We start from the raw sequence: 54105 nt of genomic DNA, 5'->3' as shown, positions 1-54105 counted from the left end.
CGCGGTCGCTGTGGGACCAGACGCTGGCCTTGCCCGACGGGGCGGTCGATGGCGCCTACGACATCGCCGGTCCCGAGCGGCACCGGCTCACGACGCTGACGCGCACGCTCAAGCCGGAAGAGTCGGAGTCCGGCGCGCTCCGGCTGGCCGTGGCGGCCGACACGGCCGCGCTGGCCGAGCCCGTGGGGCGCTTCAACCACATGCTGCTGATCGCGCTGGGCGCGCTGGCGGCGGGCCTGACGGCGGCGGCCGTGGTGCAGGTGCTGGTGGGGCTGCGGCCGCTGGCGCGGTTGCGCGCGCAGCTGGCGTCGCAGCGCGCCGGTGGCGTCACCCCGATCGAGGGAAGTTTTCCCAGCGAGATCCAACCGCTGGTCGAGGATTTCAACCGCGTGCTGGCGGTCAACGCCGACATGGTCCAGCGCGCGCGCACGCAGGCCGGCAACCTGGCGCACGCGGTCAAGACGCCCTTGAGCATCCTGGCCAATGCCGCCGCGCGCGAGGACAGCCCGCTGGCGGCGCTGGTGCGCGAGCAGGCCGCGCTGGCGCAGCGCCAGGTCGATCATCATCTGGCGCGTGCGCGGGCCGCGGCGGCGGCCGGCGCGATCGAGGGGCGCACGCCGCTGCGGCCGCCGCTTGAGGCGCTGCTGCGCGTCATGCGCCGTCTGCATGCGCAGCGCGGGCTGGATGTCGATATGCCGGCCTTTCCGGCGGATCTGGCGTTTCGCGGCAATGAGCAGGACCTGCAGGAGATGGCGGGCAATCTGCTGGACAATGCCTGCAAATGGGCGACCCGGCGCCTGCGCGTCACCGCCGAGCGTGGCGGCGACGGCATGTTGCTGATTCATATCGATGACGACGGCCCGGGCATTCCCGAGGACGAGCGCGAGCGCATCTTCGAGCGCGGCACTCGGCTGGACGAGCAGCGGCCGGGATCGGGGCTGGGATTGGATATCGCGCGCGATCTCGCGCGCAGCTATGGCGGCGACGTGCTCGCCGGGGAGTCGCCGCTGGGCGGGCTGCGCGTGACGCTGCGTCTGCCCGCCGCCCGCGTCAACGGATCAGCGTGACCGGCGCGTCGGCCAGCTGCAGTACCTGGTTGGCGACCGAGCCGACCAGGAGGCCGCTCAGCGCGCCATTGCCGCGGCTGCCCATGATGATGCGCTGGCAGCCGTGTTCGCGCGCATAGGCGTTGATCGCCACGGCCGGATTGCCGAATTCCACATGACTGGTGTAGTCGATGCCGGCGTCGTCGAGCAGCTTGCGGGCCTCGTCGGCGGCCTCCTGGCCTTCGCGCAGATAGAACTCGTCGATCATGTCCTGCGTGATCAGGCTGGACAGGCCGGCGCGGCCGCGCGGCGGCGTCTGGACATTGAGCAGGTGGACGCGGGCGGACGGCGCGCCGGCGGCCAGCGCGCGCGCGTGCAGGACGGCGCGGTTGGCGTTGTCGGAACCGTCGACGGGAACGAGCAGGTTCAGCATGGATGCTCCTTGTTGCGGCGCTTGCGCGTTCACTTGACCAGGGTGACGGGCAGGGCCGTCAGATGCAGGACCTTGGTGGCCACCGAACCCATCAGCAGCGCGGATACCGAGCCCAGGCCGCGCGAGCCCATGTAGATCTCGTCGGCGCGGGTATCGCGCGCCACGCGCGCGATGGTTTCGGCGATGGGACCGATCTCGGTGTGCTCGGTGCAGGGCAGCCCCGCCGAGTGCAGCAGCGCGGCGGGTTCGCGCAGCGCGTCGCGCGATTCGCGCAGGTGATAGGCATCGATTTCTTCCTGGGTCAGGCCGCGGCCGATCTTGCCCGCCTGCAGCGGCACCTGCACGTTGAGCAGCTCGACCTGCGCCACGGGATCGTAGCGGCGCGCTTCCAGCAGCGCCTGGACGGCGTGCAGCGCGTGCTGCGATCCGTCCACGGGTATCAGGATGCGTTTCATGGCGCGTCTCCTCGTCTGTCGCGGGCGCGTCCGGCGCGGCCCTGGCGACTCCAGCCCGCGCGGCGGGCGCGGGACCGGGGCGGGCGTCAAGCGACCGTCCCACACCGATTATTCGTCAAATCGGGCCCGTCCGGGCTGCGCCGGATCAAACGCCGGCGCGTTCAGCGCCAGGCGGGCGGCGTTTGCGCGGCCTGGAAGTCGCCGCCCAGCAGCAGGCCCGCCAGCCGGGCCAGCGTGGCGGGATCGCCGGTGGTTTCCAGTTCCAGGGCGCCGCATCCGCCGTCGGCCTGCAGATCGCGTTCCTGCAGCTGGTGGCGCAGCCAGCGCGCCACCGGCGCGCCGGTTTCCAGCAGCGGCACCGACGGACCGGCCACGGCCCGGATGGCCGCGTCCAGGAAGGGGAAATGGGTGCAGCCCAGCACCAGCACGTCGGCGCCGGCCTCGCGCAGCTCGCGCACCGGGGCTTCGACGGCGGCGCGCAGGGCGGGGCCCTCCAGCTCGCCGCGCTCGACCAGGGCGACCCACTCGGGGCAGGGCCGCAGCAGGATGCGCACCTCGGGCGCTTCACGCTGCACCAGGGCGGCGAACTTGCGGCTGGCCAGCGTGCCGGTGGTGGCGAACACGCCGATCACGCCGCTGGCGGTCAGGTGGGCGGCGGGCTTGATGGCTGGCTCCACGCCGATCACGATCAGGCCGGGGTGGCGCGCGCGCAGGTCGGCGATGGCCGCGGCCGTGGCCGTGTTGCAGGCCACCACGATGGCTTTGGCGTCGCGCTCGACGAAGTAGTCCGAGATGGTTTCTGCGCGTCGCCGCACGTAATCCGTGGTTTTTTCGCCGTAGGGCACGTGGGCCGAGTCGGCCACGTACAGCAGGCGTTCGCCGGGCAGCGCGTCGCGGATGGCGCGTGCCACGCTCAGGCCGCCCAGGCCGGAGTCGTATACGCCTATAGGTTGCGGGGAGGGCATGAAAGATGCGGGAAAGAATGCGACAGCCGCAAAGTGTAGCGCCGCCCGGCGTCAGCCTTGCTGCTGGGCGCGGCAGAGCCGCACTTCCTCGATCAGCTTGCGGCAGGCGCCGGACAGGGGGGCATCGCGCCAGATCAGGTTGAGCGGCGCGCGCAGGCCGGCGGGCTGGGTGACGTTGACATAGACCACGCCTTCGATATTGACCCGGCGCAGCGAGGCCGGCACCAGCGACACGCCCAGGCCGGCGGCCACCAGGCTCAGGGTGGACAGCATGCGCGGCGCTTCCTGCGCCATGCGCGGGCTGAAGCCGGCGGCCGCGCAGGCCGAGATGACGGCGTCGTACAGGCCAGGGCCGTTGTGGCGGCGGTACAGGATGAAGGATTCCTCGGCCAGTTCCGACAGCGCGATGCGCTTCCTGGGACGGCCCCTGACCATCGGATGGTCGGCGGGAAAGGCCGCCAGCATGGTTTCCTCCAGCACGCTTTCCACCACCACGTTGCGGCTGGCGCCCTGGGCGCCGCGGATGAAGGCCGCGTCGACCCGGCCCTCGGCCACGGCCTCGGTCAGCTCGCCGGTGCTGCTTTCCTCGAGCACCAGCCGCACATTGGGCGCGGCATCGCGAAAGCGCCGGATCACGGACGGCACGAAGGGGTGGAAGGCCGCCGAGCCGGTGAAGCCCACCGTCAGCCGGCCGGCCTCGCCGCGCGACACCTGGCGCACGCCGTCCACGGCCTGGTCCACCAGCGCGATGATGTTGCGCGCGTCCGCCAGCAGCGCGCGGCCGCTTTCGGTCAGTTCCATGCCGCGCGGCAGACGGTTGAACAGCGTCACGCCCAGTTCCTGCTCCAGCGCGCGGATCTGCTGGCTGAGCGGCGGCTGACGGATGCCCAGGCGTTCGGCGGCCTTGGTCAGGTGGGCTTCCTCGGCCACCGCCAGGAAGTAGCGCAGCAGGCGCAGATCGACGGATGCCATATTCATTAAATATGATTAATTAACCAGTCATATATTAGACATTATTCTGGGCCGGGAGTAGGCTGCGGGTTGTGTTTGACCGGCGGCGCGCAGGCGCGGCCTTCCACCCTACCGGCCTTGCGCCGGCAATAAAAAATGAATGCAGCGACTCCTACCGCCGAAGCCGGCCTCGCGCCCGCGCCGAGCTGCGGGCAATTGTTCCAAGGGTTCCTCATGCTCGGCCTGACGGCCTTCGGCGGCGCGCTGCCGCTGGCGCGCCGCATGGTGGTCGAGAAGCACCGCTGGCTGTCCGGGGCGGAATTCACCGATCTGCTGGGCCTGTGCCAGTTCCTGCCCGGCGGCAACATCATCAACCTGTCGGTGGCGCTGGGCATGAAATTCCGAGGTCCGCGCGGCGCCTTTTCCGCGCTGATGGGACTGATCCTGGCGCCGTCGATCATCGTGGTGCTGCTGGGCATGGTCTACGACAGATTCCAGAACGATCCGCATGTGCAGCACCTGTTCGCCGGGCTGGCCGCGGCGGCGGCGGGCCTGCTGATTTCGATGGCGGTCAAGATCGGCCTGCCCGTGATCAAGCGGCGCGACTGGCTGGCCGGCGTCGTGGCCACGGCCTGTTTCATCTGCATCGCGGTGCTGCGCATTCCGCTGCTGCCGACCATGGCGGTGCTGACGCCGTTGAGCATCCTGCTGGTCTGGAGGCAAAGACGATGATGCAGACGCTGTGGGCGCTGGCCCAGATCTTCACGCAGCTGTCCGTCCTGGCTTTCGGCGGCGGCAACACCATCCTGCCGGAAATGCAGCGGCAGGTCGTCGATGTGCACGGCTGGATGACGGCCGCCGACTTTTCCGCGCTGTTCGCGCTGGGGCAGGCGGCGCCGGGGCCCAATCTCATGGTGGTCACGCTGGTGGGCTGGCACGTGGCAGGCTGGTCCGGCATGCTGGTCACCACCCTGGCCAAGTTCGGGCCGTCCTCGATCATTACCGTGATCGCGCTGGGATTGTGGGAACGCTTCAAGGACCGGCCCTGGCGCGGCATCGTGCAGGCCGGCATCTTTCCCATGACGGTCGGGCTGGTGGCCGCCAGCGCTTCGCTGATCACGGAATCCTCGGTGCACAGCTGGCTGCTGGGCGCCATCACGGCGGCGGTGGCCATCCTGGGCAGCGTCACGCGCATCCATCCGCTGTGGCTGCTGTTCGCCGGAAGCATGGTGGGTTTGCTCGGGATCGGTTAGCGTGTAGCTTGCCGCGTCGCCGCAAGGAGCGGCGCGCCATCAGCCAGGAGCAAGCCATGTCGCAGCCCGTCAGGGATCCGCAGCAGCAGCCGGCCGCCGGCCATGCGCCCGATGGGACGGGCGCGGTCCGGGCCCTGCCGTTCTTTCACGCGCATCGCAGGCTGGCGCTGAGCGCCTTGCTGGCCATCGCGCTGGGCGCGGCGTTTCGGGCGGCGGGCCTGTCCTATAGCCGCGCCGCGTTGCTGGCCTTCGACGTGGCGGCGCTGGTGTTCCTGCTGGCGACGGCGCGTGCGTTCACGCGGGCCACGCCGCAATCCATGCGCGAACGCGCGCAGCTGGTCGACGTGGGCCGCAGCGCGGTGCTGTGGAGCAGCGTGGCGATCTCCTGCCTGATCGTCATGGCGCTGTGGATGGAGTTGCGCTCATCCCCGGGGGCCAGCGGTGCGCTGGACATGGTCGCGGCGGCGGTCAGCATCGTGCTGTCCTGGCTGTACATGAACATGATCTTCGCGCTGCACTACGCGCACGGCTACTACAGCCGCCGCAGTCCCACGCACAAGGGCCTGGAATTCCCCGGCACGCCGGAGCCGGACTACTGGGACTTCGCCTACTTCGCCCTGGTGCTGGGCATGACTTTCCAGGTGTCGGACGTGCAGATCGTCAACCGCCGGCTGAGGCGCACGGCGCTGGTGCACAGCGTGATCGCCTTCTTCTTCAATGTCTTCATCATCGCCATCAGCGTGAACGTGGCGGCCGGGCGGGTCTAGAGGCCGCCAGCGCCGAGGCCGGCGGGTTTCGGCAGGTCGGCTCGTCAGGCCGTCAGGCTGCGGCCAGCCGCCAGAGCGAGGTGACTTCGCGCGAGCGCGCCGCGTGCAGCGGATCGGATGCGTCGGCGGCGCGCCCGTGGCGCGGCCGCGTGTCGATACGGTCGACCACCCGCAGGCCGGCTCGCGCGATCATGTCGAGCAGGTCATCGCGGCTGCGCAGGCCCAGGTGCTCGGCCAGGTCGGACAGGATCAGCCAGCCTTCGCCGCCCGGCGTCAGATGGGCGGCCAGGCCGTCCAGGAAGCCGCGCAGCATGCGGCTGTCCGGGTCATAGACCGCGTATTCGACCGGCGAGCTGGGGCGGGCCGGCAGCCAGGGCGGATTGCAGACCACCAGCGGCGCGCGGCCCGGCGGAAACAGATCGGCCTGGACGAGTTCAACGCGATTCGTCAGGCCCAGGCGTTCCAGGTTTTCGCGGGCGCAGGCCAGCGCCCGCGCATCCTGGTCGGTGGCGATCACACGAGCCAGGCCGCGTCGCGCCAGCACGGCCGACAGCACGCCGGTGCCGACGCCGATGTCGAAGGCCGTGTCGCCGGCCGGCAGCGGCGCCTGTGCCACCAGGTCCACGTATTCGCCGCGCACCGGCGAGAACACGCCGTAGTGCGGATGGATGCGGTCGCCGCCCAGCGCGGGGATCTCCACGCCCTTCCTGCGCCATTCGTAAGCGCCGATCAGGCCCAGCAGCTCGCGCAGCGAGGCCACGTAGGGCGCGTCGGCCGGACCATAAGCCTGTTCGCAGGCCAGCCGCGCGTCCGGCGCGCGGCGCAGCGGGATGCCATGGCCGGCGTCGAAGGGAATCAGCAGCATGCCCAGGATGCGGGCGCGCTGCGCCTGCGCCATGCGGTGCTGGTTGAAGGCCGCCAGCAGCGTGTCGGCCGGCTTGCGGGGACGCTTGTCCACCCGCCGCGTCATTGCCTGCAGCAGCTGGCGCGCGTTCTGGTAGTCGCCGCGCCACAGCAGCCCGGTGCCCTCGCAGGCCAGGCGATAGGCCTGGTCCGCCGTGATCCGGTCGTCCGCGACCACGACGCGCTTGGGCGGCGGGGCCTCGGATTCCGAGCGCCAAAGGGCATGGCGGGCGGCCTGGTCTTCTTCCCAGTGCAGTTCGGGGGCGATCAAGCTTGGGCTCCGCGGGCGGGACGGGATGGGGGCAGGGCGGTCATGGAGGTGTTGTGATTCAAGGGCGAAGGTACGCGCGGAAAGGGGCGGCTTGGAACGCGAGGTTTTGGCTGAGACGATAGCTTAGCGTGAATCGGATTAGCCCTTTTCATCGCCGTGGCGTGACAAAAGCGCGTCGGGGGGGCATTGCCAGGACATCGATATTCGCGGACGCTAGGCCGTCGGCGGTGTCTTTGTGAAGCGAGGCAAGGGCGGCCGTCGGCAGGCATGCGCTAATCGGAGCCTCGGACTCTGAAGCCGTGCGCAGGAACGCGTAATTGCGTCCGAGAAACCACTTGGGGAGTCACGCATCATGAACAGCTTGTTTGCCATACGCGCCAAGGCTGGCGCTGGCGTTGCCGAGGTTGCGGGCGGCGGGTTGCCGCTGAATTGGATGTTGCCGGAGGGCACCGAAGTAAGTACTGTTTTTGATGAAATAGTACTGAAGGGGGGCCCAATGACCAATACCTTGACCATTGCAGAACTCAAGCGCCGCGGAATGGCTGCCCTTGAAGAGGCCCTGGCGCATGGCCCGGTGCATATCTTCAAGCGCAACAGGCCCGCCGTGGTTGTGCTGTCGGCGGATGATTACCAGCGCCTGATCGAAGGGCGGCCGGCCGAGCGTCTCGGCATGACGGCCATGCAATGGCTGCTTGCGCAGTCAGGCGCGGGCGCGCGTGACAAGGCCGAGATCGACGCCGCGCTCAAGCAGGAGCGCGACTGGTGATCGCCTTTCTCGATGCGAACGCGCTGATCTATCGGATAGAAGGGCAGGAACCCCAAGCCAGCGCGGTCCAGTCCGAATTGTCGAGATTGTCCCGCGCGCATCCGGGCTTGAGAGTTGCGCTCAGCCGGCTGTCATGGCTGGAGTGCCGCATCGGGCCGATGCGGCGCAACGATAGCGCCACACTGGCCAGGTTCGACGCGTTTTTCGCGCTGCCGGACTTGATCTGGCTGGAAATGGACTGCAAGGCGGTGGAACTGGCGGCGGCGATACGCGCCAGGCACGGCACGCGCACGCCGGACGCCCTGCAAGCCGCGTGCTGCCTGCAGCTCGGTAACGCGCATGTGATGCTGACAGGCGATACGGCATTCAAGCGCATCAGCGGCTTGAATGTTTCGTTGCTGCAATAGGGACGCCGGCGCTACCGAAGACGTCGCGCTCAGTCCGGCTTGCGGCCCGCCGGCGTCAGGCGGTCGCGGTTTTGCAGCACCGCTTCGCGCACCAGCGGATGCAGCGTTTCCTGTCCGGCTTCGCCGTCCGGCTGGCCGGCCAGGAAGTCCAGCAGCTGCGTGCGCATGCGCGGCTCCCAGAACTTGTGGATGTGGTTGGCCACGCCTTCGCCGGCCTCCTGCCGGTCGGGCATGGCTTCGAAGAACTGGCCGATGCGGTTGGCCATGCGGATCAGGTTGCCGATTTCCATGCGGGTCCGGGTCAGGAAAGAATGCGTTCGGGATGGGCGTACAGCGTGGCGTCGTCGTTGCGCAGGAAGCCCAAGAGCGTGATGTTGGCCTCTTGCGCCAGCCGCACGGCCAGCGCAGTGGGGGCGGATACGGCGGCCAGCACGGGCACGCCGGCGGCGGCGGTCTTCTGCACCATCTCGAAGCTGGCGCGGCTGGACACCAGCACCATGCCGGATGCCGCGGCCAGGCCTTGCCGCGCCAGCGCGCCGACCAGCTTGTCCAGCGCGTTGTGCCGGCCCACGTCCTCGCGCAGCAGGGCGATGGTGCCGTCGGCGCCGGCCCAGCCTGCGGCGTGGGTGGCGCCGGTCAGGTCGTGCAGGCGCTGGCGCGCGCGCATGTCGCGCATGGCGGCCAGCACGGCCTGGGCGCGCAGTGGCGCGCCGGCGGCCACGGGCGGCACCGGCCGCAGCACTTCAGGCAGGGTTTCCACGCCGCACAGGCCGCAGCCGGTGCGGCCGGCCATGGCGCGGCGGCGCGACTTGAGCCGCGCCTCGCAGGCGCTGGAGATTTCCAGCTGCACCACGATGCCGTCGCATTGCGGAGCCACGTCGATGCCGCGCACGTCGGCGGCGCTGTCGATGATGCCCTCGGACAGCGAGAAGCCCAATGCGAAGTCTTCCAGGTCGGCGGGCGTGGCCAGCATGGTGGCGTGGCTGATGCCGTTGTATTCCAGCGCGACCGGGGTCTCCTCGGCCAGGTGGTCGGCTTCCGTGGCGGACGCGATGGTGCCGGCCCGGATACGGGTCACCTGGGCGGGGATGCTGTCGTGGCGGTCTTCGGCGGGCTGGCTCATGCTTTGCGTGCGTATCGTTGCGGCTGGCGGGGTGTGGCGGCGTTGCCGGCGCGCGGTTCGCGCGCGCCGGGACGGCATCATTTCCCCGTCATCGCCGCGTCGCTCTCGCGGGCCCGCTCGCGCAGCAGCTTGTGCTGGATGTCCGCGAAGCGCGACCATTGGCGCTGCCATTCCGAAGGCTGGGACACGCGCGTGACCTGCACGGCGGTGACCTTGTATTCGGGGCAGTTGGTCGCCCAGTCGGAGCTGTCGGTGGTGACGACGTTGGCGCCGGATTCGGGGAAGTGGAAGGTGGTGTATACCACGCCCGGCTGGACCCGGTCGGTCAGCGTGGCGCGCAGCACGGTCTCGCCAGCGCGGCTCTGGATGCCGACCCAGTCGCCCTCGGCCACGCCGCGGTCCTCGGCGTCCTGCGGGTGGATCTCCAGCACGTCCTCGCTGTGCCACATGACGTTGGGCGTGCGGCGGGTCTGCGCGCCGACGTTGTATTGCGACAGGATTCTCCCAGTGGTGAGCAGCAGCGGAAAGCGGCGCGTGCTGCGCTCGTCGGTGGGCACGTACTTGGTGATCATGAAGCGGCCCTTGCCGCGCACGAACTGGTCGATGTGCATGATGGGGGTGCCGTCCGGCGCCTCGTCGTTGCACGGCCATTGCAGGCTGCCCAGCCGGTCCAGCTTGTCATAGCTGACCCCGGCGAAGGTGGGCGTGAGCCGGGCGATCTCTTCCATGATCTCGCCGGGGTGGCGGTAGTTCATGGGATAGCCCAGCGCGTTGGACAGGGCCACGGTCACTTCCCAGTCCGACTTGCCGTTCCTGGGCTCCATGACCTTGCGCACGCGCGAGATGCGGCGCTCGGCGTTGGTGAAGGTGCCGTCCTTTTCCAGGAAGGACGAGCCCGGCAGGAAGACGTGGGCGTACTTGGCGGTCTCGTTCAGGAACAGGTCCTGCACCACGATGCACTCCATCGCCGCCAGCGCCGCGGCCACGTGCTGCGTGTTCGGGTCGGACTGCACGATGTCCTCGCCCTGGCAGTACAGCCCCTTGAACGTGCCGCCCAGCGCGGCCTCGAACATATTGGGGATGCGCAGGCCGGGCTCGGGCTGGATGGTCACGCCCCAGTCGCGCTCGAACAGCGCGCGCGCCGCGTCGTCGGAGATGTGGCGGTAGCCGGGCAGTTCGTGCGGGAACGAGCCCATGTCGCAGGAACCCTGCACGTTGTTCTGGCCGCGCAGCGGGTTCACGCCCACGCCCTCGCGGCCCACGTTGCCGGTGGCCATGGCGAGGTTGGCGATGGCCATCACGGTGGTCGATCCCTGGCTGTGCTCGGTGACGCCCAGGCCGTAATAGATCGACCCGTTGCCGCCGGTGGCGTAGAGCCGCGCCGCGCCGCGCACGTCGCGGGCCGGCACGCCGGTGATTTCTTCCATCGCCTCGGGCGAGTTCTCGGGCAGCGAGACGAAGTCGCGCCATTCCCGGAACGCCTTTTCCTCGCAGCGTTCGGCGACGAAGGCTTCGTCGATCAGTTTCTCGGTGGCGATGACGTGCGCCAGCGAGGACAGCAGCGCCGTGTTGGTGCCGGGCCGCACCTGCAGGTGGAAATCGGCCTTGATGTGCGGCGAGCTGACCAGCTCGATACGGCGCGGATCGATCACGATCAGGCGCGCGCCCTGGCGCAGCCGGCGCTTCAGGCGCGAGGCGAACACCGGGTGGCCGCTGCTGGGGTTGGCGCCCATCACGATCACCACGTCGGTGTGCATGACCGAATCGAAGGTCTGGGTGCCGGCCGATTCGCCCAGCGTCTGCTTCAGGCCGTAGCCGGTGGGCGAGTGGCAGACGCGGGCGCAGGTGTCGACGTTGTTGGTGCCGAAGGCCGCGCGCACCAGTTTCTGCACCAGCCAGGTTTCCTCGTTGGTGCAGCGCGATGAGGTGATGCCGCCGACGGCGTCGCGCCCGTGGCGCGCCTGGATGCGGCGGAATTCCGAGGCCGCGTGGTTGATGGCCTCGTCCCATGAAACCTCGCGCCACGGGTCGGTGATGCGCTGGCGGATCATGGGCTTGAGCACGCGTTCCTTGTGCGTGGCGTAGCCCCAGGCGAAGCGACCCTTGACGCAGGAATGGCCACGGTTGGCCTGGCCGTCCTTCCAGGGCACCATGCGCACCACTTCCTGGCCCTTCATCTCGGCCTTGAAACCGCAGCCCACGCCGCAATAGGCGCAGGTGGTGATCACCGAGTGCTCGGCCTGGCCCATCATGATGACGGTCTTTTCCTGCAGCGTGGACGTGGGGCAGGCCTGCACGCAGGCGCCGCAGGACACGCATTCGCTGTCCAGGAACGGCTGGTCCTGGCCGGGCGACACGCGCGATTCGAAGCCCTTGCCGGAGATGGTCAGGGCGTAGGTGCCCTGGGTTTCCTCGCAGGCGCGCACGCAGCGGTTGCAGACGATGCACTTGGACGGGTCGTAGGTGAAGTACGGATTGGACTCGTCCTTGGCGCTGTCCAGGTGGTTGGCGCCCTGGTAGCCGTAGCGCACCTCGCGCAGGCCGACCACGCCGGCCATGTCCTGCAGCTCGCAGTCGCCGTTGGCCGGACAGGTCAGGCAGTCCAGCGGGTGGTCGGAGATGTACAGCTCCATGACGCCGCGGCGCAGCTCGCGCAGCTTGGGCGTCTCGGTGTGCACCACCATGCCGTGCTCGGCCGGCGTGGTGCAGGATGCCGGATAGCCCCGGCGTCCGTCGATCTGCACCAGGCACAGGCGGCACGAGCCGAAGGGTTCAAGGCTGTCGGTGGCGCAGAGCTTGGGGATGTTGATGCCGGCCTCGGCGGCCGCGCGCATCAGCGAGCTGCCTTCGGGCACGGTGACTTCCTGGCCATCGATGGTCAGGGTGACGGTCTGGGTGGACTCGCGGGCGGGCGTGCCCAGGTCGCGGTCTCGCTTGATGACGGTTTCCAGCATGGCGGTCTCCGGGCGGGCGGCGTCAGGCCGCGCTGGCGGCGGGTGCGGGACTGTCGGCGAGGCCGAAGTCCTGCGGGAAGTGGTTCAGGGCGGACAGCACGGGGTACGGCGCCATGCCGCCCAGCGCGCACAGCGAGCCGCCCAGCATGGTGTCGCACAGGTCGCGCAGCAGATGCACCTGCTGTTCGCGCGCCGGGCCGCCGGCCATGATCTTGTCGAGGGTCTCCACGCCGCGCGTCGAGCCGATGCGGCAGGGCGTGCACTTGCCGCAGGACTCGACGGCGCAGAATTCCATGGCGTAGCGGGCCATGCGCGCCATGTCGACGGTGTCGTCGAAGGCCACCAGGCCGCCGTGGCCGATCATGGCCGAGATCCGCGCATAGGCCTCGTAATCCAGCGGCACGTCCCATTGCGATTCGGGCAGGTAGGCGCCCAGCGGTCCGCCAACCTGCACCGCGCGCAGCGGCCGGCCCGAGGCGCTGCCGCCGCCGAAGCCGTACAGCAGGTCGCGCAGCGTCAGGCCGAAGGCCTTTTCCACCAGCCCGCCGTGCTTGAGGTTGCCGGCCAGCTGGAAGGGCAGGGTGCCGTGCGAGCGGCCCACGCCATAGTCGCGGTAATAGGCCGCGCCCTTGGCCAGGATGATGGGCACCGTGGCCAGCGAGATGACGTTGTTGATCACGGTGGGCTTGCCGAACAGGCCGGAGATGGCCGGCAGCGGCGGCTTGGCGCGCACCACGCCGCGCTTGCCCTCCAGGCTTTCCAGCAGCGAGGTCTCCTCGCCGCAGATGTAGGCGCCGGCGCCCTTGCGCACTTCCAGGTCGAACCGCCGGCCGCTGCCGTGTACATCCGCGCCCAGCCAGCCGACCTCGCGCGCCCGCGCGATGGCCGCTTCCAGCGCGGCGATGGCGTGCGGGTACTCGGAGCGCACGTAGATGTAGCCCTGGGTCGCGCCCACGGCCAGACCGGCGATGGTCATGCCCTCGATCAGCACATACGGGTCGCCTTCCATCAGCAGGCGGTCGGCGTAGGTGCCGGAATCGCCCTCATCGGCGTTGCAGACGATGTATTTCTGGTCGGCCGGCGTGCCGGCCACCGTCTTCCATTTGATGCCGGTGGGGAAGGCCGCGCCGCCACGTCCGCGCAGTCCGGAATCGATGAGTTCCTGGACGATGGCCTCGGGCGCCAGGGACAGCGCGCGCTTGAGTCCCTCCAGGCCGCCGTGCGCGGCGTAGTCCTGCAGCGACAGCGGGTCGGTAATGCCGACGCGGGCGAAGGTCAGGCGTTCCTGGTGCTTCAGGTAGGGGATGTCCTCGGTCGGACCCAGCCGCAGCGGGTGGGCGCCGCCCTGCAGCCAGCCGGCCTCGAACAGGCCGGCCACGTCCTCGGGCTGCACCGGCCCGTAGGCGACGCGGCTTGCGGGCGTGGCGATTTCCACCATGGGTTCCAGCCACAGCAGTCCGCGCGAGCCATTGCGCACCAGCTGCACGGCCAGGCCGCGCTGTTCGGCGGCGGCCTCGATCGCCCGCGCGACCGCGTCGGCATCCACCGCCAGCGCCGCCGCGTCACGCGGCACGTAGATCCTGATCGGGGCGTTCATCGGGCGTCCTCCGGGGCGGCGGCCTGGCGGGCCTGCGCCAGCAGGCGGTCGAGCTTGTCCCGCGTGACGCGGGCCTTGGGCTGGCCGTCGATCATGATGGCGGGCGATTGCGCGCACAGGCCCAGGCAGTACACCGGCTCCAGCGTGAATTCGCCATCGGGCGTGCTGGCGTGGAAGTCGCAGCCCAGCGCGTGGCGGGCATGCTCGGCGAGCTGTTCCCCGCCCATGGCCTGACAGGACTCGGCGCGGCAGATCTCGATGACGTGGCGGCCGGCCGGCGCGCTGCGGAAGTGGGGGTAGAAGGTGATGACGCCGTGGACTTCGGCGCGGGACAGGTTCAGGGCCTCGGCGATGGTCTGCACCGCCTCGGCCGGTATACAGCCCAGCTCGTGCTGGACCGCGTGCAGCACCGGCAGCAGCGGGCCGGGCTGGTCCTTGAGGCGGGCGACGATGCGGGCCGTGGCGGCCACGGCCGGCGTCTGCGAGGCCTGTGCGGCGTCCAGCGCCTGCTGGCCGCCGCGGGCGCCGCCGGTGGACGCGAGATCGGATTTTGCCTCGCGGGTGCGCATGGCGGTCTCCTCCTGATGACTGATTACGGGCCCCCGTAGGAGCGGTCAGCGGGCGGATTCCTGATCCTGAAGCGTGATTAATATGTTTTCAGGAGCATATTAATTGTCTGGAATCCGCGTTTTTTGTGTACTCTACTTGGCTGGAATCCCGGCTTCAATATGAAATAAATGACATATAAGTTCCAAATCGGCCTGCGGCCGCAATGGACGCTGACGTCCGAGGGCGATGCCGGCCCGGTGCCGCTGCAGGACATGCTGGCGCTGCTGGCCGCCATCGACGCCAGCGGCAACATCGCCGGTGCCTGCCGCGCCTGCGGACTGTCGTACCGGCACGCCTGGGGCGTGCTGCGCCGTTTCGAGGGCATCTTCGGCACCGCGTTGCTGATCACCAACCGGCGCCAGGGCACGCAGCTGTCGCCCTTCGCCCAGCGCCTGCTGTGGGCCAACCGGCGCATCGAGGCCCGTCTGATGCCCACGCTGGAAAGCATGGCCTCGGAACTGCAGGAGGAACTGGCCCGGCTGCTGCCGGAAAGCGGACCGCATCTGCGCCTGCACGCCAGTCACGGCTTCGCGGTGGAATCGCTGATGCAGCGCATGGGCGGCGGCGCCGGCCTGGAGTTGCGCTATCGCACCGCGATCGAGGCGCTGGCCTCGCTGGAGCGGGGCGAATGCGACCTGGCCGGCTTCCAGGTGCCGCTGGGCGAGTTCGAGGAACCCATCATGGCGCGCTATGCCCAGTGGCTGCACGCCGACGACTACCTGCTGATCCACCTGGCCGTGCGCAATACCGGCCTGTTCGTGGTGGCGGGCAATCCCAAGAATATCCATGGCATCGCCGACCTGGCGCGCGGCGATGTGCGCTTCGTGAACCGCCAGATCGGTTCCAGCACGCGCCATCTGATCAGTCTGATGTTGCAGCGCGCCAATGTCTCCATCGGCGACGTGCAGGGCTACGAAAGCAATGAATTCACCCACATGGCCATCGCCGCCCATATCGCCAGCGGCATGGCCGATACCGGCGTGGGCGTGGAGACGGCGGCCCGGCGCTTCGGGCTGGATTTCATCCCGCTGGTGCGCGAGCGCTATTTCTTCGCCATCCGCAGGAGCGCGCTGGAGACGCCGGCCATGCGCGAGCTGCTGGCCATCCTGCGCAGTCCGGACTACCTGGGCTACGTCGGCCAGCTGGCCGGCTACGACACCCGCGACACGGGCCGGCTGCAAACCCTGGACGAGGCTTTTTCCTGAGCGCCTCGCGGACTGCGCCGGGCTATGATTCCACCATGACCAAAGTGATTTTCCTTGCCGATCGGCGCGGTGGCCTGCCCGCCGTCGCGCCCGGCGCCCTGCCGCCGGCGGGGCAGCCCGCGCTCGACCTGCGCGCGCGTCCCTTGCGCGACCTGCGCATCTCGGTCACGGATCGCTGCAATTTCCGCTGCACCTACTGCATGCCGCGCGAGGTGTTCGACAGCAGCTATTCCTTCATGCCGCATTCAGCGCTGCTGTCCTTCGAGGAGATCGCGCGGCTGGCCAATGTGTTCACGCGGCTGGGCGTGGAAAAGCTGCGCCTGACCGGCGGCGAGCCGCTGCTGCGCAAGCACGTGGAGAACCTGGTCAGCCAGTTGGCCGCGTTGCGCACGCCCGACGGCCGGCCGCTGGACCTGACCCTGACCACCAACGGCAGCCTGCTGGCGCGCAAGGCCGAGGCGCTGAGGCAGGCCGGGCTGTCGCGCGTGACGGTGAGCCTGGACGCGCTGGACGCGACCATGTTCCAGGACATGAGCGACAGCGGCTTCACGCCCGACGACGTGCTGCGCGGCGTGGATGCGGCGGCCGAGGCCGGGCTGGCCCCGGTCAAGGTCAACATGGTGGTGCGGCGCGGCCTGAACGACGGCCAGATCCTGCCCATGGCGCGGCGTTTCCGCCACAGCGGCCACATCCTGCGCTTCATCGAGTACATGGACGTGGGCAACACCAACGGCTGGAACATGGCGGAAGTGGTGCCCAGCAGCGAAGTGCTGGCGCGCATCGGCCAGGAATTCCCGCTGGAGCCCGTCGTCGCGGACGCCATGGGGCGCGTGGCCGAACGCTGGCGCTACCTGGACGGCGGCGGCGAGATCGGCCTGATTTCCAGCGTGACGCAGGCCTTCTGCGGCGGCTGTACGCGGGCGCGCCTGTCGCCCGAAGGCAAGCTGTACCTGTGCCTTTTCGCGCACGACGGCCACGACCTGCGCGCGCCGCTGCGCGACGGCGCCAGCGACGACGAGCTGGCCGCCATCATCGCCGGCATCTGGGCGGCACGCGGTGACAATTATTCCGAGCTGCGCGGGCGCAACATGGCCGATCCGTCGCGCAAGATTGAAATGAGCTACATCGGTGGCTGATCCCGCCATGCCCGACCGGCAGGCGCTCGCCGGCCTGATCCTGGCCGGCGGCCAGGGTTCGCGCATGGGCGGGCGTGACAAGGGGCTGGTCCAGTTGCGGGGCGAGCCGCTGGCGGGGCATGCCGCGCGCCGGCTGGCGCCGCAGGTGGGAAGGTTGATCATCAGCGCCAACCGCAACGCGGACAGCTACGCGCGCTATGGCGAGGTCGTCGGCGACGGGGTGGCGGGGCTGCAGGGCTGGCCCGGGCCGCTGGCCGGCGTGATGGCGGGCTTGCTGGCCGCCGGCGACGCGCAATGGCTGGTGGTCGCGCCCTGCGATACGCCGTTCCTGCCGCCAGACCTGGCCGCGCGCCTGGTCGGCGCGGCGCTGGCGACGGGCGTGCCGCTGGCCTATGCCAGCGCGGACGGGGTGCGCCATCCGGCCTGCATGGCGCTGCGGGTGTCGTTGCTGCCCGCGTTGCGTGAGTATCTGGCGTCGGGCGAGCGCCGGGTGGGGCTGTGGCAGTCGCGCCTGGGCGCGGCCGAAGCCCGTTTCGACGAGACGCCCGAGGCCTTCATGAACGTCAACACCCCGGAAGAGCTGGAGCGGGCCGAGCGCTACGCCAGCCAGTGACGCAGGTCGTAGTAGGGGACGCGGTCCTTGTCTTGCACCGGCGTGTCCGCCGGCACGCGCGCCAGTCCGGTGGACCAGGGCAGCGAGCTGATCACGCCGGACCCCTGGTGGCCGTAGGGCACCAGTTCGGCCGAGCCGTCATCGGCCACGCGGCGCTGCACGCGCAGGAATTCCTCGCGGCTGTCCTGGCGCGTGCGCTCGGTGCGCAGCGGCAGCAGGCTGACCGGCGGGAACAGCGTTTCGCGGCCCTGCATGCGGCGCACCAGCGGCGTCACCAGCAGCGTGAACACGGCATAGGCCGACACCGGGTTGCCCGGCAGGCTGACCACCGGCTTGCCGCCGATCTGCGCCAGGGCCACCGGCTTGCCCGGCTTCATGCGCACCTTCCACAGCGACAGTTCGCCGCCCAGGGTCGCCAGCGCCGGTTTGACCAGGTCGCGCTCGCCGACCGACACCCCGCCCACGCTCAGCACCAGGTCGCAATCGGCCAGCAGCGTCTTGAACGAGGCCAGCAGGTCGGCCTCGGTGTCGCGCGCATGCAGCACGTGGACCGGCTCGGCGCCCATGCCGCGCGCCAGCGCGGCCAGCATGGGGCCGTTGGAGTTGTAGATCTGCTCGGGCGCGCGCGTGGCGCCGGGCGGCACCAGCTCGTCGCCGGTGGTCAGGATGCCCACGCGCAGGCGGGCGCGCGCCGGCGCCGTGGCCATGCCCTGCGAGGCCAGCAGCGCCACGTGGGCGGCTTCCAGCACCGTGCCGGCGGCCAGCAGCGGCGCGCTGGCCAGGGTGTCCTCGCCGCGCAGGCGGATGTGCTGGCCCAGGGCGGGCGCGCGCGAGATGCGCACGTGGCCGTCGGCCTCCTCGGCGTCTTCCTGCATGACCACCACGTCGGCGCCTTCGGGAATCAGGCTGCCGGTGAACAGGCGGATGGCGTGCCCCGGCTTGAGCGGCTCGGGCGTGTCGCCGGCGTAGCAGCGCTGCTGCACCGGCAGGCGCGCGCTGTCGCTCCAGTCGGCCGCGCGCAGGGCGTAGCCGTCCATCGCGCTGTTGTCGGCGGGGGGAATGTCGACGGTCGCGGTCAGGTCGCGGGCCAGCACGCGGCCGGCCAGGTCGGCCAATGCGACGTCCTCGACGCGGTCTAGCGGGCCGGCGGCGTTGGCCAGCAGGGTCTGGGCGTGATCGAAATCCAGCATGGGGTCAGTTGTCTTCGCGATTCTTGAAGTGCGTGGCGAAATTGCAGGGGCGATGGCCGCTGTCGAGCTGTTCGCGGATGATGCGCGTCCAGGCGGTTTCGCAGGCGTTGTTGGAGCCGGGCAGGCAGAACAGCAGCGTCTGGTTGGCGTAGCCGGCAAGGGCCCGCGATTGCAGGGCCGAGCTGCCGATCTCTTCGTAGGACAACTGGCGGAACAGCTCGCCGAAGCCGGGGATCTGTCGGTCCAGCAGCGGGCCGATGGCCTCGGGCACGGTGTCCTTGTGCGAGAAGCCCGTGCCGCCGGAGGTCAGGATGACCTGCACGGCGGGATCGGCGATCCAGTCGCTGATGATGCGGCGGATCTGGTAGAGGTCGTCCTTGACGATGTCGCGGCGCACGCATTGATGGCCGGCCTGGGCCAGGCTCTGCGCCAGCAGGTTGCCGGAGGTGTCGTCGCCGGGGCCGCGCGTGTCGCTGACGGTCAGCACGGCGCAGGCCAGCGATACGGGTTCGGCGGGGGCTTGCTTCATTGCGTGTCCTTGTTGCCGGCCGGGGGCTCGTCCCAGGACCGCGTGCGGTCCTCGTCGGCCTGGCGCTGTTCGACCCAGAAACGCTTGCCGCCGGCCAGCGTCTCGCTTTTCCAGAAGGGCGCGCGCGTCTTGAGCGCGTCGATGATGTATTCGCAGCCACGGAAGGCGTCGCCGCGGTGGGCGCTGGCGGCGGCCACGAACACGATCTGGGCGTTGCGCGACAGCGCGCCGACGCGGTGCACGATCACGGTGCCGGCCAGGTTCCAGCGCGCGTGGGCCGTGGCGGCGATGTCTTCAAGCTCGCGCTCGCACATGCCGGGATAGTGTTCGAGGAACAGCGTTTCGGTCGGCGCATCGGGTGCGTAGTCGCGCACGTAGCCCACGAAGGTGACGATACCGCCGACGCCCGCGCCGGCCTGCTCGCGCAACGCGGCGGTCAGGGCCGCGCCGTCGAAATCGGCTTCCTGGACGATGACCACATTGGCGCTCATGCTCTAGCCTCCGGTCACGGGCTCGAATACCGCGACTTCGTCGCCGGGGCGGATCACGACCGTGGGCTTGGCATGGGTCTGGTTGACGGCCAGCTTCAGGCGCGAGGCCGGGGCTAGCTGCGGATAGCGCTCGCCCAGCGCGGCCAGCAGTTGCGCGCCGGTGGATTCATCGTCCAGCGGCCAGGCCTCGCCGCGCTTGCCGACCAGTTCGGCCACGCGCGCGAAGTACAGCAGATCAATCGTTGCGCCACTCACCGCTCTTTCCTCCCGCCTTGTACTTCAGGCGAACTTGCTCGATCACGATGCCCTTGTCGGCCGCCTTGCACATGTCGTAGATGGTCAGCGCGGCGACGCTGCAGGCCGTCATGGCTTCCATTTCGACGCCGGTCTTGTAGCTGGTGCGGCAGGTGGCCAGGATGTCGACGCGATGGGCTTCGTCGTCCAGCGCGAACTCCACGCCCACGAAGGACAGCGGCAGGCTGTGGCAAAGCGGGATCAGCTCGGCGCAGCGCTTGGCGGCCAGGATGGCGGCCACGCGCGCGGTGTTGAGGACTTCGCCCTTGCCCTGGCCGGGCGCGGTCAGCAGGCCGTAGGCCACCGCGTTCAGGCGCACGCTGGCCGCGGCGACCGCCACGCGCTCGCTGTCCGCCTTGCCGATGACGTCGACCATGCGGACCTGGCCGGCTTCGTCCAGGTGGCTGAGAGTGGGGGCGGAGGAGGACATGGGTCGGGATCGAGAATTGTTAATGATTGAAAATAGCGGCCGCGGCGGACCGGCATGGTCCGGGTCGGGCCGCTGATACGCCCTATGATAGACGAGCCGTGCGGGGGGCGCGATAATCGCCCGCAAAACACGTACCCGACGCGCGGCCAGTGCCTACAATTTGTCGTACCAGGAGACTCGCGATGCCCATGCGGATGCCAAAGTTCAGGTTCACCCGGCGCGTCGGCAAGATTCTCTTGTCCATCGTGGCCGTGGCGCTGCTGCTGTGCGGCGTGGCGGCCTGGCAGGTGCCCAAGGTGCTGCGCTCCGTCCTGACCGAGGACGTCTCCAAGATGCTGGGCCGCGACGTTTCCGTCGGCAAGATCAGCTTCAATCCCTTTACCCTGACCGTCCGCGCGAGGGACCTGGCGATCGCGCAGCCAGGATCCGAGACACCGCTGCTGACGCTGGCCGAACTGGACGCCAGCGCCGCCTGGAGTTCGCTGTTCTGGTTCGCGCCGGTGGTGGACCGGCTGACGCTGCGCGAGCCGAAGATCGCCATCGTGCGCGAGGACGTCACGCGCTTCAACTTCTCGGACGTGCAGCAGCGCGTGGCCGAGATGAGCGCCGCCAAGCCCGAGGAACCGCCCAAGCCCGACGAAGGCCTGCCGCGCTTCTCGCTCAACAACATGCGCATCGAGGGCGGCTCGGTCACGCTGGACGACAAGGTCACCGGCCGCAAGCAGGTGGTGGACGAGTTCACGCTGGGCGTGCCGTTCATCTCCACCTTCGGCTATGCCACCGACATCGACGTGCAGCCACGGCTGCACCTGCGCATCAACGGCAGCCCCTTCGACCTGACCGGCGTGGCGCGGCCCTTCGAGAAGGTGCCGTCCTCGACGCTGAACGTGACCTTCTCCGGCCTGCAGCTGGAGAAGTGGGCCGACGTGTGGCCCATGCCGCTGCCGTTCAAGCTGGAGCGCGCGCTGCTCGATTCGAACCTGCGTGTGGTGTTCGAGCAGCCCAAGGATGCGCCGCCCAAGATCCGGGTGGTGGGCGATCTGGGCCTGCGCCAGTTCGATCTGCGCGACAAGTCGGGCGCCGAGCTGGCGTCCTGGAGCGCGCTGACGGTATCGCGGCTGGAACTCGAACCGATTGCGCGGCAGGCCTATATCGGCGATGTCGGCCTGTGGGCGCCGCAGGTGCATGCGCGCCGCTACGAGAACCTGAGGCTGAACTGGCAGGACGTGGCCGAGCAGCTGCAGCAGTTGGGCGCCAAGCCCGGCGCGGCCAAGCCTGCGGGTGGCAAGCCGGTTGCGGGCAAGCCGGCGGATGCCAAGACACAGGATGCCAAGGCCGCGCCGAATGCGGGCAAGGCCGCCGCCCAGACTGCGGATCCGCGGGCCTCGGCCAAGGTCTCCGCCGCGCAGGCTGGCGCACCCGAAGCGGGCAAGGCGGCTTCTGCTGCGGCAGCTGCCAAGCCGGCGGGCGTGAAACCGGCGGATGCTAAGGCCGGAGATGCTAAGGCGGCTGATGCGAAGAGTGCCGATGCTAAGGCGGCCGAAGCCAAAGCCGCCGAACCCAAGTCTGCGATTCCCGCCGCAGGCGGCGCTGCGGCTGGCGCGGCCACGCCGTCGGCGTCCGCTGCCGCGGGCGCCGCGCCTCCGGATGGTCCGGCAGGCACGGCCCCGGCGCCCCAGCCGGCCGAGCCGGCCGAATGGAAGATCACGCTGGACGCCTTCAATATCCATGAAGGCGAGCTGCACCTGACCGATGCGGTCAGCAAGCTCGACTACTCGATGACCGGCATCGCGGCCACGGTCGAGGGCGTGGAGCTTCCGCAGCAGAAGGATCGCCCGATCAACCTGTGGCTGACGGTGGACAACAGCACCGACGGTGGCTGGATCCGCGCCAAGGGTCCGCTGGTGCTGCAACCGCTGGCGCTGGAAATGTCTTTCCGCATGGGCAACGTGGCGCTGGCGCCATTCGCGCCGGCCGTGCGCAGCGCCGCGCCGATCACGCTGCAGGACGGTCGCGTGGCGCTGTCGGCGCAAGTGCACGTGCTGGACACGGGCGGGGTGGTGGACGTGTCCGCCACCGGCGCGCAAGCCGAGCTGACCCAGTTCAAGGCGCGCGACGAATCCCTGAAGCCCGCTCTGGATGTCGCGCTGCAGCGCCTGCACCTGACCGCCGACCGGCTGGCCATGGGACCGGGACAAAGCAATTTCACGCTGGACGCCGATGGCGTGCAGGGCAACGGCAAGCTGGCCCTGAAGGGGGCGTTCACGCCGCAGCCGCTGACGCTGCGCACCTCGGTGGACCTGTCGGCGTTGAACGTGGCCTCGTTCGCGCCTTATTTCGCCTCCAGCCTGAACGCCACCGTGCGCGCCATCACGCTGGGAGCCAAGGGCGAAGCGGCCTTCGCGGCCGCCAACGGCAAGGCGCCGCTCTCGGCCGCCTGGAAGGGCGGAGTGGAAGTCACCGACCTGGACCTGCAGGACCGCGTCAACAAGGACGATTTCCTGAACTGGAAGCGCCTGGCGTTCTCCGGCATGGATATCTCCGTCGCCGGCGACAAGATCGGCGCCAGGCTGGGCGATATCGCGCTGGACGATTTCTACGGTCGCATCCTGCTCAACGCGCAGGGCCGGCTCAACGTGATGGACCTGGTGGCCGCGCCCGGACAGGCGGGCGGCTCCATCACCCAGGACACGCAGACGCCGGCGCGCCGCGCCGCGCCCGAACCCGCCGCCAAGAGCGGCGGCATGCCCGATATCTCGCTCAACAGCGTGACCCTGACGCGCGGCCGCATGACCTTCACCGACCGCTTCGTCAAGCCGAACTACGTGGCGGAGCTGTCCAGCATCGACGGCTCGATCTCGGCGGTGTCGTCCAGCAATCCTCAGCCCGCCAAGGTCAAGGTCACGGGCCGTGTGTACACCACCGCGCCGCTGTCGATCAGCGGCGTGGTGCAGCCCTTCGCCAAGTTCCTGGCACTGGACCTGAAGGCGTCGGCCAAGGGCGTGGACCTGCCGCGCTTCAACACCTATTCCGCCAAGTACGTGGGCTATCCCATCAAGCGCGGCAAGCTGTCGGTCGACCTGGAATACAAGATCAAGGATCGCGCGCTGACCGCCAGCAACCATGTGGTGCTGAACCAGCTGACCTTCGGCGACAAGACCAACAGCCCCGACGCGACCAAGCTGCCGGTGCTGCTGGCCGTGGCGCTGCTGAAGGACTCGCGCGGCAATATCGACATCAACCTGCCGATTTCCGGTTCGCTGGACGATCCGGAGTTCTCGGTCGGCGGTATCGTGGTGCGCGTGGTGCTCAACCTGGTGGTCAAGGCGGTGACTTCGCCCTTCAGCCTGCTCGCCTCGGCCTTCGGCGGCGGCGAGGAGCTGTCCTACGTGGAGTTCGCGCCGGGCAGCGCGGCGCTGACCGAGGATTCCCAGCAGCGCATCGACACGCTGATCAAGGCCCTGACCGACCGTCCCGGCCTGAAGATGGATCTGAGCGGCCGCGCCGACCCCAAGACCGACATGGAGGGCCTGCGCCAGGCCTGGATCGAAAGCAAGATCCGCGCCGCCAAGGCCGCCGCCGTCGCGCCGCGCGGCAAGAAGCCCAACCCGGCCGGCGTCGACGTGTCGCCCGCCGAGCGCTCCAAGTACCTGGAAGAGGTCTACGGCGATACCGACATCAAGGACAAGCCCAGGAACCTGATCGGCATCGCCAAGTCCATACCGGATGCGCAGATGGAGGAAATGCTGCGCAGCGTGGCGCCGGTGGGCGACGAGCAGTTGCGCCAGTTGGCCGACGCGCGCGCCCAGGCCGTCTATGAGAAGCTGCTCGCTCACGAGGGCCTGGCCGAGCGCGTCTTCATCGTCGCGCCGCAATTGGATGCCGACGGCATCAAGGACGATGGCGTGCCGTCGCGGGTGGAGTTCTCTCTGAAATAGAGGGATGAGCCCACCCCCGAAGCGCTGCGCGCTTCCCCCTCCAGGGGGCATGTCTGCGGACCGGCGGAGCCGGATCCGCGACATCCCGATTGGGGGCGACCTGGCCGTGTCGGCGCCTGCGACCTTGCGGAGTGTGCGTTACCGGAGTGTGCCTCACTGGAAGGTGGCACGGCTGACGCTGTTGCCGTTGGTGGTTGAAGTGTGAGGTGTGAAGTGCAATCTTGCCGCTCGTGGCCGGTTTGGTGCGGATACGGGCGAGCGCTCTTCCCAGGAGATGAGGCATGAACGACCAGGATTCGCAGTTCGACAGCTTGCTGCCGCCCTTGAAGCTGGACCGCCGGGGCTTCATCGCCACGTCGGTGGCGGCGGGATTTTCGCTGGCGGCGGGGCAAGCAGTGGCGCAGACGGCGATAGCCACCGACGCCGCCGGCTTGCTGGCGGGCAAGGTGGACATTCCAGTGGCCGACGGCAAGATGCCGGCCTATCGCGCCGCGCCGCAGGGCAAGAAGAACCTGCCCACGCTGCTGGTGGTGTCCGAGATATTCGGCGTGCACGAGTACATCCAGGATATCTGCCGCCGCCTGGCGCACCTGGGGTATCTGGCGGTGGCGCCCGAGCTGTTCGCGCGCCAGGGCGACCCGTCGCGCTACACCGATATTCCCAAGCTGCAGGCGGAAATCATCAGCAAGGTGCCCGACGCGCAGGTGCAGCGCGACCTGGACGCCGCATCGGCCTGGGCCGCCGAGCATGGCGGCGACGCGGGCCGACTGGGCATCCTGGGGTTTTGCTGGGGCGGACGCCAGGTCTGGCTCTACGCCGCGCACAATCCCAAGCTGCGCGCGGGCGCTGCCTGGTACGGGCAGCTGGGCGGCGAGCCCAGCGAGCTGAAGCCGCGCCCGGTACTGAGCGCGGTCGGGGACCTGAAGGCGCCGGTGCTGGGCGCCTATGGCGGCAAGGACGCCGGCATTCCGTTGGCGGACGTGGACCGCATGCGGGTGGCGCTGGCCCAGGGGCCGGCCGCCGCCAAGGCCTCGCGCATCGACATCTATCCCGAAGCGCCGCATGCCTTCCATGCGGACTACCGGCCCAGCTACCGCAAGGCCGAGGCCGATCAGGCCTGGCAGCGCATGCTGGACTGGTTCAAGCAGAACGGGCTGTAGGCGAGGGCGGCGGCGCATGGGCGTCGCGCTTTCTTCCGCTTCAAGTTCGCCCCGAGGGACGGCGCGAACCGTGCCTCTGTCCTATTTCTCGGTTTCCCCCGGCAGGCCGTCGCTGACCTCGGCCAAGGCCGCCTTCATGTCCTCGTAGCCGATGACGCGCTCGTTCTGGAAGCTGCCGAGCACGCCGCGGCAGCCGTCCACGCCCGAGCGCTTCATCTCTTCCATCATGGCCTTGCCCTGGTCCAGCCCCTTGTCGAAGAGCGTGTCGTAGTTCTGGGCGTTGAAGCCGTATTCCTGGGCGTAGCGCTGCAGGTTCTTGCGCGAGGTGTCCTGATGTTGTTTGAGATCGGGCTCCGAAGCGCCGCAGGCGCGGGCCGCGCCATTGGACGCGCCCGCCGCCACGACGAAGGATTCGTACTGCAATTGTTCGCTGGCGTCCGGCGCCGCCCAGGCGCCGCCGGTCAAGCCCAGCGCCAACGCGGCCATCAGGCCGCCTGCCATCTTGCGCATCGCATGTTCTCCGTGTGTGGTCCCGCGGGCGGCAAGACGCGCGCGGGATGCCATGAATCTTGCGACATTATTGCAACGGACGCGCGTTCCGGGAGCGACGCGCCCGTATTGAGTCGTTTCAGTCTGTTCATGTTCTTTGCCGGTGCGGCGTCCGCCCGGGGCATGGGCTGCAGACGCGGCAAGCGCCGCCCGCGCGCAGGAACTATGATGGAGGGTGTGAGGCGGCCTCGCCTCAATGCTCTGCCCCATTCATTCTTTCTTCAGATTTTTCAGCCGGAGATATTTCCATGACGATCAAAGTCGGCGACCGCGTGCCGGATGGCACCCTGACCGAATTCATCGAAACCGAGACCGCGGGCTGCTCGCTGGGTCCCAACGCCTTCCAGGTCGCCGACCTGGTCCGCGGCAAGAAGATCGCGCTCTTCGCCGTGCCGGGCGCCTTCACGCCGACCTGCTCGGCCAAGCACCTGCCGGGCTATGTCGAGCAGGCCGCCGCGCTCAAGGCCAAGGGCGTGGACGAGATCTGGTGCGTGTCGGTCAACGACGCCTTCGTCATGGGCGCCTGGGGCCGTGAACAGGGCACCGACGGCAAGGTTCGCATGCTGGCCGATGGCTCGGCCCTGTGGACCAAGGCGCTGGGCCTGGAGCTGGACCTGATCCAGCGCGGCATGGGCGTGCGCTCGCAGCGCTATTCGGCCCTCATCGAGGACGGCGTGGTCAAGACGCTGAACGTCGAGGCCGCCGGTAAGTTCGAGGTCAGCGACGCGGCCACCATGCTGTCGCAGGCCTGATTCTCTTCCGTTCTACCGTTTTACGGCGGACTGCAGGCGCGGTCCGCCGAAAGGCCGCTGGCCGCGGCTGCCCGATGCCATGATCGCCACCATTTCCTCGTTCTCGTCGCTGTACTTCGCGACCCTGCTGATGCTCATCGGCACGGGCCTGTTCAATACCTACATGGGGCTGCGGCTGACGTCGCAGGCGGTCAGCGAGGTGTGGATCGGCGCCCTGATCGCCGGCTACTACTTCGGCCTGGTGTGCGGCGCCCGACTGGGGCACAGGCTGATCATCCGGGTGGGCCACATCCGCGCCTTCGTGGCCTGCGCGGCGGTCGCCACCAGCATGATCCTGGCGCAGACGCTGGTCGACTCGCTGCCGCTGTGGCTGGCGTTCCGCGTGATCTCCGGCATCGTCATGGTGACCGAGTTCATGGTCATCGAAAGCTGGCTGAACGAACAGACCGAGAACCATCAGCGCGGGCGCGTGTTTTCCGTCTACATGGTGGTGTCCGGCCTGGGCACCGTGCTGGGCCAGTTGGCGCTGACGGCCTATGCGACGCTGGACCTGCGGCCGCTGACGCTGGTCGCCATGTGCCTGGTGCTATGTCTGGTGCCGATCGCCGTCACGGCGCGTTCGCACCCGCCCACGCCTTTGCCCGCGCCGCTGGACATCCGATTCTTCCTGCGCCGCGTGCCGCTGTCCATGACGGTGCTGTTCGTGGCGGGCAATGTGTCCGGCGCGTTCTACGGCCTGGCCGCTGTCTACGGGGCCAAGCACGGCATGAGCACGTCCCAGGCGGCGGTGTTCGTGGCCACGGCGGTGACCGCCGGCCTGCTGTCGCAATGGCCGATGGGCTGGTTGTCGGACCGCATCAACCGCGCCGGGCTGATCCGCTTCAATGCCTTGCTGCTGGCGGTCCTGCCGGCGCTGATGTGGGGCTGGATCGAACTGCCGTTCTGGGCCATGCTGGCCCTGTCCGCCGTATTCGGCGTGCTCCAATTCACGCTGTACCCGCTGGGCGCGGCCTTCGCCAACGACCATGTGGAATCCGAGCGGCGCGTCAGCCTGTCGGCGGTGCTGCTGATGACCTACGGCGTCGGCGCCTGCGTCGGCCCCATGATCGCGGGCGTGCTGATGTCCTGGGGCGGGCACAGCATGTACTACATGTTCGTATCGGCCTGCGCGCTGATCCTGGTCTGGCAGGTGCGGCCGACGCGCGTCACGGGCGCGCACCAGGTGCAGGAAGCGCCCACCCACTTCGTGCCGATGCCGGATACCCTGCAAAGCTCGCCCGCGTCGGCGGTGCTGGATCCCCGGGTCGATCCCGAGACCGACATCACGATCGAGATGGTGGAGCCGGATCCCGCCACGGCCGCCGTGCAGTCTGTCGACCCTGTCGCCGCCGAGGCTGTGGTGACGGGTGCGGCGCCAGCCGCTGCGGCGGCTCCGGGCGCGGCGGTCTCAGAGGCGGCGGCAGATCATCCCGCCGCCGCCGAGGCCGCGCGGGACATGGGCTACGAGGCGGGACGGGTGCCTGACGCGAAAGACCTGGACGAAGACGCGCCCGAATCGCGCCTGCGCACCGGCACCTGAGACCGCGCGCAGCGCTAGCGGGGGATCATCAGCACGATGGCCGCCAGGGCCAGCGCCAGCCCCAGCAGGTTCAGGCGCGAGAGCGATTCCCGAAACGCCAGGGCGCCGATCAGCGCGCCCAGGGCGATGACACCCATGTTCATGGATGCGAACACCACCGACGGGTGACCCGGCAGCGATTGGTGCGCGCGGATATAGGTCAGGATATTGCCGAAGTTCGCCAGACCCAGCGCCACGCCCGCCAGCGCATGGCGCCACTCCCATCGCGCGCGACGCCATACGAGGTAGCCCAGCATCAGCATCCCGGCCAGCATGAAGGCCAGCAGCAGCGCGCCGGAAAAGGCCGTGCCGGTGCGCGCCACCTGCTTGAACAGCACGTCGATCACGCCATAGCCGGCCCAGACTATCAGCGGCCACAGCCAGCGGTCGCGGCCGCCCTCGGCGGGCTCGCCGTCCGGCGACGGGCGGCGCAGCAGGCAATACAGCGCGCAGAACGCCAACGCGATCGCGGCCAGCTTGCGGCCGTCCGGCGTCTCGCCGAACAGCAGGAACGCGGCGATCAGCGGAATGAACAGGGCCAGGCGCTGCGCCGCGTCGCTGCGCGCCACGCCGGCATGGCGCACGGCCTGCGCCATGGCGAGGAACACGCTGGGCAGCAGGATGCCCAGCGCCGCCAGCGTCAGCCAGGGCGTGCCCGCCGCGAACAGCGTGTCGGACGCCGGTCGCAGCAGGGCCCAGCACAAGGTCGCGGCGACCGCGTAGTTCACCGCGATGGCCTGGCGCACGTCGATGCGCCAGCCGCGCGCCAGCTTCAGCATCGCGGCCACCGTCACGCTGCAGGCGATGCTGGCCGCCAGATACAGCAGGCCGGGCGTCAGCGACACGCCGGCGCCTCGTGCGCGGGCTCGGCGTCGATGTGCATGCCCAGCCGCGCCAGCAGGCGCTGGTCGGCCTGCATCTGCGGATTGGCGGTGGTCAGCAGCGCGTCGCCGTAGAACATGGAGTTGGCGCCGGCCATGAAGCACAGCGCCTGCAGCGCATCGTCCATCTGCTCACGGCCGGCCGACAGCCGGACCTTGGCCTTGGGCATGGTGATCCGGGCGACGGCGATGGTGCGCACGAATTCGAACGGATCCAGCGCTTCGACGCCGGCCAGCGGCGTGCCTTCGACCTGCACCAGATTGTTGATGGGCACGGATTCGGGGTAGGGCTCCATGCTGGCGAGCTGGGCGATCAGCCCGGCGCGCTCGCGGCGCGACTCGCCCATGCCCACGATGCCGCCGCAGCAGACATTGATGCCGGCGTCGCGCACGCGCTCCAGCGTATCCAGGCGGTCCTGGTAGGTGCGGGTGGAGATGATCTTGCCGTAGAACTCCGGCGAGGTGTCCAGGTTGTGGTTGTAGTAGTCCAGCCCGGCGTGCTTGAGCTGTTCGGCCTGGCCCTCGGCCAGCATGCCCAGCGTCACGCAGGTTTCCATGCCCAGCGCCTTCACCGCGCTGACCATCTCGGCCACCGCTTCCAGGTGATGCGGCTTGGGGCTGCGCCAGGCGGCTCCCATGCAGAAGCGCTGCGCGCCGCCGGCCTGCGCGGCGCGCGCGGCGGCGATCACGTCTTCCAGCGGCATCAGCTTGTCGGCTTCCAGGCCGGTGTTGTGATGCGCGGATTGCGGGCAGTAGGCGCAATCCTCGGGACAGCCGCCGGTCTTGATCGACAGCAGGCTGGACAGCTGGATGGCGTTCGGATCGAAATGGGCGCGATGGGTCTGCTGTGCGCGATGGATCAGGTCCATGAACGGAAGGTCGTACAGCTTCAGGACCTCGTCGGCGCTCCAGGCGGCGGATTCGGGCATCGGCTTGGGAATCGTCGGGACGGGGATGTAGGCGGTCTGCATCGGGATGGCTCCAGTCGGTGTCGCGGGGATCGCGCCGGTTGCGCCGCCTTGGCGGGCTCAGGCTGCGATCGGCGGATCGTATGAAGCCGGGCGGGGTTTGCGCAATGCCGGGTATCTGGCTGGAAATGCGGGGTGGATCGATCTGTTTTTTGAAGATTTGGCGATTTTTAGAGCATCCCGAGAGGCAACGCGCCGGCATCTTCGCGGACGGCGAGGGGCTGATTTTTTTGATTCAATTTGTAAATTCTAGATCGGGGAGAAGTCGTTTGCCTGGCCGATGTGGGCGCGGGGCTCGGTGGCGGCGATGTTGCGGTTGGGAGACCGCGATCGGGAGATCGTATTGGCGGCCGCGACTTCGGGAGGAGTAGCGGCGGCGCGCGGCGCAGCGGGATGGCGCGCAGCCGGCATGCCGTGTCTGGGCGGGCCGGGCAGGCATGTTCCGGGGTGATCCCGGGCGCGCTCGCGGGCATGCGAGCCTCGTGGGCCGATATGCCGCTATCGGCGGCAGCCAGGCGGAAGGGATATCTGTGAGCGGAAAACAAAAAAGCTCCGGAATCCGGAGCTTTTCGATGATGACGCGGCGATTGTTTCGCGGCGTGCGCAGATGGCGCAAAGTGCTTTGGCGGAGCGGACGGGGCTCGAACCCGCGACCCCCGGCGTGACAGGCCGGTATTCTAACCAACTGAACTACCGCTCCGCAGCGGTATGCAAAACTTCGGTACTGCAACTGCGGTGTCAAGGCAGCTTGCCAGAATACTGGCGTCCCCTAGGGGATTCGAACCCCTGTACTCACCGTGAAAGGGTGATGTCCTAGGCCTCTAGACGAAGGGGACCTGAACAAAAACCACTGTACTACCAACTGCTTTACTGGTGGAGGTAAGCGGGATCGAACCGCTGACCTCTTGCATGCCATGCAAGCGCTCTCCCAGCTGAGCTATACCCCCCAGAATCCCAGGTGTCTCAACCTTCAGACAACAAGGGCTTACACCCTATAAAAGCAAAAAGCCCCGGATCGGAGCTCTTGAGAATGACCCTGAGCGAGAGCTTTTGGCGGAGCGGACGGGGCTCGAACCCGCGACCCCCGGCGTGACAGGCCGGTATTCTAACCAACTGAACTACCGCTCCGCAGCGGCGTACTCGAACTACATGATCACTTCAACTGCACGATGCAAGAACAGTCCGAAGAACTGGCGTCCCCTAGGGGATTCGAACCCCTGTACTCACCGTGAAAGGGTGATGTCCTAGGCCTCTAGACGAAGGGGACGTGGACTTGCATCAGGCACTGCTTTTTTACTGCATTCTTCGCTTTGGACTGGTGGAGGTAAGCGGGATCGAACCGCTGACCTCTTGCATGCCATGCAAGCGCTCTCCCAGCTGAGCTATACCCCCGTCTTTTCTAATCAATACTTGCAACGTTCTAGCTTTCTTCACTTGAATCTTGCAAATTTCTTGCTGGATTCAGGTGGTTCCTGCTGGTTCGTTGCCGGTTTTGTTTAGTGCCGTTGGCGAAGAAACGAGATTATGCACGAACTATTTTGGGCGTGCAAGTCGATTGGACGCAAAAATGAAAAAAGTTGCGGAAAGGTTTCCGTGACGACTGAGTGGCCCGCAGTTGAGCGCGCTGTAGTTGAGCGCCCCTTTAGTGTTGATCGCTCCTTTAGTGAAACGCTCCGTTGGCCACTCCTGCTGCTCATTCACATTGTCGGTTCATCATTCAAGCACAGGCCGATGCGATCCGGCCGCGCCGGCGAAGCGCGCAGTGCTATCGTGGCCTTTCAGCAAATGCGGCGCGATCGCGCCGGCGCAGGAGCATTTCACGCATGGGCACAAGCACATCCTTTCCTACCCGTCCCCTGGGACGCTCGGGCATGTCGATCACGCGCATCGGGCTGGGCGCCTGGGCCATGGGCGGCAATGGCTGGGCGGTGGGCTGGGGGCCGCAGGACGATGCCGATTCCATCTGCGCGATCCGGCTGGCGGTGGACCGGGGCATCAACTGGATCGATACCGCGGCGGTCTACGGCCTGGGCCATTCCGAAGAGATCGTGCGCCGCGCGCTGGCGCAGATGGCGCCGTCCGAGCGCCCCTACGTGTTCACCAAGTGCGGCCTGACCTGGTCCGACGCACAGCCGCAGGCCACGCCACGGCGCACCGGCGCGCCGGCAAGCATCCGGCGCGAGGTCGAGGATTCGCTGCGCCGTCTGGGCGTGGAGCGGATCGACCTCTATCAAATGCACTGGCCGGCGGGCGACGGCACATCGCTGGACGGCTACTGGGAAACGCTGCTGGCGCTCAAGCGCGAGGGCAAGGTCGGCGCGGTGGGGCTGTCGAACCATAACCTGGCCCAGTTGCAGGACGCGGAGGCGCTGGGGCATGTGGACAGCCTGCAGCCGCCGTTTTCCGCGATCCAGCGCAGCGCGGCCGCCGATCTGATTCCCTGGTGCGAGGCGCACGGCACCGGCGTCATCGTCTACAGCCCGATGCAGTCGGGCCTGTTGAGCGGCGGATTCAGCGAGGCGCGCGCGGCCAGTTTGCCCGCCGATGACTGGCGTTCGCGCCATGCCGAGTTCCGGGCGCCAGCGTTGCAACGCAATCTGGCATTGGCGCAGGCTTTCCGGCCGGTCGCCGAGCGTCACGGGGCGACGGTCGCCGCCGCCGCGGTGGCCTGGACCCTGGCTTGGCAGGGCGTGACCGGCGCGATCGTCGGCGCGCGCAACGCGGCGCAGGTGGACGCCTTGCTGGGCGCTGCCGAACTCGAGCTGGATGATGAGGATATGGCGCGCATCGCCGATGCGATCGAGCGGACGGGCGCTGGCCAGGGGCCGTCGCGTCCGTCGGGCGACCAGTCGGCCTTGCCCGAGGATCTGTTCAGCTAGGATTGGTCGAGGCTGGAAAGATCCCGGATCCTGCGATGTAGGATCCGGGCAGGCTTTTGCGGCGACGAATGCGGAACGGCGACCAGGCGCGGCTTCAGCCGCGCTTGCGCGTCGCGCCCAGCGCGCCGATCAGCACCACGCCCACCAACGCCAGCGCGAGCTTGTCGCCGAAGCGGGCGTAGGGGGTGAGGCCAGTCATGCCCTGCACGCTGACGGGCAGCACGCCCGGCTGCATCGGCGCCAGTTGCGCGGCGACATGGCCCTTGGCGTCGATCGCGGCGGTGATGCCGGTGTTGGTGGCGGTCAGCATGGGGCGCGCCGTCTCGATGGTGCGCAGCCGGCCGATCTGCAGATGCTGGCGCAGCGCCCAGGAATCGCCAAACCAGCCCAGGTTGCTGACGTTCACCAGGATGGTCGCGCCGGGTTCGCCCTGCGGGCCCGGTTGCAGCGCTGGCAGCAGGTCCGGACCGAACAGGTCTTCGTAGCAGATATTGAAGGCCACGTGCTGGCCGCCCACGGCGAAGGGCGTCTGGCGTTCCGCGCCACGGTCGAAATCGCCCAGCGGAATGTCGAGCATGTCGACGAACCAGTGGAAACCCGGCGGCACGTATTCACCCCAGGGCACCAGGTGGCGCTTGTCGTAGCGCATGGCGGTCGAGCCGGCGAGCAGATGCTCGACCGGCGTGGCGCCGTCGAAGCCGATCACGCTGTTGGTGTAGCGTTCGCGCCCACCCACTACGTCCAGCAGCGGCGAGCCCATGGCGATCACGCTGTTCTGCCGCGCGGCGATGGCGCGCCAGGCTTCCCAGACGCGCGGGTCGAGCTGGTTCTGGAACACCGGCATCACGGTTTCGGGCAGGATGGTCAGCTGCGGCGCGGGTTCGCCCGGCATGGGCGGCAGCGCGGCCAGTTCCAGATGGCGGCGCAGGCTCTGGTCCAGCAGCGCGGGATCGAATTTCTGCGACTGTTCGATGTTGCCCTGGATCAGGCGCACGTTCAGCGGCTCGCCGAAAGGGCGCGACCAGTCGATGCGGGCCAGCAGCCAGCCGGTCGCGGCCAGCGCCAGCGCGAGGCCGGCGGCCAGCGCGCGCCGGCCGTCCAGCGGGGTCTTGCGCGAGGGCTGCCACAGCGTGGCGATCGCCGCCGCGGCGAAGGCCGCCAGGAAGGCCATGCCGTGCACGCCCAGCAGCGGCGCCCAGCCGGCCAGCGGGCTATCGACATGGGCATAGCCGATGTTCAGCCAGGGAAAGCCGGTGAGCAGCACCGCGCGCACCCATTCGAAGCCGGCCCACAGGGCGGCCCAGGTCAGCGCGCCCGTCAACGCGCGGGCGGGCGGCGAATCCGGTTCCAGCGGCGCATAGCGGCGCGCCAGCGCGCAGGCCGTGGCGGGGAAGATGGCCAGGAAGGCCGACAGCAGCAGCACGGCGGCCGCCGCCAGCGGCGCCGCCAGATCGCCGTAGCGGTGCAGGCTGATGAAGATCCAGTACAGGCCCAGCGCGTAGGTGGCGAAGCTGAACAGCCAGCCCCGCGCCCAGGATTGGCGCGCCGACGGCGCATACAGCGTCACGCGCGCGGCCACGGCCAGCGCCAGCACCTGGGTGATGGCCAGGGCCCAGTCGGGCAGCGGGCCGGGAGCGAATGTCAGGGCGTGCGCCGCGCCGGCCAGTGTCAGGCCGGCCGCGCCGCGCAGGAGTCGGCCGCGCGGGGTGGGGCTCATGCTTCGGTGGGATTGGGGGCGGAATGGGGCCCGGCCAGGCGTCGCACACGCAGCCAGAGGGCGCGGCGGGCGTCGCCGCGGGCGACCTCGATGCGCAGACCGTCGATTTCGGCGTGATCGCCGCGGCGCGGGATGCGGCCCAGGCGGCCGCCCATCCAGCCGCCGACGCTGTCGTACTCGTCGTCGGGCAGCTTGCTGCCGAACACGTCGTTGAAGTGCGAGATCTCGGTGGCCGCGCGCACGCGCCACTGGTTCTCGCCCTCGGGGAAGATGGAGTCTTCCTCGGTCTCGTCGAATTCGTCCTCGATGTCGCCGACGATCTGCTCCAGCACGTCTTCCATGGTGACCAGACCGGAGATGCCGCCGTGCTCGTCGATGACGATGGCCTGGTGGTTGCGGCTGACGCGGAATTCGCGCAGCAGCACGTTCAGGCGCTTGGATTCGGGAATGAAGACCGCCGGGCGGACCAGCGAGCGCACCTCGATGCCGGGTTCCAGCATGCAGCGCAGCAGGTCCTTGGCCAGCAGGATGCCGATGATGTTGTCGCGGTCGCCTTCGTAGACGGGAAAGCGCGAGTGGGCGGTCTCGATGACCGAGGCGACCAGGTACGGGATGGGCTGGGTGACGTCCAGCAGGTCCATGCGCGAGCGCGGCACCATGATGTCGGCCACGATGCCTTCGGACACGGCCAGCGCGCCCCGGATCATCTGGTAGGACTCGGCGTCCAGCAGGGCGCGTTCGTGGGCGGCTTCCAGGACGGCCTTGATGCCTTCGCGGTCCTCGGGCTCTCGGCGCACGAGGGAAAGCAGGCGGTCCATCAGGGATTTGGTTGCGGGTTTTGCGGTGCGAGCAGGCGTCGCGTCGGGAGCAGGATAAGGGTCAGACATCGTCCGGGATGGACAAGTTAGGGAAGGGCCAGCATAACCGAAAGTCGATGCCAACTTGTAACCGCGTGGCCCAAAATGGGGCGAATCCACGTCATCTGCGCCGTGCCAGCGGTTATTTGCAGCGATATTTCAGGGTTGACCCGTAGACGCCCGGCCAGGATGATCCGGCGCGGGCGGCGGGCGGGGCGGGCGTCAGTCCGCCTGATAGGGATCCATGATGCCCATGCCCGCCAGCGTGGTGGTTTCCAGCGCTTCCATGCGCTTGGCGTCGCGGGCCTTGACGTGGTCGTAGCCGAGCGCGTGCAGTACGCCGTGCAGGGTCAGGTGGGCGGCGTGGTGCAGGAAGTCCTTGCGCTGCTCGCGCGCCTCGCGCGCCAGCACCGGCACGCAGATCACGATATCGCCCCGGGCCACGCCCAGCGGGTCGACCCCGTATTCGAAGGTCAGCACGTTGGTGGCGTAGTCGCGGCCGCGGAAATCGCGGTTCAGGCGCTTGCCCTCGGCCGCGCCGACCAGGCGCAGGCTCAGTTCGGCGGCGCTGAAGTCGACCAGGCCGTCTTCGGCCGCCGCCGCCAGCGCGCGCTCGGCCCAGCGGCGCAGGCGCCAGCGCGGCAGGCGCGGTTCGTCGGCCGCGTACTGGACGGAAAGGGACAGGTCAGGCGTCATGTTCTGCGGCACGGTCGTAGGCGTCCACGATGCGGGCCACCAGCGGGTGGCGCACGACGTCGCGGCTGGTGAAGCGGGTGGTGGCGATGCCCTGCACGTCGTGCAGCACCTTGACCGCGTGGGCCAGGCCGCTGTCCTGGCCGCGCGGCAGATCCACCTGCGACGGATCGCCGGTGATGACCGCCTTGCTGCCGAAGCCGATGCGGGTCAGGAACATCTTCATCTGTTCGGGCGTGGTGTTCTGGGCCTCGTCCAGGATGATGAAGGCGTGGTTCAGCGTGCGGCCGCGCATGTAGGCCAGGGGCGCGATCTCGATGGTCTGCTTCTCGAACAGGCGCTGCACCTTGTCGAAGCCCATCAGGTCGTAGAGCGCGTCGTACAGCGGGCGCAGGTATGGGTCCACCTTCTGGGCCAGGTCGCCGGGCAGGAAGCCCAGGCGCTCGCCGGCCTCGACCGCGGGGCGCGTCAGCACCAGCCGCTGCACCGTGTCGCGCTCCATGGCGTCGATGGCGCAGGCCACCGCCAGCCAGGTCTTGCCGGTGCCGGCCGGACCCACGCCGAAGGTGATGTCGTGCTTGAGGATGTTGTTCAGGTAGTCGCGCTGGCGCGCGGTGCGCGGGCGCAGGTCGCTGCGGCGGGTGCGCAGCGCGATGCCGTCGCTCTCGTCGTCCAGCGACGGCAGCTCGGTGGCGTCCTGCGCCGGTTCCTCGCGCAGTTTCTCGTCCTGGCGGCCGACGCCGATTTCCACCAGGCCCAGCTGGATGTCGTCCACCGTCAGGGCGCGGTGCACGGCCTGTTCGTGGAAGCGGCGCAGGACGCGGCCGGCCAGCTCGGCGGTTTCGCCCTCGATGGTGACGCGGCTGCCGCGGCGCGAGAGCTTGACGCTCATGCCGTCGGCCAGCTGCCGCAGGTTTTCGTCCAGGGGGCCGCAGAGATTGGCCAGGTGGGTGTTGTCGCCGTCCAGGTTGACGACGGTGGGCATGCTGCGCCGGGCGCGTGAGCGGGCTTGGGTCATTCGGTCCCTTGGGCGTCGCGGTCCACGTCGGCGACCCGGGCGCGCAGCGAATTGGTGTGCGCGTCGGTGATGATGACGTCGACCATCTGGCCGATGAGCCGCGCGGGTGCGGCGAAGTTGACGATGCGGTTGTTCTCGGTGCGGCCCATGAGCTCGTTGGGATCGCGCCGCGACGGGCCTTCCACCAGCAGGCGCTGGCGCGTGCCGATCATGCCGCGGGCGATGGCGGCGGCCTGCTCGTTGATCAGCGCCTGCAGGCGCTGCAGCCGGCGCAGCTTGACGTCCTGCGGCGTGTCGTCGCTCAGGTCGGCCGCCGGCGTGCCGGGACGGCGCGAGTAGACGAAGGAGAAGGACGTGTCGAAGCCCACGTCCTCGATCAGCTTCATGGTCTTTTCGAAGTCTTCCTCGGTCTCGCCGGGGAAGCCGACGATGAAGTCGGACGACAGCGTCAGGTTCGGCCGGGCGGCGCGCAGGCGGCGCACCACGGACTTGAACTCCAGCGTGGTGTAGCCGCGCTTCATGGCGGCCAGCACGCGGTCGCTGCCGGCCTGCACCGGCAGGTGCAGGAAGGACACCAGCTTGGGCAGGCGCGCGTAGGCGTCCATCATGCGCTGGGTCATTTCCTTGGGGTGCGAGGTGGTGTAGCGGATGCGCTCGATGCCGGGAATCTCGTGCACGTACTCCAGCAACATGGCGAAGTCGGCGATCTCGCCGCTGTCGCCCATGGCGCCCCGGTAGGCGTTGACGTTCTGGCCCAGCAGCGTCACTTCCTTGACGCCCTGGTCGGCCAGGTCGGCCACTTCCATCAGCACGTCGTCGAACGGGCGCGAGACTTCCTCGCCGCGCGTGTAGGGCACCACGCAGAAACTGCAATACTTGCTACAGCCTTCCATGATGGAGACAAAGGCGGTGGCGCCGTCCACGCGCGGCGGCGGCATGGCGTCGAATTTCTCGATTTCGGGGAAGCTGATGTCCACCTGCGAGCGGCCCTCGGCGCGGCGGCGCTCGATCAGGTCGGGCAGGCGGTGCAGCGTCTGCGGGCCGAACACCACGTCGACATAGGGCGCACGCTTGACGATGGCCTCGCCTTCCTGGCTGGCCACGCAGCCGCCCACGCCGATCACCAGATTGGGGTTGAGCTTCTTCAGGTGCTGCACCCGGCCCAGGTCGGAAAAGACCTTTTCCTGGGCCTTCTCGCGCACCGAACAGGTGTTGAACAGGATGACGTCGGCTTCTTCCGGGTTCTCAGTCAGTTCCAGTTCCTGGTCGCCGCGCAGCACATCGGCCATCTTGTCCGAGTCGTACTCGTTCATCTGGCAGCCGAAGGTGCGGATATAGAGCTTGCGGGGAGCGCCGATAGCGGGGGCGGGCGGGAGGGCGACATTGGCGCCGTCGTGCGCGGCGTCCGCGCGCTTGAGGGTGGTTTCTTGCATGATGGTCGCCGTGACGGGTGTAGATCCCGGGGGCTGCTGTGGGAGAAACCGGGAATTTTACCTCTTGCGCCCAATTGCTTCTTGGAGTCGCCGCCCGCCGCCGTTACGATAGTCGCTCTCCAAAAACGGCCATCCCAATAATGTTTCTCGTTTCAGCAGGGCGCGCATGACTTCCAATCCGCTACCGACGCCCGCCGCCGTTCCCGCCGCCACCGGGCGGGGATCGGCATACGACTCGATGCGCAGCCCGTTTTCGTCGCTCCGCTGGCTGGCGGCGGGGGCGGTCCTGGCCCTGCTGGCGGGCGTCAGCGCGTTGTGGCTCGATCTGCCGCTGGCCGTCTGGTTGCGCGGCCATGTGAGCGCGGATGTTGACACCTCGTTCGCCTGGATCGGCTACCTGGGCGACAGCGGCAAGTACATCGTCGTCGGCCTGGCGTTCTATATCGTCGGTCTGCTGGGCGCCGCTCGCGGCTGGCCCCATCCGCTGCGCATGCGCTACGAGAGCATGACGCGCGGCAGCCTGCTGCTGCTGTCCACCATGGCCGTGGGCGGCCTGGTGGTGCTGGTGTTGAAGCGCGGGGTGGCGCGCGCCCGGCCCGAGCTGTATTTCGAGCAGGGCATCTACGGCATGGGCGAGACCTTCTCGCGCGCGCAGCTGTTCAATTCCTTTCCGTCCAGCCACACCTATGCGGCGTTTTCCGTGGCCGTGGTGCTGGGCATCCTGGCGCCGCGCTGGCGCTGGGCGTTCCTGTCGCTGGCCGCGCTGGTCGCCGTCAGCCGCCTGGTCAACCTGGACCACTACCTGTCCGATGTGATGACCGCCGCCGGCATCGCCTTCGCCGTGGCGCACGGGTTGGCGCCGCGCGTGCTGGGCAGCAAGTACCAGTGGCCGCTGCGCATGCCGTGGCGGTGGTGGCGGCGCGGCTGAGACGTCAGGGCCAGCGCGCGGCCGCGCGCTGGATGAGCGCAGCCGCCACGGGCGGGCGCGTCAGCGGAACTGGATCGCCACGCGCCGGTTGCTGCGGCTCTTCTTTTCGATCTTGACCACCGCCACCGGGCCGATCTCGCTGGTGTTGGCGACATGGGTGCCGCCACAGGGCTGGCGGTCCACGCCCGGGATCTCGATGATGCGGATCCGCTCGGCGGCCGGCGGCGCCGCGCCGATGGTGCGCACCAGGTCGGGCTGCGCCGCCAGCTCCTCGGGCGAGATGCTGTTGACGGTGACGGGCGTGCCGGCCTCGATCAGCGCATTCAGGCGGGCGGTCAGATCGTCCTTGTCGAGCGTGGATTCGGGCAGGTCGAAGTCGATGCGCGCCGAATCGGGGGAAATGCTGCAGCCGGTCACGGGCGCCGGCACCAGCGCGCCCAGCAGGTGCAGACAGGTGTGCAGGCGCATCAGGCGATGCCGGCGCGGCCAGTCCAGTTCCACGGCGATGCGATCGCCGACCCGTGGCGTGGCGCCTTCTTCCCGTACGTGCAGGATGCGCCGGCGGTCGTCGGCGTAGATGGTGTCCGTCAAGGCCAGCTTGCGGCCGTCAGATAGCGTCACCAGGCCGGTGTCGCCGGCCTGTCCGCCGCTGCGCGCATAGCAGACCGTCTCGTCCAGCTCGATGCCTTCCGGATGGACGGCGATCACGGTGGCTTCGCAGCGGGCCAGATAAGGGTCTTCGTCGAACCGCTTGCGGGTATGTGTCATGGGGTCTCCTCGGTTTGTGATGGGTTCGGGTCGGCCGGCGGGCAGCCCTGCGGGGCCGCCTCAGGCCAGCGTTCTTGCGCCGCTGGCGGTGGCGACGCTCGCGCTCAGGCGCGGCGGGCCGTCGGCCTGTTCGATGTCGATCAGGCCGTCCGCGCCCAGCCAGTCCAGTCCCTGGCGCAGCAGCGCCGCGCGCGGATGGCTGCCGCTCAGGCGCAGCAGCGTCAGGCCGCTGTCCGGCAGGCTGATGCCGGGATGGGCCGGCACGTCCCATTGGATCAGCGTCGGCAGCAGGCCGTCGCCGGCGCTCTGGCCCGCCTCGCGCCAGGCCGGCAGGCTGCCGTCGTCCGGCACGGTGAGGCGCCAGCGCAGTTCGCCGCGGGTCATGGGAATGGCGGGCGCGATGCGCTCGGGGTGACGCGCCTGCCACGCACTCAGGTCGTCCGGCAGCGCGACGCGCGCCGCCCAGTGCGCCAGGAACGGGCCGCCGCGCAGCCGTTCGCGCATGGCCGGCTCGTCCAGGCCGAACCAGCGCGGCCGTTCCGGCGCGGCGGCGTCGGGATCGATGGCGATGACTTCCAGGTACATGCCGCCCGCCATGCCCAGCACGCGGTTGTGCGTGCCCATGCGGGGATGCGCGCCGCCGCGCGCGGGCTCCACGCCCAGCAGCCTGGCGACATGGCGGGCGCCGCTGTCCAGGTCCGGGGCGGCGACGACGATGTGATCGATGACGAGTTTCATGGGGGCTATGGTAGCGAATGCCGGCCGGGTTCGGCCCGGTACAGCGGAGCGGCGCGTGGCGGTACAGTGGCGGCGCACGCGCCCGTCAGGCGACGACGCTGATTCCGGCAGGGTCGGAGCGGCGCGCGCGGCGGACCCGGATCTCCACGCGCTGGTCCAGGGAAACCAGGGCCAGCATGAGCCGTTCCAGCGAGATGTTCAGCAGCTTGTAGCGGCGGATCTGCGAGACCTTGGGCTGGGACATGCCGGTCAAGGCGGACGTTTCCACCTGGGTCAGGCCGCGCCGGTCTATCAGGTCGTTGATCTTGACCGCCAGCTGGACCTTGGCGGTGAGGTCGGCCGCGTCTTCGAATCCCAGGTCGTACAGGACGTTGGCGGTGCCGGTGTGGGATGTCATGGCTTGCTCCGGTTGGATGTATACGAGGCCAGGACCTGCTTCAGGCGCCTTTCGATCAGCGAGATTTCAGGCTTGGGCGTGGCAATACCCGTTTTGGACTTCTTCTGGAACGCGTGCAGCACATGCACGGCATCGCCCAGGCGCACCACGTAGACCGCGCGATACGTGTTGCCGAGGTGGTCGTCCACCAGTTCGTGGACGCCCGGCCCCAACCCTTTCCACGGGTTGGCGGCGTAGGGCATGCGGCCCAGCTGCACGACGTAGAGCCACATGCCCATGTTCCTTTGGACGGCAAGCGGGAATGCCTTGAAATCCTTCTTGGCGCTTCCTGTCCAGTACAGCGGTTTGGGTAGGTCAATTTCCATCAATATACCTGTTCAGATATAGAAATCAAGAGATGGAATTTCGATATCGCAAGGTATTCCCTGTATTGGAGGCCGGGCTATCCGTACAAGCCGAAGGGACAGGCGCAGCCTGCTCACGGCGCTCTTGCCATGCAGGCGCCGTGCTTCAGTTGCCATCTTCTCTGGCGTGTCGATGGGGCGCTTAAAGAGTCTCGCCGCGCGCTCGCCCTTCTTGCCGTAGGGCTCCCGTCCTAAAATGCGAGGAGCACTCCAGATGCTGTAGCACTGCTACGATCAGCCCACCCACGGGAACCCTTTCAACCCGTATCCATGTTGGAAACCCATGAACGAGCAGACCGGCATTCCCGTTTCAGCTGGGACCGAGTCCTACAAGGGCAGGTTCTTTCTCGTTGATCCAAGCCTCAGGGGTAATGGTCAGGTTTCGGGGCTGGAATTTGCGAACGAAGACGCACTGATCCACCCCGGCATGAATATTGTCGAGCGACCGACTGGCGAACCCGACCAGTACCCCGAGCGGCCACATCTGGTGCACGTGCCGGAGAAAGGGGGGCTGCCGCGCGACTTTGAAGCGCTGGCAGGCATCTGGGTGGTCTCCGAGGCACTCAGACAGGTATTCCTGCGTGTAGACCCCGAAGCATTCGCATTTGTCTCATGCGACTTCACCCTTGCCGACGGCTCCCCCGGTCCGCAGTACTACCTCTGCAATGTGCTGCGCACGCTGAATGCTCTGGACGAAGCCCGATCGCGGGTGAAGATCAAGCTTGACCACGATCACCAGACTGGCCAGGACGTCAAGCTGTACAGCGTGGTGGGTGGAGCGAGTCTGATCTTCAAGGCAGACGCCGTGGCAAATGCCCACATCTTTCGCCAGGAGCGCTTGGGCGCTTCTCCTGTCTGCGATCGGGTGATGTCCGATGCCCTGGTTGCGGCGAAGTTGACCGGTGTCCGGCTGCGTGACGTAGCGGAGCTCTAAAAAAAACCCGCCACGAGGGCGGGTTCTTATGCGGACGGACGACGCGATCAGGCGACTTCGCCTTCCTCGCCTTCCTTCTTGACCGGCTTGACCAGGTCTTCGCGCTTGACGCCCATCCACATGGCCAGCGCGGCGGCGACGAACACCGACGAGTAGATGCCGAACCAGATGCCGATGGTCAGGGCCATGGCGAAGTAGTGCAGGGTGGGGCCGCCGAAGAACAGCATGGCCAGCACCATCATCTGCGTGGAACCGTGGGTGATGATGGTCCGCGAGATGGTCTGGGTGATGGCGCTGTTGATGACTTCGTGCACGTCCGCCTTGCGGTACTTGCGGAAGTTCTCGCGGATCCGGTCCATGATGACCACGGATTCGTTCACCGAGTAGCCCAGCACCGCCAGCACGCCGGCCAGCACCGAGAGCGAGAATTCCCACTGGAAGAAGGCGAAGAAGCCCAGGATGATCACCACGTCGTGCAGGTTGGCGATCACGCCGGCGACGGCGAACTTCCATTCGAAGCGGAAGCCCAGGTAGATCACGATGCCCAGCACCACGACCAGCAGCGCCATGAGGCCGTTGTGCAGCAGTTCCTGGCCGACCTGCGGGCCGACGAACTCGACCCGGCGCAGCTCGACGCCGGCGTCGGCCGCCTTGAGCGCGGACATGACGGTTTCGCTCTGCGTGGCGGACGTCTGGCCTTCCTGCAGGGGCAGGCGGATCATCACGTCGCGCGAGGTGCCGAAGTTCTGCACCTGGAAGTCGCTGTAGCCGAGCTTGGAGACGACGCCGCGCACGCTTTCCAGCTGCGCGGTCTGGTTGTAGCTGACTTCCATGACCGTGCCGCCGGTGAATTCGATCGACAGGTGGAAGCCGCGGGTGGCGATGAAGAAGACAGCCGCCAGGAAGGTGACGAGGCTGATGACGTTCAGCACCAGCGCGTGGCGCATGAACGGGATGGTGCGGTGGATCCGGAAGAATTCCATGGTTGGCCTTGGGCTCTATCTGTGGCGGGCGGCCGGGGCCGCCCGCGCTGTTCAGTTCGTCTTGGGTTTCCAGACCTCGCCGATGGAGATCGAGGTGAGCTTCTTCTTGCGGCCGTACCAGAGGTTGGCCAGCGCGCGCACGCCCACGACCGACGAGAACATCGAGGTCAGGATGCCCAGGCAGTGCACCACGGCGAAGCCCCGGATCGGACCCGAGCCGAAGGCCAGCAGCGCCAGGCCCACGATCAGGGTGGTCAGGTTGGAGTCCAGGATGGTGCCCCAGGCGCGCTCGAAGCCATGGTGAATGGCCTGTTGCGGACTGGCGCCGGCGCGCAGTTCTTCCCGGATGCGCTCGTTGATCAGCACGTTCGAGTCGATCGCCATGCCCAGCGTCAGCGCGATGGCCGCGATGCCCGGCAGGGTCAGCGTGGCCTGCAGCATGGACAGCAGGGCCAGCAGCAGCAGCACGTTGAAAGTCAGGCCGATGGTCGAGAACACGCCGAACAGGTGGTAGTACAGGATGATGAACGCGGCGATCGCCAGGAAGCCGTACAGCGTCGAGTAGAAGCCCTTGGCGATGTTGTCGGCGCCCAGGCTGGGGCCGATGGTGCGTTCCTCGATGATGGACATCGGCGCGGCCAGCGCGCCTGCGCGCAGCAGCAGGGCGGTGTCGGCGGCTTCCTCGGACGACATGCTGCCCGAGATCTGCACCTGGCCGCCGGCGATCTCGCCGCGGATGACCGGCGCGGTGACCACTTCGCCCTTGCCGTTCTCGAACAGCAGGATTGCCATGCGCTTGTTGATGTTGTCGCGGGTGACGTCGCGGAAGATGCGGGCGCCCTTGGCGTCCAGCGTCAGGTGCACGGCGGCCTGCTGGGTCTGCGAGTCGCGGCCGGGCTGGGCGTCCTGCAGGTTCTCGCCGGTCAGGATGACCTGGCGGCGGACCAGGATGCCGCGGCCGTCGCGGTCGTTGTAGCGTTCCAGGCCGAACGGCACGGAACCGCCCAGCAGCGCGGCCTGCGCGGCGGGGGAATCGTCGACCATGCGGATTTCAAGGGTGGCGGTGCGGCCCAGCAGTTCCTTGGCCTTGGCCACGTCCTGCACGCCGGGCAGCTGCACCACGATGCGGTCGTTGCCCTGCTGCTGGATGACCGGTTCGGCCACGCCCAGCTCGTTGATGCGGTTGTGCAGGGTGTTGATGTTCTGCTTGAGCGCGGAATCCTGCACGCGGGTGACGGCGGCCGGGTTCAGCGCGCCGATCAGCAGCTGCTTGCCGTTTTCCTCGCGCTCGGTGAATTCCAGGTCGGGCAGGCGGCTACGCAGCGTCGAGATGGCGCGGTCGCGGTCCTGCGTGTCGTTGAAGGTGGCGGCCACGGCCATGCCGGAGCGTTCCACGCCGGCCACGTTGACCTTCTGGTCGCGCAGCACCGAGCGCACGTCGGCGGCCAGCGAGTCATAGCGGGCGGTCAGGGCGCCCTGCATGTCCACCTGCAGCAGGAAGTGCACGCCGCCGCGCAGGTCCAGGCCCAGGTACATGGGCTTGGGGGCGAACCAGCCCAGCGCGCGCATCCAGGGCGGCGAGGCGGGCAGCAGGTTCAGCGCCACGGTGTACTGCGGGTCGCCGGAGACGGTGTTCAGGGATTTGTCTATCAGGTCGCGCGCCTGCAGCTGCAGGTCGGTCGAGGTGAAGCGGGCGCGCACGGTGCCGAGCGTGCCGTTCTGTTCGAAATAGACCCCTTCGTTGGGGATCTTGGCGTCGGTCAGGATCTGCTCGACCCGGCTCAGCATGGCCGGCTCGACCTTGACGGTGGCCTTGGCGCTGGAAACCTGGACGGCAGGCGATTCGCCGTAGAAATTGGGAAGCGTATACAGCAGGCCTATGACGACCGCCACCAGGACCGTTATGTATTTCCAGAGGGGATAGCGGTTCATTGCCGGCTACTTCATGTCAGGGTGAAAGGGTCCGCCCGGCGCGGGCGCCGGGCGGAGTCTGGCGTGGCGGCCGGACCTGCCGGCCCGGCGCAGCACCATGTGACTCTTACAGGGCCTTGATGGTTCCCTTGGGCAGCACGGCCGAGACCGAGGACTTCTGCATGATGATCTCGACGGGCTTCTCGGCCAGTTCCGAGACTTCGACGGTGACGTAGCTGTCGTTGACCTTGGTGACCTTGCCCAGCATGCCGCCGGCGGTGACGACTTCGTCGCCCTTGGCCAGGGCGGCGATCAGATTGCGGTGCTCCTTCTGGCGCTTCATCTGGGGACGGATCATCAGGAAATAGAGGATCACGAACATCAGAATGATGGGCAGCATGCCCATGAGCGCGCCGCCCTCGGGCGCTGCGGCCTGGGCCATGACGAGGCTGGCGGTATCGATAGCGGACATGGAATTCTCCTGCGTGTTTGGTCTTTAGGGTTTGTTGAGTTCTTGGTTGCCGGCGCGCTTCGAGGCTGCGCCGCATGCGCTGTCCCCGCGCGAGCCTTGGACAGGGCAAGCCGACTATTGTATCTAGGTTCTGCGCGCGCTCCCGTGTCGGAGGCTGCCCCGGCCCGCCGGGCAGGGCGGGGTTCCGGGTTTTCCATGAGAGGCGGCCCGCGGCCCGTGCGGGCGCTAGTCCACGCCGCGGGCGCGGTCGGCGGCGAACCGGGCGCGCCAGGCGTCGAAGCGGCCTTCGGCGATCGCCTCGCGCATTTCCTTCATGATAGTCAAATAGAAGTGCAGGTTGTGCAGCGTATTCAGGCGCGCGCCGGTGATCTCGTTGGCGCGCTGCAGATGATGCAGGTAAGCGCGCGAGAAATTCGAGCAGGTGTGGCAGGCGCAGCTGGGGTCCAGCGGGCGGGTGTCGTCGCGGTACTTGGCGTTGCGGATCTTGACGTCGCCGAAACGGGTGAACAGCCAGCCGTTGCGCGCGTTGCGGGTCGGCATGACGCAGTCGAACATGTCCACGCCCCGCGACACGCCCTCGACCAGGTCTTCCGGCGTGCCCACGCCCATCAGGTAGCGCGGCGCCTGCGCCGGCAGCTTGGGCGTGACGTGCGCCAGGATGCGCATCATGTCTTCCTTGGGCTCGCCCACCGACAGGCCGCCGATGGCGTAGCCGTGGAAGCCGATGTCCTGCAGCCCGGCCAGCGATTCGTCGCGCAGCGATTCGTACATGCCGCCCTGGACGATGCCGAACAGCGCGTTGGGATTGCCCAGGCGGTCGAACTCGTCGCGCGAGCGCCGCGCCCAGCGCAGCGACATGCGCATCGAGCGGGCCGCTTCCTCGACCGTGGCCGGACGGCCGTCGATCTCGTAGGGCGTGCATTCGTCGAACACCATTACGATGTCCGAATTCAGCGAGCGCTGGATGCGCATCGATTCCTCGGGCGTCAGGAACAGGCGTGCGCCATCGATCGGCGAGGCGAACTTGACGCCTTCCTCGGTGATCTTGCGCATGCCCTGCAGGCTGAACACCTGGAAGCCGCCCGAGTCGGTGAGGATGGGCTTGTCCCACTGCATGAAGCCGTGCAGGCCGCCATGCTTTTCCATGATTTCCGTGCCCGGGCGCAGCCACAGGTGGAAGGTGTTGCCCAGCACGATCTGCGAGCCGATTTCCTTCAGCTCGTGCGGCAGCATGGCCTTGACGCTGCCGTAGGTGCCCACGGGCATGAAGATGGGCGTCTCGACCACGCCGTGGTTCAGCGTGATGCGGCCGCGGCGGGCGCCGCCGTCGGTGGCGAGCAGTTCGAAGTTCAGTCCGGTCATGGTTGTTGTGCGGGGGATTCGATGAACATGGCGTCGCCGTAGCTGAAGAAGCGGTAGCGCTGGGCCACCGCGTGGGCGTAGGCGCGGCGGATCGGCTCGACGCCGGCCAGCGCCGACACCAGCATCAGCAGGGTCGACTGGGGCAGGTGGAAGTTGGTGACCAGGGCGTCGACCACGCGGTACTGGTAGCCCGGCGTGATGAACAGGCGTGTGTCGCCCTGGGCGGCGGCCAGCGGCATGCCCGGCGCGTTTGATCCGGCGGTCTGCGCGGCGGCCGATTCCAGGGCGCGCACGCTGGTGGTGCCGACAGCGATCACGCGGCCGCCGCGCGCGCGGGCGGCGGCGATGGCGTCGACGGTGGCCTGCGGCACGGTGAACCATTCGGCGTGCATGATGTGGTCTTCCAGCTTGTCGACCCGCACCGGCTGGAAGGTGCCCGCGCCCACATGCAGCGTGACGAAGGCGCGCTCCACGCCCAGGGCGTCCAGCTGGTCCAGCGTGGCCTGATCGAAGTGCAGGCCGGCGGTGGGCGCCGCGACGGCGCCGGGTTCGCGCGCGTACACGGTCTGGTAGCGGGCGTCGTCGCCGGCGTCGGCCTCGTGCGTGATGTAGGGCGGCAGCGGCGTGGCGCCGTGGGCGTCCAGCAGGTCCAGCACCGGACCGGAAAAGCGGATGTCGAACAGCTCGCCCTCGCGGCCCAGCACCACGGCGTCGAAGGCGTCGGCCAGGCGCAGCCCCATGCCGGGGCCGGGCGACTTGCTGGCGCGCACGTGGGCCAGGGCGCGGTCGGGCTCGGTGATGCGCTCGACCAGCACCTCGACCTTGCCGCCGGTGGTCTTGTGGCCGTTCAGCCGGGCCTTGATGACGCGGGTGTCGTTGAAGACCAGCAGGTCGCCGGACCGCAGCAGGCCGGTCAGGTCGGCGAAGCGCCGGTCATGCAGCTGGCTGGCGTCATCCAGGTGCAGCAGCCGGCTGCCGGTGCGTTCGGCGGCGGGCGTCTGGGCGATGAGCTCGGGCGGCAGCTCGTAGTCGAAGTCGGAAACGGTGAGAGATCGGGTCACGCGGGCATCTGGCAGGAGAGGGCGGGCGGCGCGGGCCGCCGGCGGGGCCGTTCGTCATGGAATCGGCCGGGAAGGCCGGCCGGGTCGTACCGGGCAGGCCTGGGGCAACTCGCTATTGTAAAGGCAGGCCGGCCGGCGGGCGGTGTCCGCTGCCGGGCCGCCAGTCAGGCGTGTCGGTCGGAGGCGCTGATCACGCCCGTCCCTCAGGCCCGCCAGCCCAGCCGGCGCGAGCAGTCGGCGGCGGCGGCCAGCAGCCCGCGCACCGGGGCGCCGTCGGGCGACAGGTCGAAGCCGCCGTGCAGCCCCAGGCTGGTGAGCGCGCCCGCCAGGCCGCCCTGGGCGTCCCGCACCGGCACGCTGACCGAATCGATGCCGTGCAGCAGATGGCCGCTGACCGTGGCGTAGCCGCGTTCGCGCGTGGCGCGCCAGTGCGCGCGCAGGGCCGCGGCGGGATCGGCCGGCGGCTTGGCCGCGTCCAGCAGCCAGGACGCGTCGGCGCCCTGGCGCAGCTGCGCGTCCCATTCGGCCAGGGCGCGGGGCAGGGCCAGGTCCTCGGGCAGCCAGGCGGCATAGACCCGGCCGGTGGCGCTGTTGAGCAGGGGCAGCACCGAGCCGACCCGCACGTTCACGGTCACGGGCAGGCGCGCGTCGCGCCACTGCACGATGGTGGGGCCGTGCTGGCCCCAGATGGAGATGAACACGGTCTGGCCGATGGCGCCGCTCAGCGCGTCCAGGCCGTCCGCCGCCAGCTTGACGAAATCGACCTCGGCCAGGGCGGCCAGCCCGGTGTGCAGCGCCTGCGGGCCCAGGCGGTAGCGGGCGCTGGCGGGGTCCTGCTCGACATAGCCGCGCCGTTCCAGCGAGACCAGGTAGCGATGGACCTTGGCGCGCGGCATGTCCAGGCTGCGGCCCAGTTCGGACACGGATTGCGCGCCGCCCAGCTCGGCCAGGCGGGTCAGGACGTCCAGCGCGATTTCCGCGGACTGGATGCCGGTGCTGCTGTCTGTTGACATGTGGATGTCTCTTATTAGAATACGCGTATCACTAAAAAATACATCAGCCGGTCACGGCGGACAATCCGGAGACAAACATGAAGATGTCCATTTTCTCGGTCCAGGACCATTACCCCTCGGCGCCGCGCAGCCTGGGGCAACTCTACGGTCAGGTGCTGGACCAGGCGCGCCAGGCCGAGCGCCTGGGCTACGACACGTTCTGGGTGGCCGAGCACCACTTCCATGAATATGGCGCCGTGCCCAATCCGGCCGTGTTCCTGGCGGCGCTGTCGCAGCAGACGCGCCGGCTGCGCCTGGGCACGGCGATCTCCATCCTGACCTTCCACAACCCGCTGACGGTGGCGGAAAACTATGCCCTGGTGGACCAGCTTTCGCAAGGAAGGCTGTCGCTGGGCGTGGGCTCGGGCTATCTGAAGCATGAATTCGAGGGTTACGACGTCGATCCCGCCATCAAGCGCGAGCGCTTCGACGAGAACCTGATGCTGGTCGAGCGCCTGCTGGCCGGCGAGCGTGTCACGCACGAAAGCCGTCACAACACCATCCGCGAGGTGCGGATCAATGTGCAGCCGGTGCAGCAGCCGGTGCCGGTCTACGTGGCCATCCTGCGCCGCGAGGCCGCCTATCACGTGGGTCGCCAGGGGCGCCGCATGCTGTTCGTGCCCTACGCGGCGGTGGACAGCTTCGAGGAAATCGGCCTGATGATGCAGGACTACCGGCGCGGGCTGGCCGAGGCGGGCATCGAAGACGCGTCCGGCATGGCGGCGGTGGCGCTGCACACCCATGTCGCCCCGACCGACGCGCTGGCGCGCGAGCGCGCCGCCAGCGCTTTCGACCTGTACGTGGACACGCGCCTGTACGCGCGCAAGCAGGTCTACGCCGATATCATCGCCAGCGGCCTGTCGCTGTTCGGTTCGCCGCGCACGGTGGCCGACAAGCTGGCGCGGCTGGCCGACATGGGGCTGGACCACGTCATGAGCCTGCACAACTTCGGCCTGCTGTCCCAGGACCTGGTGCTCGATTCCATGCGCGGGCTGATGGAAGAGGCCATGCCGCTGTCCGGCGTGGCGTCGGCCGCCGCCCAGCCCGCCTGAGCCGGCGGTCAGCCACGGAGCGTCCGATGAGCGACTGCCTGGATCTGAGCCCGGCCCGCATGCGTCAGGCGCTGGGCCGCTACGCCACCGGCGTCACGGTGGTGACTGCCGCGGGCGCGCAGGGGCCGATCGGCATGACCGTGAATTCCTTCGCCTCGGTCTCGCTGGATCCGCCGCTGGTGTTGTGGAGCCTGCGCCGCGCCAGCCTGCTGCATGCCGAGTTCATCGCCCGGCCGGCCTTCGCGGTGCATGTGCTGGGCGCCAGCCATCGCCATTTGGCGCGGGCGTTCGCGCAGACGGCCGAGGACCGCTACGCCGGGCTGGACTGGTATCCGGGCCATGACGGCCTGCCGGTGTTCGACGACTGCGTGGCGCGCTTCGAATGCGCCACCCGCCAGGTGCTGGACGCCGGCGACCACGCCATCCTGATCGGCCAGGTCCTGCGCCTGCACCTGTACGACGACGAGGCCGGCGCGCTGGTGTTCTGCAACGGCGCGTTCTCGACGCACGGAGGCATGCCCGTCTGAACCCTTGCCCGCCGCAGGGGGCCGGCACATCCCGAAAACAAAGCCCCCGACCCCAAAGGAGATCGCGTATGAGCCCACGTTGCACCCTGAACGCCGCCCTGACGCTCGCGCTGACGGCCGGCCTGCTTGCCGGGGGCGCCGCGCCCGCGCAGGCGCAAGTGAAGATCGGCGCCACCTTGTCCGCCACCGGGCCGCAGGCCTCGCTGGGCATTCCCGAGCGCAACACCGTGAGCCTGTTGCCCGCAGAGATCGGCGGGGCGAAGGTCGAGTACGTGGTGCTGGACGACGCCTCGGACCCGACCCGCGCCGTCAGCAACTCGCACAAGCTGATTTCCGAGAACAAAGTCGACCTGATCATCGGTTCCAGCACCACGCCCAATACGATGGCGATGCTGGACACGGTGGCGGCGGGCGCCACCCCGGTCATCACGCTGGCGTCCTCGGCCCGCCTGATCGAGCCGATGGACGACAAGCGGCGCTGGGTGTTCAAGACGCCGCATTCCGATTCGCTGATGGCCGAGGGCATCGCGCGCCATGCCGCCGCCCAGGGCGTGAAGAAACTGGCGTTCATCGGCTTCAACAACGCGCTGGGCGAGACTTTCTGGGTGGAAGTCGAGAAGGCGGCCAAGAAGCACGGCATCGAGCTGGTGGGCAAGGAGAGCTTCGCGCCCACGGACACCTCGGCCGTGGCGCAGACCCTCAAGCTGGTCGGGGCGGCGCCGGACGCGGTGGTGGTGGGGGCGTCCGGCACGCCGGCCGCGATGCCGGCCCGGGCGCTGCGCGAGCGCGGCTACCCGGGCAAGATCTATTTCAACCACGGCGTGGCCAACAACGACTTCCTGCGCGTCTGCGGCGCGGCCTGCGAGGGCGCCTGGGTGCCGGTGGGGCCGGTGATGGTGGCCGGCCTGCTGCCCGACAGCCACCCGGTCAAGGCCAGCGCCCAGGCCTTCGCAGCCAAGTACGAGGCCGTCCATGGCGCGGGCAGCGTGTCCCTGTTCGCCGCCTACACCTGGGACGTGGGGCTGTTGCTGCAACAGGCCGTGCCCGTGGCGCTGAAGGCGGCCAGGCCGGGCACGCCCGAATTCCGCGCGGCGCTGCGCGACGCGCTGGAAAATGTGAAAAACCTGCCCACGGCCACCGGCGTGGTCAATATGAGCCCGGCTGACCACAACGGCTTGGACGAGCGCGCCCTGGTCATGGCGACGGTTGCGGGCGGCAAGTGGCGCGTGCAGTAGAGGAAGGAGGGCTGCCGGCGATCAGCCGGCGGGCCGATTCCAGGGCCGGCCGGGCGCTTGCATGCCCCGCCCTGCGCCCGCAAGCGCTCCAGGTTTTGTATGCTCTCGGTTTTGCCGGATAAGCATTCAGGTGGTCGGGGCATGACGGGATACAACAGGGCGGTGGCGGGAACGGGCCGGTTCAGGCGGTGGCTGGCGGGCGGACTGCTGGCCCTGGCTGGCGGCGCGGCCTGCGCCCAGGTGCCGGGCCTGCCGCCGGCCGTGGTCAAGGCCTGGAAGGAAACCAAGCTGCCGGACAGCGCCCTGTCCCTGGTGGTGCAGGAGGTGGGCGGCCCGCGCCTGGTGGCGCTCAACGCCAAGGAGCCGCGCAATCCCGCCTCGGTCATGAAGCTGGTGACCACCTGGGCGGCCCTGTCCGAGCTGGGGCCCAATTACGTCTGGCGCACCGAATTCATGACCGAGCCGGGCGCCCGGCCCGACGCCAAGGGCGCGCTGTCCGGCCCGCTGTACCTGCGCGCCGGTGGCGATCCGCAGTTCCTGATGCAGGATCTCTGGGTGCTGTTGCGCGAGCTGCGCCTGCGCGGCGTCAAGCAGATCAACGATCTGGTGATCGACCGCAGCATCTTCGGTCAGGTGGGCACCGATCCCGGCGCCTTCGACGGCGCGCCCGACCGCGCCTACAACGCCAGCCCGGACGCGCTCATGGTGGGATTCGGCGCCGTGCGCCTGATGTTCCTGCCGGATGCGGCGGCCCATAAGTGGGTGCCGCTGATCGATCCGCCGCTGCCCGGCCTGAAAATCGAGGGCAAGGTGGAATGGACAGAGGCGCGCTGCCCCGGCGCGCCCGTGGTCTCGACCGAGCCGCTCATCACCCAGCAGGGCGTGACCCTGCGCGTCAGCGGCAAGGTGGCGGGCTCCTGCGGCGAGTTCAGCCTGTACCGGCTGGCGCTGTCGCAGCCCGACTACGCCACCGAGGTCTTCCGCATGCTGTGGCGCGAGCTGGGCGGCACCTTCAAGGGCCAGGTCCGTACCGGCATGGTGCCGGGCGACGCCGTGGTGCTGGCCTCGCACGACTCGCCCACGCTGGCCGAGGTCATCCGCCAGATCAACAAGCGCAGCAACAACGTCATGGCGCGCACGCTGCTGCTGACGCTGGGCGCCGAGCGGGGCCGCAAGCCGGCCACCGTGGCCAGCAGCGAAGCCGTGGCCAAGAGCCTGCTGGCGCGCCAGGGCCTGGACATGCCGGAACTGGTCATCGACAACGGCGCCGGCCTGTCGCGCGAGGCGCGCGTGTCCGCCGACAGCCTGGCGTCCATGCTGACCGTGGCCTGGAATTCGCCGGTCATGCCGGAATACATTTCGTCCCTGGCCATCGCCGGCGTGGACGGCACCGTGCGCCGCCGCCTCAAGGGCGACGGCACGCAGGGCAT

53 protein-coding genes and 6 tRNA genes (2 of these 59 only partly in view) are annotated in these 54105 nt (G+C 68.7%); 20 read left to right on the top strand and 39 right to left on the bottom strand.

What is annotated here, in order from left to right; all coding sequences use genetic code 11:
- On the top strand, positions 1–1067 hold the 3' portion of the coding sequence (locus tag C2U31_RS28825; protein WP_103275917.1) for a sensor histidine kinase. It extends 316 nt beyond the left edge of the window; 1067 of the gene's 1383 nt are visible here — the last part of the coding sequence; its start codon lies off the left edge, out of view; the stop codon is at positions 1065–1067.
- Here C2U31_RS28825 and C2U31_RS28820 read toward each other — a convergent pair.
- The 4 genes from C2U31_RS28820 to C2U31_RS28805 all read right to left on the bottom strand — a co-directional run bounded on the left by C2U31_RS28820 (position 1051) and on the right by C2U31_RS28805 (position 3871).
- On the bottom strand, positions 1051–1479 hold the full coding sequence (locus C2U31_RS28820) for a universal stress protein (RefSeq protein ID WP_103275916.1): 429 nt from the start codon (positions 1477–1479) through the stop codon (positions 1051–1053). The genes C2U31_RS28825 and C2U31_RS28820 overlap by 17 nt on opposite strands.
- 29 nt (positions 1480–1508) lie before the next feature.
- Positions 1509–1934, bottom strand: coding sequence for a universal stress protein (locus tag C2U31_RS28815; RefSeq protein WP_103275915.1), 426 nt, complete (start codon positions 1932–1934; stop codon positions 1509–1511).
- Between the two features lie 161 nt (positions 1935–2095).
- Entirely contained in the window at positions 2096–2899 is an 804-nt protein-coding gene (gene murI, locus C2U31_RS28810; protein ID WP_103275914.1) for a glutamate racemase, read from the bottom strand.
- A 51-nt stretch (positions 2900–2950) separates the two neighbouring features.
- Positions 2951–3871: a LysR family transcriptional regulator gene (locus C2U31_RS28805; RefSeq protein WP_103276632.1), complete on the bottom strand. Its 921-nt coding sequence runs from the start codon at positions 3869–3871 to the stop codon at positions 2951–2953.
- 135 nt (positions 3872–4006) lie between these two features.
- Between C2U31_RS28805 and C2U31_RS28800 the strand changes: the two genes are divergently transcribed.
- The 3 genes from C2U31_RS28800 to C2U31_RS28790 are packed head-to-tail and all read left to right on the top strand — an operon-like array spanning position 4007 to position 5870.
- On the top strand, positions 4007–4582 hold the full coding sequence (locus tag C2U31_RS28800; protein ID WP_103275913.1) for a chromate transporter: 576 nt from the start codon (positions 4007–4009) through the stop codon (positions 4580–4582).
- Positions 4579–5103, top strand: coding sequence for a chromate transporter (locus tag C2U31_RS28795; RefSeq protein ID WP_103275912.1), 525 nt, complete (start codon positions 4579–4581; stop codon positions 5101–5103). Before C2U31_RS28800 ends, C2U31_RS28795 begins: the two co-directional genes overlap by 4 nt.
- 56 nt (positions 5104–5159) lie before the next feature.
- Positions 5160–5870 (top strand): DUF1345 domain-containing protein, encoded by a 711-nt coding sequence (locus C2U31_RS28790; protein WP_103275911.1) that lies wholly within the window; start codon positions 5160–5162, stop codon positions 5868–5870.
- 52 nt (positions 5871–5922) lie between these two features.
- On the opposite strand, the gene C2U31_RS28785 is transcribed toward C2U31_RS28790, so the two are convergent.
- On the bottom strand, positions 5923–7044 hold the full coding sequence (locus C2U31_RS28785) for a class I SAM-dependent methyltransferase (RefSeq protein WP_103275910.1): 1122 nt from the start codon (positions 7042–7044) through the stop codon (positions 5923–5925).
- Positions 7045–7396: 352 nt separating this feature from the next.
- Between C2U31_RS28785 and C2U31_RS28780 the strand changes: the two genes are divergently transcribed.
- Positions 7397–7810 (top strand): type II toxin-antitoxin system Phd/YefM family antitoxin, encoded by a 414-nt coding sequence (locus C2U31_RS28780; protein ID WP_103275909.1) that lies wholly within the window; start codon positions 7397–7399, stop codon positions 7808–7810.
- The gene (locus C2U31_RS28775) at positions 7807–8217 is read left to right on the top strand and encodes a PIN domain-containing protein (protein WP_158658492.1); all 411 of its coding nucleotides are present in this window, start codon (positions 7807–7809) and stop codon (positions 8215–8217) included. Before C2U31_RS28780 ends, C2U31_RS28775 begins: the two co-directional genes overlap by 4 nt.
- A gap of 29 nt (positions 8218–8246) precedes the next feature.
- Here the strand turns inward: C2U31_RS28775 and C2U31_RS28770 are convergent, their stop codons facing one another.
- The 5 genes from C2U31_RS28770 to C2U31_RS28750 all read right to left on the bottom strand — a co-directional run bounded on the left by C2U31_RS28770 (position 8247) and on the right by C2U31_RS28750 (position 14460).
- On the bottom strand, positions 8247–8507 hold the full coding sequence (locus C2U31_RS28770) for a formate dehydrogenase subunit delta (RefSeq protein ID WP_103275907.1): 261 nt from the start codon (positions 8505–8507) through the stop codon (positions 8247–8249).
- An 11-nt stretch (positions 8508–8518) separates the two neighbouring features.
- Positions 8519–9340: a formate dehydrogenase accessory sulfurtransferase FdhD gene (gene fdhD / locus C2U31_RS28765; RefSeq protein ID WP_103275906.1), complete on the bottom strand. Its 822-nt coding sequence runs from the start codon at positions 9338–9340 to the stop codon at positions 8519–8521.
- A gap of 77 nt (positions 9341–9417) precedes the next feature.
- On the bottom strand, positions 9418–12294 hold the full coding sequence (gene fdhF, locus C2U31_RS28760) for a formate dehydrogenase subunit alpha (protein WP_103275905.1): 2877 nt from the start codon (positions 12292–12294) through the stop codon (positions 9418–9420).
- Between the two features lie 22 nt (positions 12295–12316).
- Positions 12317–13891, bottom strand: coding sequence for an NADH-quinone oxidoreductase subunit NuoF (locus tag C2U31_RS28755; RefSeq protein ID WP_103275904.1), 1575 nt, complete (start codon positions 13889–13891; stop codon positions 12317–12319).
- Positions 13888–14460 carry a formate dehydrogenase subunit gamma gene (locus C2U31_RS28750; protein WP_103275903.1) on the bottom strand — a complete coding sequence of 191 codons (573 nt, stop codon included), beginning with the start codon at positions 14458–14460 and terminating at the stop codon, positions 13888–13890. Before C2U31_RS28750 ends, C2U31_RS28755 begins: the two co-directional genes overlap by 4 nt.
- A gap of 168 nt (positions 14461–14628) precedes the next feature.
- On the opposite strand from C2U31_RS28750, the gene C2U31_RS28745 reads away from it, so the two are divergent.
- Genes C2U31_RS28745 through mobA form a run of 3 tightly spaced genes read left to right on the top strand, consistent with a single transcriptional unit; the run spans position 14629 to position 17454 of the window.
- Positions 14629–15705 (top strand): substrate-binding domain-containing protein, encoded by a 1077-nt coding sequence (locus C2U31_RS28745; protein ID WP_103275902.1) that lies wholly within the window; start codon positions 14629–14631, stop codon positions 15703–15705.
- A 35-nt stretch (positions 15706–15740) separates the two neighbouring features.
- Complete coding sequence (moaA, locus tag C2U31_RS28740) at positions 15741–16841, top strand: GTP 3',8-cyclase MoaA (RefSeq protein ID WP_103275901.1); 1101 nt, start codon at positions 15741–15743, stop codon at positions 16839–16841.
- On the top strand, positions 16834–17454 hold the full coding sequence (mobA, locus tag C2U31_RS28735) for a molybdenum cofactor guanylyltransferase MobA (RefSeq protein WP_233772541.1): 621 nt from the start codon (positions 16834–16836) through the stop codon (positions 17452–17454). Before moaA ends, mobA begins: the two co-directional genes overlap by 8 nt.
- On the opposite strand, the gene glp is transcribed toward mobA, so the two are convergent.
- Genes glp through moaC form a run of 5 tightly spaced genes read right to left on the bottom strand, consistent with a single transcriptional unit; the run spans position 17439 to position 20388 of the window.
- Complete coding sequence (gene glp / locus C2U31_RS28730; RefSeq protein WP_103275899.1) at positions 17439–18644, bottom strand: gephyrin-like molybdotransferase Glp; 1206 nt, start codon at positions 18642–18644, stop codon at positions 17439–17441. The two genes, mobA and glp, sit on opposite strands and share 16 nt — an antisense overlap.
- 4 nt (positions 18645–18648) lie before the next feature.
- On the bottom strand, positions 18649–19173 hold the full coding sequence (gene moaB, locus C2U31_RS28725) for a molybdenum cofactor biosynthesis protein B (protein ID WP_103275898.1): 525 nt from the start codon (positions 19171–19173) through the stop codon (positions 18649–18651).
- Complete coding sequence (locus tag C2U31_RS28720; protein WP_103275897.1) at positions 19170–19664, bottom strand: molybdenum cofactor biosynthesis protein MoaE; 495 nt, start codon at positions 19662–19664, stop codon at positions 19170–19172. Before C2U31_RS28720 ends, moaB begins: the two co-directional genes overlap by 4 nt.
- A 3-nt stretch (positions 19665–19667) precedes the next feature.
- Positions 19668–19919 (bottom strand): MoaD/ThiS family protein, encoded by a 252-nt coding sequence (locus tag C2U31_RS28715; protein WP_103275896.1) that lies wholly within the window; start codon positions 19917–19919, stop codon positions 19668–19670.
- Positions 19900–20388, bottom strand: a complete 489-nt coding sequence (moaC, locus tag C2U31_RS28710) for a cyclic pyranopterin monophosphate synthase MoaC (RefSeq protein ID WP_103275895.1) — start codon at positions 20386–20388, stop codon at positions 19900–19902. The genes C2U31_RS28715 and moaC overlap by 20 nt, the downstream gene beginning before the upstream one ends.
- Before the next feature lie 182 nt (positions 20389–20570).
- Here moaC and C2U31_RS28705 point away from each other — a divergent pair, with 182 nt between their 5' ends.
- The gene (locus C2U31_RS28705) at positions 20571–24326 is read left to right on the top strand and encodes a DUF748 domain-containing protein (protein WP_103275894.1); all 3756 of its coding nucleotides are present in this window, start codon (positions 20571–20573) and stop codon (positions 24324–24326) included.
- Between the two features lie 281 nt (positions 24327–24607).
- Positions 24608–25486, top strand: a complete 879-nt coding sequence (locus C2U31_RS28700; RefSeq protein ID WP_103275893.1) for a dienelactone hydrolase family protein — start codon at positions 24608–24610, stop codon at positions 25484–25486.
- Positions 25487–25567: 81 nt separating this feature from the next.
- Here the strand turns inward: C2U31_RS28700 and C2U31_RS28695 are convergent, their stop codons facing one another.
- The gene (locus tag C2U31_RS28695; RefSeq protein WP_103275892.1) at positions 25568–25996 is read right to left on the bottom strand and encodes a hypothetical protein; all 429 of its coding nucleotides are present in this window, start codon (positions 25994–25996) and stop codon (positions 25568–25570) included.
- Between the two features lie 287 nt (positions 25997–26283).
- On the opposite strand from C2U31_RS28695, the gene C2U31_RS28690 reads away from it, so the two are divergent.
- Together C2U31_RS28690 and C2U31_RS28685 are read left to right on the top strand one after the other, a co-directional pair.
- Complete coding sequence (locus C2U31_RS28690; protein WP_103275891.1) at positions 26284–26787, top strand: peroxiredoxin; 504 nt, start codon at positions 26284–26286, stop codon at positions 26785–26787.
- A gap of 79 nt (positions 26788–26866) precedes the next feature.
- The gene (locus C2U31_RS28685) at positions 26867–28366 is read left to right on the top strand and encodes an MFS transporter (protein WP_233772538.1); all 1500 of its coding nucleotides are present in this window, start codon (positions 26867–26869) and stop codon (positions 28364–28366) included.
- Positions 28367–28380: 14 nt separating this feature from the next.
- Here C2U31_RS28685 and C2U31_RS28680 read toward each other — a convergent pair whose 3' ends face one another.
- The 8 genes from C2U31_RS28680 to C2U31_RS28645 all read right to left on the bottom strand — a co-directional run bounded on the left by C2U31_RS28680 (position 28381) and on the right by C2U31_RS28645 (position 31646).
- A complete protein-coding gene (locus C2U31_RS28680; RefSeq protein ID WP_103276631.1) occupies positions 28381–29244 on the bottom strand; it encodes a DMT family transporter in 864 nt (287 codons plus the stop codon).
- The gene (gene bioB / locus C2U31_RS28675; RefSeq protein WP_103275890.1) at positions 29241–30257 is read right to left on the bottom strand and encodes a biotin synthase BioB; all 1017 of its coding nucleotides are present in this window, start codon (positions 30255–30257) and stop codon (positions 29241–29243) included. The genes C2U31_RS28680 and bioB overlap by 4 nt, the downstream gene beginning before the upstream one ends.
- Positions 30258–30877: 620 nt before the next feature.
- A tRNA-Asp gene (locus C2U31_RS28670) sits at positions 30878–30954 on the bottom strand.
- 60 nt (positions 30955–31014) lie between these two features.
- A tRNA-Glu gene (locus C2U31_RS28665) sits at positions 31015–31090 on the bottom strand.
- 35 nt (positions 31091–31125) lie between these two features.
- Positions 31126–31201: transfer RNA gene (locus C2U31_RS28660), tRNA-Ala, on the bottom strand.
- Between the two features lie 104 nt (positions 31202–31305).
- Positions 31306–31382: transfer RNA gene (locus C2U31_RS28655), tRNA-Asp, on the bottom strand.
- Positions 31383–31445: 63 nt separating this feature from the next.
- Positions 31446–31521 (bottom strand) — tRNA-Glu (locus C2U31_RS28650).
- 49 nt (positions 31522–31570) lie between these two features.
- Positions 31571–31646: transfer RNA gene (locus C2U31_RS28645), tRNA-Ala, on the bottom strand.
- A gap of 431 nt (positions 31647–32077) precedes the next feature.
- On the opposite strand from C2U31_RS28645, the gene C2U31_RS28640 reads away from it, so the two are divergent.
- The gene (locus C2U31_RS28640; RefSeq protein WP_103275889.1) at positions 32078–33133 is read left to right on the top strand and encodes an aldo/keto reductase; all 1056 of its coding nucleotides are present in this window, start codon (positions 32078–32080) and stop codon (positions 33131–33133) included.
- A 94-nt stretch (positions 33134–33227) separates the two neighbouring features.
- Here C2U31_RS28640 and lnt read toward each other — a convergent pair whose 3' ends face one another.
- The 5 genes from lnt to miaB all read right to left on the bottom strand — a co-directional run bounded on the left by lnt (position 33228) and on the right by miaB (position 38851).
- On the bottom strand, positions 33228–34850 hold the full coding sequence (gene lnt / locus C2U31_RS28635) for an apolipoprotein N-acyltransferase (protein ID WP_103275888.1): 1623 nt from the start codon (positions 34848–34850) through the stop codon (positions 33228–33230).
- Positions 34847–35737 (bottom strand): HlyC/CorC family transporter, encoded by an 891-nt coding sequence (locus C2U31_RS28630; protein WP_103275887.1) that lies wholly within the window; start codon positions 35735–35737, stop codon positions 34847–34849. Before C2U31_RS28630 ends, lnt begins: the two co-directional genes overlap by 4 nt.
- A 192-nt stretch (positions 35738–35929) precedes the next feature.
- Entirely contained in the window at positions 35930–36403 is a 474-nt protein-coding gene (gene ybeY / locus C2U31_RS28625) for an rRNA maturation RNase YbeY (protein ID WP_103275886.1), read from the bottom strand.
- Positions 36393–37418, bottom strand: coding sequence for a PhoH family protein (locus tag C2U31_RS28620; protein ID WP_103275885.1), 1026 nt, complete (start codon positions 37416–37418; stop codon positions 36393–36395). Before C2U31_RS28620 ends, ybeY begins: the two co-directional genes overlap by 11 nt.
- A complete protein-coding gene (gene miaB / locus C2U31_RS28615) occupies positions 37415–38851 on the bottom strand; it encodes a tRNA (N6-isopentenyl adenosine(37)-C2)-methylthiotransferase MiaB (protein ID WP_103275884.1) in 1437 nt (478 codons plus the stop codon). The genes C2U31_RS28620 and miaB overlap by 4 nt, the downstream gene beginning before the upstream one ends.
- 166 nt (positions 38852–39017) lie before the next feature.
- Here miaB and C2U31_RS28610 point away from each other — a divergent pair, with 166 nt between their 5' ends.
- The gene (locus C2U31_RS28610; RefSeq protein WP_103275883.1) at positions 39018–39779 is read left to right on the top strand and encodes a phosphatase PAP2 family protein; all 762 of its coding nucleotides are present in this window, start codon (positions 39018–39020) and stop codon (positions 39777–39779) included.
- Positions 39780–39839: 60 nt separating this feature from the next.
- Here C2U31_RS28610 and C2U31_RS28605 read toward each other — a convergent pair whose 3' ends face one another.
- From C2U31_RS28605 to C2U31_RS28590, 4 genes are all read right to left on the bottom strand, one after another.
- Positions 39840–40547 (bottom strand): alanyl-tRNA editing protein, encoded by a 708-nt coding sequence (locus C2U31_RS28605; protein ID WP_103275882.1) that lies wholly within the window; start codon positions 40545–40547, stop codon positions 39840–39842.
- Between the two features lie 60 nt (positions 40548–40607).
- Positions 40608–41285: a VOC family protein gene (locus C2U31_RS28600; protein WP_103275881.1), complete on the bottom strand. Its 678-nt coding sequence runs from the start codon at positions 41283–41285 to the stop codon at positions 40608–40610.
- Between the two features lie 85 nt (positions 41286–41370).
- The gene (locus tag C2U31_RS28595) at positions 41371–41682 is read right to left on the bottom strand and encodes a helix-turn-helix domain-containing protein (RefSeq protein ID WP_103275880.1); all 312 of its coding nucleotides are present in this window, start codon (positions 41680–41682) and stop codon (positions 41371–41373) included.
- A complete protein-coding gene (locus C2U31_RS28590; RefSeq protein ID WP_103275879.1) occupies positions 41679–42047 on the bottom strand; it encodes a type II toxin-antitoxin system RelE/ParE family toxin in 369 nt (122 codons plus the stop codon). Before C2U31_RS28590 ends, C2U31_RS28595 begins: the two co-directional genes overlap by 4 nt.
- Before the next feature lie 322 nt (positions 42048–42369).
- On the opposite strand from C2U31_RS28590, the gene C2U31_RS28585 reads away from it, so the two are divergent.
- Entirely contained in the window at positions 42370–43020 is a 651-nt protein-coding gene (locus C2U31_RS28585; RefSeq protein ID WP_103275878.1) for an imm11 family protein, read from the top strand.
- 47 nt (positions 43021–43067) lie between these two features.
- Here the strand turns inward: C2U31_RS28585 and secF are convergent, their stop codons facing one another.
- The 6 genes from secF to C2U31_RS28555 all read right to left on the bottom strand — a co-directional run bounded on the left by secF (position 43068) and on the right by C2U31_RS28555 (position 49822).
- Positions 43068–44003, bottom strand: a complete 936-nt coding sequence (gene secF, locus C2U31_RS28580) for a protein translocase subunit SecF (protein ID WP_103275877.1) — start codon at positions 44001–44003, stop codon at positions 43068–43070.
- 51 nt (positions 44004–44054) lie between these two features.
- Positions 44055–45935, bottom strand: coding sequence for a protein translocase subunit SecD (gene secD / locus C2U31_RS28575; RefSeq protein WP_103275876.1), 1881 nt, complete (start codon positions 45933–45935; stop codon positions 44055–44057).
- Positions 45936–46041: 106 nt separating this feature from the next.
- The gene (gene yajC / locus C2U31_RS28570; protein WP_103275875.1) at positions 46042–46386 is read right to left on the bottom strand and encodes a preprotein translocase subunit YajC; all 345 of its coding nucleotides are present in this window, start codon (positions 46384–46386) and stop codon (positions 46042–46044) included.
- Positions 46387–46611: 225 nt separating this feature from the next.
- The gene (gene tgt, locus C2U31_RS28565; protein WP_103275874.1) at positions 46612–47748 is read right to left on the bottom strand and encodes a tRNA guanosine(34) transglycosylase Tgt; all 1137 of its coding nucleotides are present in this window, start codon (positions 47746–47748) and stop codon (positions 46612–46614) included.
- The gene (gene queA / locus C2U31_RS28560; protein WP_199770914.1) at positions 47745–48809 is read right to left on the bottom strand and encodes a tRNA preQ1(34) S-adenosylmethionine ribosyltransferase-isomerase QueA; all 1065 of its coding nucleotides are present in this window, start codon (positions 48807–48809) and stop codon (positions 47745–47747) included. Before queA ends, tgt begins: the two co-directional genes overlap by 4 nt.
- A gap of 203 nt (positions 48810–49012) precedes the next feature.
- Positions 49013–49822 (bottom strand): IclR family transcriptional regulator, encoded by an 810-nt coding sequence (locus C2U31_RS28555; protein WP_103275872.1) that lies wholly within the window; start codon positions 49820–49822, stop codon positions 49013–49015.
- 77 nt (positions 49823–49899) lie between these two features.
- Here C2U31_RS28555 and C2U31_RS28550 point away from each other — a divergent pair, with 77 nt between their 5' ends.
- The 4 genes from C2U31_RS28550 to dacB all read left to right on the top strand — a co-directional run.
- Positions 49900–50913: an LLM class flavin-dependent oxidoreductase gene (locus tag C2U31_RS28550; RefSeq protein WP_103275871.1), complete on the top strand. Its 1014-nt coding sequence runs from the start codon at positions 49900–49902 to the stop codon at positions 50911–50913.
- Positions 50914–50939: 26 nt separating this feature from the next.
- Positions 50940–51440, top strand: a complete 501-nt coding sequence (locus tag C2U31_RS28545; RefSeq protein ID WP_103275870.1) for a flavin reductase family protein — start codon at positions 50940–50942, stop codon at positions 51438–51440.
- A 68-nt stretch (positions 51441–51508) separates the two neighbouring features.
- Positions 51509–52675, top strand: coding sequence for an ABC transporter substrate-binding protein (locus tag C2U31_RS28540; RefSeq protein WP_103275869.1), 1167 nt, complete (start codon positions 51509–51511; stop codon positions 52673–52675).
- Between the two features lie 141 nt (positions 52676–52816).
- Positions 52817–54105 carry the 5' portion of a D-alanyl-D-alanine carboxypeptidase/D-alanyl-D-alanine-endopeptidase gene (gene dacB / locus C2U31_RS28535; protein ID WP_103275868.1) on the top strand. The gene runs 166 nt beyond the window's last position, so only the first 1289 of its 1455 coding nucleotides appear in the window; its start codon is at positions 52817–52819; its stop codon lies beyond the right edge, outside the window.

Origin of the sequence: Achromobacter sp. AONIH1, from assembly GCF_002902905.1 — a bacterium.
Lineage (GTDB): Bacteria > Pseudomonadota > Gammaproteobacteria > Burkholderiales > Burkholderiaceae_B > Achromobacter.
The sequence above is the reverse complement of the archived record's forward strand: the minus strand, read 5'-3'. Positions and strand labels throughout refer to the sequence as shown.

Coding starts and splice junctions, on each gene's coding strand:
- C2U31_RS28820 (WP_103275916.1), bottom strand. CDS start 1,479: ATGCTGAACCTGCTCGTTCCCGTCGACGGTTCCGACAACGCCAACCGC.
- C2U31_RS28815 (WP_103275915.1), bottom strand. CDS start 1,934: ATGAAACGCATCCTGATACCCGTGGACGGATCGCAGCACGCGCTGCAC.
- murI (WP_103275914.1), bottom strand. CDS start 2,899: ATGCCCTCCCCGCAACCTATAGGCGTATACGACTCCGGCCTGGGCGGC.
- C2U31_RS28805 (WP_103276632.1), bottom strand. CDS start 3,871: ATGGCATCCGTCGATCTGCGCCTGCTGCGCTACTTCCTGGCGGTGGCC.
- C2U31_RS28800 (WP_103275913.1), top strand. CDS start 4,007: ATGAATGCAGCGACTCCTACCGCCGAAGCCGGCCTCGCGCCCGCGCCG.
- C2U31_RS28795 (WP_103275912.1), top strand. CDS start 4,579: ATGATGCAGACGCTGTGGGCGCTGGCCCAGATCTTCACGCAGCTGTCC.
- C2U31_RS28790 (WP_103275911.1), top strand. CDS start 5,160: ATGTCGCAGCCCGTCAGGGATCCGCAGCAGCAGCCGGCCGCCGGCCAT.
- C2U31_RS28780 (WP_103275909.1), top strand. CDS start 7,397: ATGAACAGCTTGTTTGCCATACGCGCCAAGGCTGGCGCTGGCGTTGCC.
- C2U31_RS28770 (WP_103275907.1), bottom strand. CDS start 8,507: ATGGAAATCGGCAACCTGATCCGCATGGCCAACCGCATCGGCCAGTTC.
- fdhD (WP_103275906.1), bottom strand. CDS start 9,340: ATGAGCCAGCCCGCCGAAGACCGCCACGACAGCATCCCCGCCCAGGTG.
- fdhF (WP_103275905.1), bottom strand. CDS start 12,294: ATGCTGGAAACCGTCATCAAGCGAGACCGCGACCTGGGCACGCCCGCC.
- C2U31_RS28755 (WP_103275904.1), bottom strand. CDS start 13,891: ATGAACGCCCCGATCAGGATCTACGTGCCGCGTGACGCGGCGGCGCTG.
- C2U31_RS28750 (WP_103275903.1), bottom strand. CDS start 14,460: ATGCGCACCCGCGAGGCAAAATCCGATCTCGCGTCCACCGGCGGCGCC.
- C2U31_RS28745 (WP_103275902.1), top strand. CDS start 14,629: ATGACATATAAGTTCCAAATCGGCCTGCGGCCGCAATGGACGCTGACG.
- moaA (WP_103275901.1), top strand. CDS start 15,741: ATGACCAAAGTGATTTTCCTTGCCGATCGGCGCGGTGGCCTGCCCGCC.
- glp (WP_103275899.1), bottom strand. CDS start 18,644: ATGCTGGATTTCGATCACGCCCAGACCCTGCTGGCCAACGCCGCCGGC.
- moaB (WP_103275898.1), bottom strand. CDS start 19,173: ATGAAGCAAGCCCCCGCCGAACCCGTATCGCTGGCCTGCGCCGTGCTG.
- C2U31_RS28720 (WP_103275897.1), bottom strand. CDS start 19,664: ATGAGCGCCAATGTGGTCATCGTCCAGGAAGCCGATTTCGACGGCGCG.
- moaC (WP_103275895.1), bottom strand. CDS start 20,388: ATGTCCTCCTCCGCCCCCACTCTCAGCCACCTGGACGAAGCCGGCCAG.
- C2U31_RS28705 (WP_103275894.1), top strand. CDS start 20,571: ATGCCCATGCGGATGCCAAAGTTCAGGTTCACCCGGCGCGTCGGCAAG.
- C2U31_RS28700 (WP_103275893.1), top strand. CDS start 24,608: ATGAACGACCAGGATTCGCAGTTCGACAGCTTGCTGCCGCCCTTGAAG.
- C2U31_RS28695 (WP_103275892.1), bottom strand. CDS start 25,996: ATGCGCAAGATGGCAGGCGGCCTGATGGCCGCGTTGGCGCTGGGCTTG.
- C2U31_RS28690 (WP_103275891.1), top strand. CDS start 26,284: ATGACGATCAAAGTCGGCGACCGCGTGCCGGATGGCACCCTGACCGAA.
- C2U31_RS28685 (WP_233772538.1), top strand. CDS start 26,867: ATGATCGCCACCATTTCCTCGTTCTCGTCGCTGTACTTCGCGACCCTG.
- bioB (WP_103275890.1), bottom strand. CDS start 30,257: ATGCAGACCGCCTACATCCCCGTCCCGACGATTCCCAAGCCGATGCCC.
- C2U31_RS28640 (WP_103275889.1), top strand. CDS start 32,078: ATGGGCACAAGCACATCCTTTCCTACCCGTCCCCTGGGACGCTCGGGC.
- lnt (WP_103275888.1), bottom strand. CDS start 34,850: ATGAGCCCCACCCCGCGCGGCCGACTCCTGCGCGGCGCGGCCGGCCTG.
- C2U31_RS28630 (WP_103275887.1), bottom strand. CDS start 35,737: ATGTCTGACCCTTATCCTGCTCCCGACGCGACGCCTGCTCGCACCGCA.
- ybeY (WP_103275886.1), bottom strand. CDS start 36,403: ATGACGCCTGACCTGTCCCTTTCCGTCCAGTACGCGGCCGACGAACCG.
- C2U31_RS28620 (WP_103275885.1), bottom strand. CDS start 37,418: ATGACCCAAGCCCGCTCACGCGCCCGGCGCAGCATGCCCACCGTCGTC.
- miaB (WP_103275884.1), bottom strand. CDS start 38,851: ATGCAAGAAACCACCCTCAAGCGCGCGGACGCCGCGCACGACGGCGCC.
- C2U31_RS28610 (WP_103275883.1), top strand. CDS start 39,018: ATGACTTCCAATCCGCTACCGACGCCCGCCGCCGTTCCCGCCGCCACC.
- C2U31_RS28605 (WP_103275882.1), bottom strand. CDS start 40,547: ATGACACATACCCGCAAGCGGTTCGACGAAGACCCTTATCTGGCCCGC.
- C2U31_RS28600 (WP_103275881.1), bottom strand. CDS start 41,285: ATGAAACTCGTCATCGATCACATCGTCGTCGCCGCCCCGGACCTGGAC.
- C2U31_RS28595 (WP_103275880.1), bottom strand. CDS start 41,682: ATGACATCCCACACCGGCACCGCCAACGTCCTGTACGACCTGGGATTC.
- C2U31_RS28590 (WP_103275879.1), bottom strand. CDS start 42,047: ATGGAAATTGACCTACCCAAACCGCTGTACTGGACAGGAAGCGCCAAG.
- C2U31_RS28585 (WP_103275878.1), top strand. CDS start 42,370: ATGAACGAGCAGACCGGCATTCCCGTTTCAGCTGGGACCGAGTCCTAC.
- secF (WP_103275877.1), bottom strand. CDS start 44,003: ATGGAATTCTTCCGGATCCACCGCACCATCCCGTTCATGCGCCACGCG.
- secD (WP_103275876.1), bottom strand. CDS start 45,935: ATGAACCGCTATCCCCTCTGGAAATACATAACGGTCCTGGTGGCGGTC.
- yajC (WP_103275875.1), bottom strand. CDS start 46,386: ATGTCCGCTATCGATACCGCCAGCCTCGTCATGGCCCAGGCCGCAGCG.
- tgt (WP_103275874.1), bottom strand. CDS start 47,748: ATGACCGGACTGAACTTCGAACTGCTCGCCACCGACGGCGGCGCCCGC.
- C2U31_RS28555 (WP_103275872.1), bottom strand. CDS start 49,822: ATGTCAACAGACAGCAGCACCGGCATCCAGTCCGCGGAAATCGCGCTG.
- C2U31_RS28550 (WP_103275871.1), top strand. CDS start 49,900: ATGAAGATGTCCATTTTCTCGGTCCAGGACCATTACCCCTCGGCGCCG.
- C2U31_RS28545 (WP_103275870.1), top strand. CDS start 50,940: ATGAGCGACTGCCTGGATCTGAGCCCGGCCCGCATGCGTCAGGCGCTG.
- C2U31_RS28540 (WP_103275869.1), top strand. CDS start 51,509: ATGAGCCCACGTTGCACCCTGAACGCCGCCCTGACGCTCGCGCTGACG.